General features: G+C 68.3%; 51 protein-coding genes and 1 tRNA gene. 18 read left to right on the forward strand and 34 right to left on the reverse strand.

Going from position 1 to position 56250, the window contains the following annotated elements:
• Positions 1–47 precede the first annotated feature (47 nt).
• From GOHSU_RS09220 to msrA, 3 genes are all read right to left on the reverse strand, one after another.
• A complete protein-coding gene (locus GOHSU_RS09220) occupies positions 48–383 on the reverse strand; it encodes a rhodanese-like domain-containing protein (protein ID WP_155821101.1) in 336 nt (111 codons plus the stop codon).
• Between the two features lie 474 nt (positions 384–857).
• On the reverse strand, positions 858–1934 hold the full coding sequence (locus tag GOHSU_RS09225) for a winged helix DNA-binding domain-containing protein (RefSeq protein ID WP_005940224.1): 1077 nt from the start codon (positions 1932–1934) through the stop codon (positions 858–860).
• Between the two features lie 8 nt (positions 1935–1942).
• Positions 1943–2662: a peptide-methionine (S)-S-oxide reductase MsrA gene (gene msrA / locus GOHSU_RS09230; RefSeq protein ID WP_024332532.1), complete on the reverse strand. Its 720-nt coding sequence runs from the start codon at positions 2660–2662 to the stop codon at positions 1943–1945.
• 115 nt (positions 2663–2777) lie between these two features.
• On the opposite strand from msrA, the gene GOHSU_RS16775 reads away from it, so the two are divergent.
• Both GOHSU_RS16775 and GOHSU_RS09235 read left to right on the forward strand, forming a co-directional pair.
• Positions 2778–2930 (forward strand): hypothetical protein, encoded by a 153-nt coding sequence (locus tag GOHSU_RS16775; protein WP_005940231.1) that lies wholly within the window; start codon positions 2778–2780, stop codon positions 2928–2930.
• A gap of 116 nt (positions 2931–3046) precedes the next feature.
• Positions 3047–3673, forward strand: a complete 627-nt coding sequence (locus tag GOHSU_RS09235; RefSeq protein WP_005940234.1) for a superoxide dismutase — start codon at positions 3047–3049, stop codon at positions 3671–3673.
• 63 nt (positions 3674–3736) lie between these two features.
• Here GOHSU_RS09235 and GOHSU_RS09240 read toward each other — a convergent pair whose 3' ends face one another.
• The 5 genes from GOHSU_RS09240 to GOHSU_RS09260 form a co-directional block, all read right to left on the reverse strand.
• A complete protein-coding gene (locus GOHSU_RS09240; protein ID WP_005940237.1) occupies positions 3737–4630 on the reverse strand; it encodes a metal ABC transporter permease in 894 nt (297 codons plus the stop codon).
• Between the two features lies 1 nt (position 4631).
• Entirely contained in the window at positions 4632–5381 is a 750-nt protein-coding gene (locus GOHSU_RS09245) for a metal ABC transporter ATP-binding protein (RefSeq protein WP_005940240.1), read from the reverse strand.
• The gene (locus GOHSU_RS09250; RefSeq protein ID WP_245551712.1) at positions 5378–6235 is read right to left on the reverse strand and encodes a metal ABC transporter substrate-binding protein; all 858 of its coding nucleotides are present in this window, start codon (positions 6233–6235) and stop codon (positions 5378–5380) included. The genes GOHSU_RS09245 and GOHSU_RS09250 overlap by 4 nt, the downstream gene beginning before the upstream one ends.
• Before the next feature lie 149 nt (positions 6236–6384).
• On the reverse strand, positions 6385–7137 hold the full coding sequence (locus GOHSU_RS09255) for an energy-coupling factor transporter transmembrane component T family protein (protein ID WP_005940245.1): 753 nt from the start codon (positions 7135–7137) through the stop codon (positions 6385–6387).
• Positions 7134–9197, reverse strand: coding sequence for an ABC transporter ATP-binding protein (locus GOHSU_RS09260; RefSeq protein ID WP_005940249.1), 2064 nt, complete (start codon positions 9195–9197; stop codon positions 7134–7136). Before GOHSU_RS09260 ends, GOHSU_RS09255 begins: the two co-directional genes overlap by 4 nt.
• Positions 9198–9359: 162 nt before the next feature.
• On the opposite strand from GOHSU_RS09260, the gene GOHSU_RS09265 reads away from it, so the two are divergent.
• Positions 9360–10079: a TMEM165/GDT1 family protein gene (locus tag GOHSU_RS09265; protein ID WP_024332533.1), complete on the forward strand. Its 720-nt coding sequence runs from the start codon at positions 9360–9362 to the stop codon at positions 10077–10079.
• A gap of 16 nt (positions 10080–10095) precedes the next feature.
• Here GOHSU_RS09265 and GOHSU_RS09270 read toward each other — a convergent pair whose 3' ends face one another.
• The gene (locus tag GOHSU_RS09270; protein WP_024332534.1) at positions 10096–11772 is read right to left on the reverse strand and encodes a TM0106 family RecB-like putative nuclease; all 1677 of its coding nucleotides are present in this window, start codon (positions 11770–11772) and stop codon (positions 10096–10098) included.
• A 112-nt stretch (positions 11773–11884) separates the two neighbouring features.
• Here GOHSU_RS09270 and GOHSU_RS09275 point away from each other — a divergent pair, with 112 nt between their 5' ends.
• Both GOHSU_RS09275 and GOHSU_RS09280 read left to right on the forward strand, forming a co-directional pair.
• A complete protein-coding gene (locus GOHSU_RS09275; RefSeq protein ID WP_005940257.1) occupies positions 11885–12610 on the forward strand; it encodes a DUF6474 family protein in 726 nt (241 codons plus the stop codon).
• Positions 12611–12625: 15 nt separating this feature from the next.
• Entirely contained in the window at positions 12626–13174 is a 549-nt protein-coding gene (locus tag GOHSU_RS09280; RefSeq protein ID WP_005940260.1) for a Rho termination factor N-terminal domain-containing protein, read from the forward strand.
• A gap of 448 nt (positions 13175–13622) precedes the next feature.
• Here GOHSU_RS09280 and GOHSU_RS09285 read toward each other — a convergent pair whose 3' ends face one another.
• Positions 13623–15176, reverse strand: a complete 1554-nt coding sequence (locus GOHSU_RS09285) for a succinic semialdehyde dehydrogenase (protein ID WP_005940263.1) — start codon at positions 15174–15176, stop codon at positions 13623–13625.
• A 38-nt stretch (positions 15177–15214) separates the two neighbouring features.
• Positions 15215–15700: a ribonuclease E activity regulator RraA gene (rraA, locus tag GOHSU_RS09290; protein WP_005940266.1), complete on the reverse strand. Its 486-nt coding sequence runs from the start codon at positions 15698–15700 to the stop codon at positions 15215–15217.
• A 126-nt stretch (positions 15701–15826) separates the two neighbouring features.
• Here rraA and GOHSU_RS09295 point away from each other — a divergent pair, with 126 nt between their 5' ends.
• The 4 genes from GOHSU_RS09295 to GOHSU_RS09310 all read left to right on the forward strand — a co-directional run bounded on the left by GOHSU_RS09295 (position 15827) and on the right by GOHSU_RS09310 (position 19529).
• Positions 15827–16087, forward strand: a complete 261-nt coding sequence (locus GOHSU_RS09295; RefSeq protein ID WP_024332535.1) for an RNA-binding S4 domain-containing protein — start codon at positions 15827–15829, stop codon at positions 16085–16087.
• 1 nt (position 16088) lies between these two features.
• Positions 16089–16391, forward strand: coding sequence for a YdeI/OmpD-associated family protein (locus tag GOHSU_RS09300; RefSeq protein ID WP_005940272.1), 303 nt, complete (start codon positions 16089–16091; stop codon positions 16389–16391).
• A gap of 397 nt (positions 16392–16788) precedes the next feature.
• Entirely contained in the window at positions 16789–18549 is a 1761-nt protein-coding gene (locus GOHSU_RS16280; RefSeq protein ID WP_005940275.1) for a protein kinase domain-containing protein, read from the forward strand.
• The gene (locus GOHSU_RS09310; protein WP_005940278.1) at positions 18549–19529 is read left to right on the forward strand and encodes an SGNH/GDSL hydrolase family protein; all 981 of its coding nucleotides are present in this window, start codon (positions 18549–18551) and stop codon (positions 19527–19529) included. Before GOHSU_RS16280 ends, GOHSU_RS09310 begins: the two co-directional genes overlap by 1 nt.
• A 96-nt stretch (positions 19530–19625) precedes the next feature.
• On the opposite strand, the gene GOHSU_RS09315 is transcribed toward GOHSU_RS09310, so the two are convergent.
• From GOHSU_RS09315 to gltB, 5 genes are all read right to left on the reverse strand, one after another.
• Positions 19626–20414 carry an SGNH/GDSL hydrolase family protein gene (locus tag GOHSU_RS09315; protein WP_005940282.1) on the reverse strand — a complete coding sequence of 263 codons (789 nt, stop codon included), beginning with the start codon at positions 20412–20414 and terminating at the stop codon, positions 19626–19628.
• A gap of 209 nt (positions 20415–20623) precedes the next feature.
• On the reverse strand, positions 20624–21910 hold the full coding sequence (locus tag GOHSU_RS09320) for an acyltransferase family protein (protein WP_005940286.1): 1287 nt from the start codon (positions 21908–21910) through the stop codon (positions 20624–20626).
• A 280-nt stretch (positions 21911–22190) separates the two neighbouring features.
• Positions 22191–22517 carry a hypothetical protein gene (locus GOHSU_RS09325; protein ID WP_005940289.1) on the reverse strand — a complete coding sequence of 109 codons (327 nt, stop codon included), beginning with the start codon at positions 22515–22517 and terminating at the stop codon, positions 22191–22193.
• Between the two features lie 102 nt (positions 22518–22619).
• The gene (locus GOHSU_RS09330; protein WP_005940291.1) at positions 22620–24107 is read right to left on the reverse strand and encodes a glutamate synthase subunit beta; all 1488 of its coding nucleotides are present in this window, start codon (positions 24105–24107) and stop codon (positions 22620–22622) included.
• Entirely contained in the window at positions 24100–28674 is a 4575-nt protein-coding gene (gene gltB / locus GOHSU_RS09335; protein WP_005940294.1) for a glutamate synthase large subunit, read from the reverse strand. The genes GOHSU_RS09330 and gltB overlap by 8 nt, the downstream gene beginning before the upstream one ends.
• Before the next feature lie 231 nt (positions 28675–28905).
• Between gltB and GOHSU_RS09340 the strand changes: the two genes are divergently transcribed.
• From GOHSU_RS09340 to GOHSU_RS09355, 4 genes are all read left to right on the forward strand, one after another.
• Complete coding sequence (locus tag GOHSU_RS09340) at positions 28906–29910, forward strand: alpha/beta hydrolase (protein WP_005940298.1); 1005 nt, start codon at positions 28906–28908, stop codon at positions 29908–29910.
• Positions 29911–30019: 109 nt separating this feature from the next.
• Positions 30020–30622, forward strand: a complete 603-nt coding sequence (locus GOHSU_RS09345; RefSeq protein ID WP_005940301.1) for a DUF937 domain-containing protein — start codon at positions 30020–30022, stop codon at positions 30620–30622.
• Positions 30623–30660: 38 nt separating this feature from the next.
• Positions 30661–32484, forward strand: a complete 1824-nt coding sequence (locus tag GOHSU_RS09350) for a DUF2207 domain-containing protein (protein WP_005940305.1) — start codon at positions 30661–30663, stop codon at positions 32482–32484.
• 66 nt (positions 32485–32550) lie between these two features.
• The gene (locus GOHSU_RS09355) at positions 32551–33126 is read left to right on the forward strand and encodes a LemA family protein (RefSeq protein ID WP_005940308.1); all 576 of its coding nucleotides are present in this window, start codon (positions 32551–32553) and stop codon (positions 33124–33126) included.
• A gap of 11 nt (positions 33127–33137) precedes the next feature.
• Here GOHSU_RS09355 and GOHSU_RS09360 read toward each other — a convergent pair whose 3' ends face one another.
• The 4 genes from GOHSU_RS09360 to nagA all read right to left on the reverse strand — a co-directional run bounded on the left by GOHSU_RS09360 (position 33138) and on the right by nagA (position 37092).
• Positions 33138–33386, reverse strand: coding sequence for a hypothetical protein (locus GOHSU_RS09360; protein ID WP_005940312.1), 249 nt, complete (start codon positions 33384–33386; stop codon positions 33138–33140).
• On the reverse strand, positions 33383–35230 hold the full coding sequence (locus GOHSU_RS09365) for a SulP family inorganic anion transporter (RefSeq protein WP_051139453.1): 1848 nt from the start codon (positions 35228–35230) through the stop codon (positions 33383–33385). Before GOHSU_RS09365 ends, GOHSU_RS09360 begins: the two co-directional genes overlap by 4 nt.
• Before the next feature lie 24 nt (positions 35231–35254).
• Positions 35255–35821 (reverse strand): Rho termination factor N-terminal domain-containing protein, encoded by a 567-nt coding sequence (locus tag GOHSU_RS09370; RefSeq protein ID WP_081597765.1) that lies wholly within the window; start codon positions 35819–35821, stop codon positions 35255–35257.
• A gap of 122 nt (positions 35822–35943) precedes the next feature.
• A complete protein-coding gene (gene nagA, locus GOHSU_RS09375; RefSeq protein WP_005940320.1) occupies positions 35944–37092 on the reverse strand; it encodes an N-acetylglucosamine-6-phosphate deacetylase in 1149 nt (382 codons plus the stop codon).
• A 175-nt stretch (positions 37093–37267) separates the two neighbouring features.
• Here nagA and GOHSU_RS09380 point away from each other — a divergent pair, with 175 nt between their 5' ends.
• Together GOHSU_RS09380 and gdhA are read left to right on the forward strand one after the other, a co-directional pair.
• A complete protein-coding gene (locus GOHSU_RS09380; protein ID WP_005940323.1) occupies positions 37268–37609 on the forward strand; it encodes a DUF2812 domain-containing protein in 342 nt (113 codons plus the stop codon).
• Between the two features lie 121 nt (positions 37610–37730).
• Positions 37731–39074: an NADP-specific glutamate dehydrogenase gene (gene gdhA, locus GOHSU_RS09385; RefSeq protein ID WP_005940327.1), complete on the forward strand. Its 1344-nt coding sequence runs from the start codon at positions 37731–37733 to the stop codon at positions 39072–39074.
• A gap of 55 nt (positions 39075–39129) precedes the next feature.
• Here the strand turns inward: gdhA and GOHSU_RS09390 are convergent, their stop codons facing one another.
• The 6 genes from GOHSU_RS09390 to GOHSU_RS09415 are packed head-to-tail and all read right to left on the reverse strand — an operon-like array spanning position 39130 to position 43851.
• On the reverse strand, positions 39130–40656 hold the full coding sequence (locus tag GOHSU_RS09390) for a flavin-containing monooxygenase (RefSeq protein WP_005940331.1): 1527 nt from the start codon (positions 40654–40656) through the stop codon (positions 39130–39132).
• 18 nt (positions 40657–40674) lie between these two features.
• A complete protein-coding gene (locus GOHSU_RS16285; protein ID WP_005940335.1) occupies positions 40675–41028 on the reverse strand; it encodes an NAD(P)/FAD-dependent oxidoreductase in 354 nt (117 codons plus the stop codon).
• Entirely contained in the window at positions 41025–41951 is a 927-nt protein-coding gene (locus tag GOHSU_RS09400; protein WP_005940339.1) for a hypothetical protein, read from the reverse strand. Before GOHSU_RS09400 ends, GOHSU_RS16285 begins: the two co-directional genes overlap by 4 nt.
• Positions 41948–42847, reverse strand: a complete 900-nt coding sequence (locus GOHSU_RS09405; protein WP_005940343.1) for an SDR family NAD(P)-dependent oxidoreductase — start codon at positions 42845–42847, stop codon at positions 41948–41950. The genes GOHSU_RS09400 and GOHSU_RS09405 overlap by 4 nt, the downstream gene beginning before the upstream one ends.
• The gene (locus tag GOHSU_RS09410) at positions 42844–43578 is read right to left on the reverse strand and encodes an alpha/beta hydrolase (protein WP_005940347.1); all 735 of its coding nucleotides are present in this window, start codon (positions 43576–43578) and stop codon (positions 42844–42846) included. The genes GOHSU_RS09405 and GOHSU_RS09410 overlap by 4 nt, the downstream gene beginning before the upstream one ends.
• Positions 43579–43614: 36 nt before the next feature.
• Entirely contained in the window at positions 43615–43851 is a 237-nt protein-coding gene (locus GOHSU_RS09415; protein ID WP_005940350.1) for a hypothetical protein, read from the reverse strand.
• 57 nt (positions 43852–43908) lie between these two features.
• Here GOHSU_RS09415 and GOHSU_RS09420 point away from each other — a divergent pair, with 57 nt between their 5' ends.
• Positions 43909–44583 (forward strand): TetR/AcrR family transcriptional regulator, encoded by a 675-nt coding sequence (locus GOHSU_RS09420; RefSeq protein WP_005940354.1) that lies wholly within the window; start codon positions 43909–43911, stop codon positions 44581–44583.
• On the opposite strand, the gene GOHSU_RS09425 is transcribed toward GOHSU_RS09420, so the two are convergent.
• The 6 genes from GOHSU_RS09425 to GOHSU_RS09450 all read right to left on the reverse strand — a co-directional run bounded on the left by GOHSU_RS09425 (position 44580) and on the right by GOHSU_RS09450 (position 52508).
• Positions 44580–45845 carry a PucR family transcriptional regulator gene (locus GOHSU_RS09425; RefSeq protein ID WP_005940357.1) on the reverse strand — a complete coding sequence of 422 codons (1266 nt, stop codon included), beginning with the start codon at positions 45843–45845 and terminating at the stop codon, positions 44580–44582. The genes GOHSU_RS09420 and GOHSU_RS09425 overlap by 4 nt on opposite strands.
• A gap of 5 nt (positions 45846–45850) precedes the next feature.
• Complete coding sequence (locus GOHSU_RS09430) at positions 45851–47272, reverse strand: phytoene desaturase family protein (protein ID WP_005940361.1); 1422 nt, start codon at positions 47270–47272, stop codon at positions 45851–45853.
• Positions 47269–49086, reverse strand: a complete 1818-nt coding sequence (locus tag GOHSU_RS09435) for a DUF3556 domain-containing protein (RefSeq protein WP_005940364.1) — start codon at positions 49084–49086, stop codon at positions 47269–47271. Before GOHSU_RS09435 ends, GOHSU_RS09430 begins: the two co-directional genes overlap by 4 nt.
• A 184-nt stretch (positions 49087–49270) precedes the next feature.
• Positions 49271–50725 (reverse strand): class I adenylate-forming enzyme family protein, encoded by a 1455-nt coding sequence (locus GOHSU_RS09440; RefSeq protein ID WP_005940367.1) that lies wholly within the window; start codon positions 50723–50725, stop codon positions 49271–49273.
• A gap of 132 nt (positions 50726–50857) precedes the next feature.
• A complete protein-coding gene (locus GOHSU_RS09445) occupies positions 50858–51655 on the reverse strand; it encodes a hypothetical protein (RefSeq protein WP_005940370.1) in 798 nt (265 codons plus the stop codon).
• Positions 51656–51683: 28 nt separating this feature from the next.
• The gene (locus tag GOHSU_RS09450) at positions 51684–52508 is read right to left on the reverse strand and encodes a thioesterase family protein (RefSeq protein ID WP_005940372.1); all 825 of its coding nucleotides are present in this window, start codon (positions 52506–52508) and stop codon (positions 51684–51686) included.
• Positions 52509–52532: 24 nt separating this feature from the next.
• Here GOHSU_RS09450 and GOHSU_RS09455 point away from each other — a divergent pair, with 24 nt between their 5' ends.
• Positions 52533–53321 (forward strand): hypothetical protein, encoded by a 789-nt coding sequence (locus tag GOHSU_RS09455; RefSeq protein ID WP_005940375.1) that lies wholly within the window; start codon positions 52533–52535, stop codon positions 53319–53321.
• Positions 53322–53723: 402 nt separating this feature from the next.
• Here the strand turns inward: GOHSU_RS09455 and GOHSU_RS09465 are convergent, their stop codons facing one another.
• Both GOHSU_RS09465 and GOHSU_RS09470 read right to left on the reverse strand, forming a co-directional pair.
• Entirely contained in the window at positions 53724–54248 is a 525-nt protein-coding gene (locus GOHSU_RS09465; protein WP_024332540.1) for a hypothetical protein, read from the reverse strand.
• 271 nt (positions 54249–54519) lie between these two features.
• Positions 54520–54602 (reverse strand) — tRNA-Leu (locus GOHSU_RS09470).
• A 252-nt stretch (positions 54603–54854) separates the two neighbouring features.
• On the opposite strand from GOHSU_RS09470, the gene GOHSU_RS09475 reads away from it, so the two are divergent.
• Positions 54855–56225 (forward strand): FhaA domain-containing protein, encoded by a 1371-nt coding sequence (locus tag GOHSU_RS09475; RefSeq protein ID WP_005940384.1) that lies wholly within the window; start codon positions 54855–54857, stop codon positions 56223–56225.
• Positions 56226–56250 lie beyond the last annotated feature (25 nt).

Below are 56250 nucleotides of genomic sequence, written 5' to 3' on the forward strand. Positions count from 1 at the left end.
CTGGATACGGCAGGGCAGGCAGACGTCGAGCAACTGCACCGGGACGGTCACCGCCCCGTCTCGATGGGCTTGCCCGCAGCCTCCCAGGCGACCATGCCACCGCTGACGCAGACACCGTCGATCCCGCGCTGCGCGAAGTACGAAAGCAGGCGGAACGAGCGCCCACTGGTCCGGCAGATCACCAACAGGTCGCAGTCCAGATCGATCTCGTCGACCCGGGCGGGCACATCGTCGAGAGGCATGTGCAGTGCACCGCGAACATGGCCCGACTCCCACTCGTCGTCTTCGCGGATGTCCAGAAGAATCTGATCGGTCACCGCGGTGAAGTCGTCGGGCAGCGCGGTGACGTCGATCTGCTCGATATCCATACTCACGATCTCCATATTCCCACAGACTGCGGTGCACGTGCCCGGCTTGGTCGCCCACCGCCGACTCCCCTGCCGATGGTGGCCGGCCGGCACGTACCACAGCCGACGCCGAGTCCCCACTGCAGCGGCCCGTCCGGGCCCCGGAGAGTTATCCACACCGCCGGTGCACAACAGTTGTCCACATAACCCCCATAGGGGCGGGTCCACTGTGGACAATCCTGTGGATTTGTGGACAAAAATCGAGGTCACTCGGCAAATAGTGACGGTATCCTCACGTTTTACGACGGAATTGTGCCGCCGTCCACCTGCGCGTCACCTTCTATTTTGCCGATGAACAAGCGCTCACTGCGCTATCCCCACTGTGGACAACGTGTGGACAACACGCCGCGCGACACTCTCAAGTTGACCTTTCGAGTTGCGCCGGCCGGTGTCATCCGAGCGGTGGACACCGCGGCGGTCCCGAGAACGACGGGCCGGCGGCGACGGGTGTCAGCGAGCGCAGAAATCAGCGAGTCGAGCGGCCTCGCGTTCCACCTCGGCACGCTCGCGCGGCTGCAGATCCACCGTCTCGGTCAGGTCGACCGCGCCGTCGCGCAGACGCCACGTCCCGGCCAGCCGCCCGTCGACGAGCACCCCGCCCGGGGCAGGTCCGGCGGCGCAGTCGGCACGACGGCCCTGCCGATCACGCACCCGGCCGCGATCGGCTCCGCTGAAGATCTCGTCGCCCGGCGCGAGGAACCGGACCGGCGCCGCCAGCTCCGCATCGGCGATCGGCAGACCGTCCAGGTCGTACAGTTCCTGGCCGTCGGGTCCGACGAGCCTAGCCAGCTCCCATTCGGCTTCCATCGCCTCCAGGAGGCGCGCCGTTCCGGCAAGACCGCACCATCGGGTCACCGCAGCGGCCGACGACGGTCCGAAGCCGCGCAGGTACATGCGGATCAGATCGCGGTGCGCCTCGGCCCCGGTGACCGCGGGCTCCCCGGCGCCGATCCATTCGTCGAGAAGTCCGTACCCCGGCTGCTGATCACCTGCCTGCCGGTCATCCGGCCGCTGCCCCGGCGGCCGGATCCGCACCAGCGGCGAACCGGTCTCGACCACCTCCAGCAGAGTGCGAACCGGTATCTGCGGCCACGTCCGGGACAGTTCGGCCCGCACCACCGCGCCGGGAACGCCGGCGCGGTGGCCGGTGAGCAGTCCGGTGGCCACCGCGAGGATCTGTGCACGGTCCACTCCCGGGGGCAGCGACGCAGCACGGCGGCTCGCCGTCACTGCCGGTTGCACCGCCTGCCGGATCCAGCGCGCATCCAGCCCGTCCATGACGAAGACCGCACCCCGGTGCAGCACCATCTCGACCACCTCCCGGGCGGTCAGCAGAGAGTCCAGCTCGTCCGGGTCGAAGCCATCGATCCGGGCGAAAAGTGCCTGCACCGGCGAACCGGAATCGCCGGCGGGCAGTCCGACGCAGCGGTCGATCACCTCGATGGCATCCTCATCGACGCGTTCGAGCAGATGCTGGCGCTGCAGCAGCGTCCGATTCCACTGGCCGGCGGTGAGCCTGGCGGACACGGGCGCAATCAGTCCCGGGCCGGGAAGGTCAACCCGGTCGCGGCATGGCAGCGGTAGCCGTTCGGATTCTTGTGCAGGTACTGCTGGTGCACCGGTTCGGCGTAGTAGAAGCGGCCCGCCCCGGCCGCCGACAGTTCACTGATCTCGGTGGTCACCGGCCCGTAACCCGCCTCGGCCAGCACCGGCGCGAATCGGGCGGCCGCCTGCGCGGCCTGCTCGGTGTCGGAGGCACTGAAGGTGTAGATCGCCGACCGGTACTGGGTGCCGATGTCGTTGCCCTGCCGCATCTCCTGCGTCGGGTCGTGGGAGGTGAAGAACACCGCGAGGATCTGCTCCAGGCTCACCTGCGCGGGATCGAACACCACCAGGACCGCCTCGGTGTGGCCGGTCCGGGCGGTGCACACCTCCTCGTAACTGGGGTTCGGGGTGTACCCGCCGGCGTAGCCCACCGCCGTGCTGACGACACCGGGCAGCTGCCAGAAGATCTCTTCGACGCCCCAGAAGCAGCCGCCGGCCAGCACGACCGCGTCCAGCGCATCGTCCCACCCGCCGATCCCGCCGGGTGTGTAGTCGCCCTCGGGCGAGACGACCCCCCGCAGCGGCCGGCCGAGCACCCCGTGCTCCGGCGGCAGCGGCATCTCCTCGTCGCGCCCCGGCAACGCCTCCGCGGGGTCGATCATCACGCGCTTGACGTCGGCGGCGGCCATGATTCGATCGAAGAGACTCATGCCTCCAGGGTACGGCGCCGGGGCGATTGGCTCGACCGTCGCCGACGCAGTAGGGTGACGCCCATACTGCAGGGTGTGATCTAGGGCACCCCGCACTGGCCCGGGGAGGGACGGGATGACCAGCGATCGCCAGTTCGTGACCAGTTCTCCGAACGTGACACGACACTCGGAGTCCTGGCCGATCTACAACGTGCGCACCCAGTGCGCGGCCATCGCCGTGACCATCCTGGTGATCGTCGCCGCGATCGTGCTGATCCTCGTTCTCTGACGCCGGCCTTCCATCAGCCCCCGCCCCGCCGCCGACGCACCCTTGCGCTCCGGGGTCCGGTGGCGCAGGGTAGAAATTGGATCGAGTACGAAGAATCACTGATGAGAGGATCGACCGTGGCTGTCTACACCCTGCCCGACCTGGATTATGACTACGGCGCTCTGGAGCCGCATATCTCCGGCAAGATCATGGAGCTGCACCATGACAAGCACCACGCCGCATACGTAGCCGGTGCCAACACCGCCCTGGAGAAGATGGAAGAGGCCCGCGATGCCGGCGATATCGCCGGGAAGGTCTTCGGCCTCAGCGCCAACCTGGGCTTCCACCTGGGTGGTCACACCAACCACTCCATCTTCTGGAAGAACCTGTCGCCCAACGGCGGCGGCGAGCCCGAAGGTGACCTGAAGGACGCGATCGACCGCGACTTCGGCGGCTTCGACAAGTTCAAGGCGCACTTCACCGCCGCAGCCACCACCCTGCAGGGCAGCGGCTGGGCCATCCTCGGCTACGACACCATCGGCAAGCGCCTGGTGATTGAGCAGCTGACCGACCAGAGCGGCAACACCTCGGCCGCGCTGATCCCGGTGGTCATGCTCGATATGTGGGAGCACGCCTTCTACCTGGACTACCAGAACGTCAAGCCCGACTACGTCAAGGCTTGGTGGAACGTCGTCAACTGGGAGGACGCCGCCGCTCGCTACGGCCGCGCCACCGCCGCCGACGGGCTGATCGTCCCGGCGTGATCGTCTCCACCGGATCGGACGGGTAGATCCTGATCCGCGTGAACCAGGTGTGAACGACGGCGCTCACTTCCCCGCGGAGTGGGCGCCGTCGCGCATCGGTGCGGCGGCGCCGCGGCCGCGCAACCCGGACACGACGATCCCGTGGCGCGGTGCGAACAGGTACACCAGCGCGAATCCGATCCCCTGGACCAGCACGATCATGCCGCCCGGCGAGGTGTCCCAGTAGTAGGAGATGTAGAGCCCCAGGACCGCACATGCCGCCGAGAACACCGGTGCGATCACCAGCATCCGGCCGAAGCGGTCGGTGAGCAGGTACGCGGTGGTGCCCGGGATGATCAGCATGGCCACCACCAGCACCACCCCGACCACCTGCAGGGCGGTCACCGCGGTGAAGGCCAGCAGTGTCAGCAGCAGCGCGCCCAGCCGGCGGGGGTTCAGCCCGATCGCGTACGCCTGGGTCGGATCGAAGGCGAACAGCGTCAGATCGCGGCGCTTGAGCACCACCACCACCGCCACCACCGCACCGAGCACCGCGATCTGCAGCAGATCGGTTCGCGAGACCCCGAGCAGATTGCCGAACACGATGTGGTTCAGATCGGTGTGGCTCGGCACCGTCGAGATAAGGACCAGACCCAGGGCGAACAACGTGGTGAACACGATCCCGATCGCCGCATCCTCTTTGACCCGGCCGCCGTCGCGGACCGCACCGATCAGCGCGACGGCCAGCAGACCGAAGGTCACCGCGCCCACCGCGAACGGCCAGCCCAGCAGGTAGGCCAGCACCACCCCCGGCAAAACCGCGTGGGAGACGGCGTCGCCCATCAACGACCAGCCGATGAGCACCAGCCAGCACGACAGCAGGGCGCACACGATCGAGGAGATCAGGGCTGCCCCCAGGGCGCGGACCATGAAGGCGTAGTCGAAGGGTTCGAGCAGCAGGTTCACGATCGCCGACATCTCAGTCCTCCCTGTCGTGGGCGAGCGGGTCGACACCGAAGGCACGGATCAGGTTCTCGGTGGTGATCACCGCCTCGGGTGGCCCCTGGGCGATCACCCGGCGCTGCAGCAGGACGGTCTCGTCGGCCAGGCGCGGCAGGGCCTGCAGGTCGTGGGTGGAGACCAGCACCGTGGCACCGGCCCGCGCGCGCTCGGTCAGCACCTCGGTGATGGTGGCCTCGGTGCGCTTGTCCACGCCCGCGAAGGGTTCGTCGAGCAGCAGGATCGAGGCGCCCTGGGCCAGGCCCCGGGCGACGAAGACCCGTTTGCGCTGTCCGCCGGACAGGTCCCCGATCTGGCGGCCGGCCAGGTCCGTCAACTCGACCCGGGCCAGCGCCTCCTCGACCGCCGCCTGATCGTTCCGGCCGGGACGCCGCAGAAAGCCCATCCGGCCGTAGCGGCCGGTCATCACCACCTCGCGCACAGAGATCGGGAATGCCCAGTCGATCGCTTCGGACTGCGGGACGTAGCTGATCTGCCCGGTCTTGCGGGCTCGTTCGGCGGGTTCGCCCAGCACCCGGATCCGGCCGCTGTCCGGCGTGACCAGACCCATGATCGATTTGAACAGGGTCGACTTACCCGAGCCGTTCATGCCGACCAGCCCACAGACCCGTCCCGGGTACAGCGCCAGCCGGGTGTTGGTCAGGGCCGGTACCCGCCCGTAGCGGACGGTGATGTCGTCGATGTCGACCGTGGGTGCGTCCCGGCTCATCGGCGGTCCCCGGTGAGGCCGTCGACGATGAGCTCGGTGTCGTGGCGAAGCAGGTCCAGATAGGTCGGCACCGGTCCCCCGGCGGCCGAGAGCGAGTCGACGTAGAGCGTCCCGCCGAATCTGGCGTCGGTGGCCGAGACGATCTGGCGCATCGGCGCATCGGAGACGGTCGATTCGCAGAAGACCGCGGGGACGTCGTTCTTCCGGACGAAGTCGATGGTGCCGGCCATCTGCGCCGGTGTGGCCTGCGCCTCGGCGTTGACCGGCCAGATGTAACTCTCGGTCAGTCCGGTATCGCGCGCCAGATACGAGAAGGCGCCCTCGCAGGTGACCAGGGCCCGCTGGTGCGCGGGCAGGTCCCCGAGCGCGTCGGTGAGTTCACCGCGGACCGCGCGCAGCTGCTCCTTGTACGCCTCGCCGTTGGCGGCGAACTCGGCGGCTCCGTCCGGATCCAGGTCGCTGAAGGCCCGCACCAGATTGTCGACGTAGATCTCGGCGCTGCGCGGACTCATCCACGCGTGCGGATTGGGTTTGCCCGCATAGGCCTCGGCGGCGATGTCGATCGGCTCGACCCCGTCGCTGGCGACCACATGCGGTACGTCCAGATCGGCGACGAACCGGCCGAACCAGGCCTCCAGATTCATCCCGTTCTCGATGATCAGATCGGCCTTCGCGGCCCGGCGCACATCCGCCGGGGTCGGCTCGTAGCCGTGGATCTCCGCCCCCGGTTTGGTCAGCGACTCCACGGTGAGGCGGTCGCCGGCCACATTCTGGCCGATATCGGCGAGCACGGTGAAGGTGGCGAGCACCCGCGGGCGCCCGTCGGCGGCGTCGCCGCGGTCGCAGCCGCTCAACGCCGGTACGACGAGGAGCAGCAGGACGGCCAGGAGGGCGGCAGGCGCAGTTTTCGGCACATCTACTTTTTAGTTCGGGTGACCGAATAAATGCAAGAGGGTTCTCCTAAACCCCTGGTCGGGCCCGCGACCGCAGCCTGCGGTCCCGGCTACAGCAGGATGGTCAGCGCGATGGCGCCGCCACAGGCCAGAACCGTCAGGCCCAGAGCGATCCAGTCGGCCCGCCCCGGTCGCGAGGGATAGGCGGTGAGCCGGCCGGTGCCGCCGCGCGCGGTGATCGCCTCACCCATCTCTGCGGCCCGCCGCATCGCCGAACTCATCGCGGCCACCACCATGTCGATCAGCGTCATCTCCGCCGACGGGTGTCCGGAACCGGCGCGCGAGGACGGCCGCAGCCGGTAGGAGGCCCGCAGCAGACGCATCTCCTCCATCAGCAGCGGCAGCCCGCGCAGCGACAGCGCGATGCACACCGCCCATTCCTCGACCGGCATCCGCAGCAGTTTCAGCGGTGCCAGCAGCCGGGCGATCGCCGGAGCGATCTCGGCCATCGGCGTGGTCCAGACCACCAGGATGCTCATCGCCAGCACGATCAGGCCCAGGGCCGTGCCGCGCATGAAGATCAGCACCCCATCGATGCCCGAGGACAAGGCGGTGATGCCGGCCCCCAGGGCGATCAGTCCCCAGAACCACCACGGCGGCCGCGGCAGGGCGCCGAGCGGGATTCCCGCGAGCAGCGCGAAGACCAGCACGAACACCGCCACGAAGGCGAGGCTCGGCCACGTAGGCAGCACCCAGGTCATCAGGCCCAGCACCAGGACGATGAGCAGTTTGGTGCCCGCCCAGAGCTGGTGGACCACCGAGTCGCCGGGCAGCTGGCGCAGGGGCGGGGTCCGCAGGGTCATCGTCGTGCCTCCAAGACTCCGCCGGTCAGTTCCACTCGCCGGTTGCAGACGCGGTCGAGCGCCTCCAGGTCGTGCGAGATGATGATGATCGTGATCCCGCCGCGCCGCAGCCCGGCCAGGACGTCGAGGACCTCTTCACGTGCCGCCGGGTCCAGCCCGGCCAGGGGTTCGTCGAGCACCAGGACCTCGGGTTTGGAGGCCACCAGCGAGGCCAGCACGACCCGCCGCATCTGACCACCGGACAGCGAGTCCACGCGCCGGGCGGCGATCTCGCGCGGCAGCGCCACCAGGTCCAGCACCCGCGCTACCTCGGCGGTGCCGACCGATTCGCCGCCGACGGCCATGATCTCATCGCTCACGGTGGTCTTCTGCAGCTGCAGCCGGGCGTGCTGAAAGCCCAGGCCGATCCGGCCGATCTGTCCGGTCATCGGCTCGCCGTTGAGCAGTACCTCGCCGCTGGTGGGTGCGATCAGACCGGCCACGATCCAGGCCAGGGTGGTCTTGCCCGAGCCGTTCCCACCGACGATCAGCATGCCGTCGCCGCGATTGACCTGCAGATCGACGTGGTGCAGCGCGGTCACCTCCCAGGGCGAGCCGGCCAGATAGGTGTGCGAGACGTCGCGGATGTCCAGTAGCGGTTCCGCGGCGATCGCGCTGTCGGGCAGCAACGGCAGATGCGCTTCTGGCGCCATCCACTCGGGGCGGTGCGCCACCACGCGGCCGGCCTCCAGGTGGATCACCCGGTCGGCGGCACGCGCCTCGGAGTCGCGGTGCGTGATGAGCACGACGGTGATGCCGCGGCGGGCCGGCAGCGAGGCCAGGATCTGCACCAGTTCGAGGCGTCCCTGCGGGTCCACCATCGAGGTCACCTCGTCGGCGATCAGCAGCTGCGGGTCGCGGGCCAGGGCGGCGGCCACGGCCAGTCGCTGCTGCTGGCCGCCGGACAGATCCGAGGTCTCCCGATCGCCCAGCCCGGCCAGGCCGACCTCGGCCAGCAGGGCCTCGACGTCGACGTCCTGCCCCGGGGGCAGTCCCCACACCAGATCGTCGGCCACGCGCGATCCGAGCATCTGCGATTCGGGTCGCTGCAGCACCAGGGCGGTGCCGCCCCGCTTACCCAGGCCCGAATCGCCGGGTCGGTCGACCACCCCGACGGTCGGCGGGGTGCCGGCCAGGATCTTCGACAGCGTCGACTTACCCGAGCCGTTGGCGCCGACCACCGCGACGAACTCCCCCCGGGTCAGCGTCAGATCGATTCCGGTGAGCACCTCCGCCGAGGTGCCCGGGTAGCGGTAACCGACGCCGACCATGCGCAACGGCAGCGGGGCGGCGATCTCCTCGACGGTCAGATCACGGCTGTTCTCCAGGGTGTCCTGCATCTTGATGTGCGCCAGCCGGCCGATGACGCCGCCGAGGATCCACCAGGCCACCACCAGCGAGATGAACGAGCCCAGAGCGCCCGAGCCCAGCAGCCAGATCCACCAGTAATCGACGATGTTGTCGGCGGCTCCGCCGAACCAGTCACCGATCCCGCTCAGATCGCGGCGCTCACCGGTGACCCGCGACAGGCTCTCGGCCGCAGTGACCACTGCTTTGCCGATGCCGTCGATCATGTTGTGCAGGATCTGCAGCACCAGGTTCCGCAGCGGCACCAGAATCCACAGCACCAGCACCGACACCGAAGCCAGGGCCGGTGCGACGAGCAGCGACACGAGCAGCAGGGTCACCAGACCGCCACCGCGCCGTTTCACCTCGCCGACCACCCCGCCGATCACCACCGAGGCCAGAACCGAGAGTGCCGAGCCCAGGCCGGCGACGGCGAAGGTCACCGCCGTCGTGGTGACCCCGGCGGCGACCACCGCGCGCGGGCGGGTGCGGGCGGCGATCATGGCGACGGGGACCGGGGCCAGCAGACCGGCGGCCTGCGCCATCGGAATCACCGAGGCCACCACGACGGCCACCACCGTCAGCCCGGACAGAATCGCGACGATCGCGATCTCCAGGGGACGCAGCGGCCCGCTGATCGGGCGCGCACGCGTATCGAGGGCTTGTTTCGTCACGGGCCCATTGTGCCTGGCTCCGGGTGCCGACCCACAAAACGCCGGTGGGCCGCAGACGCGGTGTCAGGGTTCCCGAACATCGAGTTGTGGCCCTCCTACCTGCATAAATGAGGCTCCACCTCGCTGTTGCGGCCCCCCGGCGGCCTGCCTAGGGTGATCGACATGATTGCGGCATTGCTTCTGGGCTTCGGCGTCATCTTTGTCGCCGAACTCGGCGATAAGTCGCAGCTGATGGCCTTGACCTATGCGCTGCGCTACCGGTGGTGGGTGGTGCTCAGCGCGATTCTCGCGGCGACGACCCTGGTGCACGCGGCCTCGGTCTTCTTCGGGCACTTCCTGGGACTGTCGATCCCGACTCACCTGATGTCCATCGCCGGCGGCCTGGCCATGCTGGCCTTCGCACTGTGGACCCTGCGCGGCGACGAGCTGTCACAGGACGAGGCCGCCCGGGTCACCAGAGTGAGCGGCTCGGTCTTTCTGGCGGTGATGAGTGCCTTCACCCTCGCCGAACTCGGCGACAAGACGATGTTCGCCACCATCACCCTGGCCGCCGACAACCAGTGGCTCGGTATCTGGATCGGGTCGACGCTGGGGATGGTCGCCGCCGACGCCCTGGCGATCGCGATCGGCCGCGCCTTCGGCAGACATCTGCCCGAACGCACCGTTGCGCTCTTCGCCGCCGCACTGTTCTTCGGCTTCGGTATCTGGCTCCTGACCCAGGGCCTGCTCGATGCCACCGTGCCCGTCCTGATCGGCACGCTGACCGCGGTGGCGGTCGTCATGGTCGCAGGTATCGGGGTGATCGTCTCGACGCATCGGCGCCGGCAGCTCGAGAAGGCGATCCGCACCCGCGCCTCCGAAGAGACGGTGCCCCTGCCCTGACCCGGCGCACCGCCGGTCAGCCGACCGGGCGTGCGGACGGCAGCGAGGTACCGGCACCGAGCAGGTCTTCCACCGTCGGCAGCCGCAGGATCCGCTCGGAGCTGAGCCATTCGCGCAGCACCTTGGTCGCCTGCACATCGTCTTCGTTGTAGCGCAGTAGCCGTTCGCGCTGAGTCGCATCCAGCGGCGCCCCGTCCAGTCCGACGGCGGCGGCGTACCACTCCATCGAGGCCACGCCACTGGCCTGTTCGTCCTGCCAGTCGAATCCGGCGATCGGTGCGATCCGCTTGAGCCCCTTACCGTCGGGGCAGATGAAGTTGGTGTTGACCGCTTGGTAGATGTCGACCCAGTCGTCCGAGGCGATGAACTCCTCCACCTCGTCGCGGTGCGGTACACCCGGTATGCCGCCGAACCGGTCGGCGCTGGCCCGCAGCCACCGGTTCTCGGCCTGTTCGGAGTAGCAGTAGGCCGCAAACGTGCGGCCCGCCTCGTGGGCGCGTCGACGACTGTCCATCAGCCACGTCCAGAATCGGCCGAAGGCTCGCCCCTCGTCGGACGACGGCAGCGGATCCCAGGTGACGAACGGCAGGTAGCGCGACGGCCGGTCGGGTGCGGCGTTGTCGGTGAGCAGGGTACCCCACAGGTAGGCGCCGCGCTCGCCGTAGCTCTCCATATCGACGTCCACCTCGACGTCGGCGCGCTGAACCGTCGGCCGGTCCAGTCGCCGCACCAACGGCACCTCGGCGCGGCGACAGCTGGCGGCGACCACCGCATCCGTGAAAGAGGGGTAACCGGGCCACTCCGGCGGCGGATCGCCGCGGTAGTCCGCCAGTTGCCTCACCGTCGTGATCCCCATCTGCGCCAGGGCCGCAGTCCCCGCGCCGCCGACCACCAGGCTGACGTCGTCGCCCGCCTCCAGCTCGGCCTTGCATCGCGGCCACCAGTCACAGCTGCGGCATTCGTTGATGCGCCGCGGGACGGTGGGGATCGTGCCGGCTGCGATCGCACGGCGGCGTTCCAGCGCCTCCTCGTATTCGGGCATCACCGCACCCAGCGGCACGGCCAGAATGCAGTCGGCGTCCACCCCGATCACCCCGCCGACCCAGTCGGCGCGATCGGGCGCCGCCGCGTATCCGAGCCCGTCGAGCATGGCGGCCAGTTGAGCCAGCCGCAGCGCATCCCGGCGGTTGGGCCGGTTGGTCCGGGCCGGATCCCGCTCCGGCGCCCAACGATCGAGGGGACTGGTCCGCAACGTCGCCGGTTCGGCCGGATCACGATCGGCTTTGGCCGGGTTGACCACCCGGTGATTGACGATGATCAGCGGCACATAGCCCTGCCCGTGACGGATCAGTGCCTCGGCGTGCCCGCGCCGGCCGTGTACCCGGTCGATCGGTAGTGCCGCCGACAGGATCCAGTCGGCACCGTCGGCGCAGGCCGTCAGCGTCAGTTCGGCACGACGCTCCATCGGCAGGCTCGGATCGATGTCGACCAGCGTCGTCGGCAGCCGGTCCTGGGCTTCGCGCAGCAGCTGCAGCACTTGGGCGCGGTGCGCCTGGGCCGCCTCGATGCGCCGCAGGGCGTCGGGCGATTCGGTCTCGGCCGGCCCGTCCCCGGCGGTCCGTGCCGCCGCGTCCAGCGCCAGCCGGTGTTCGCAGCCGGTCAGATCGCGTGCACCGAGGATCACCGCTGGCACCTCCGTCTGACTCTCTGGACCTGCGTCACCGTCTCATCCTCCACCGACACTATGCAAAACTGGTAGACATCACGGCCAAGCCGGTCTTACCGGTGGAGGTGGAAAGGACACCATGGGTTTCTTGTCGTCCAGTTCGGCTCGGCGCGCCGAGCGTAAAGCCGAAGCAAAGATCCGTAAGGCGGAGGAGAAGGCTCTCAAGACTCGGGTCCGGCTAGAAGCCAAGGTCAGTGCGCACGAGGAGAAGAAGCGCCACAAGAAGGCCCTCCGCGACGAGCACAAGTACCGCAAGAAGGCACACAAGGCCGAACGCAAGACCGCCAAGGCGAACGTCAAGGCGCAGGAGAAGATCGCCGCCGTCGAGGCGAAGACCCTTGCGGCCCAGGTCAAGGCGGACGAGAAGGCCGCCGAGAAGCAGGCGCTGCTGTCGCCGGCCAAGGTGCGGCGCTACCTGTCGGTCGCCAAGCTCGTGGCCCCGATCGCCGGACCGATCCTGTATCGCGGGGCGATCGCAGCACGTTCGGAGATCACCGCCCTGCAGGCCCGCCGCGCCGGTGTGCCCGCCGAGCTGCTGACCCAATACGGCGGACCCAGTGCTCCGCTGCGCGCCCGGATCGACGCGGCCCGCCAGTCCGCCGCCAAGGTCGCCGCCCAGGATCCCACCGGCGAAGGCCGAGCCTTCGTCGATGCGATGACCAAACGGCTGGACAACCTCGTGGTGGCCGCCGATGCCGCCGACACCATGCCGCCCTCGCAGCGCCGGGCGGCCCAGCGCGCAATCGGCAATGAGCTCAGCGCGATCGATAACGATCTGCTGGCCCGGCTGAACGTTCACCCCTGATCAGGAGCAGACTCCATGGCTGACCAGAACCAGAACAAAACCGTTGCGCAACTGCGGGCCGAAGCCAAAGCCAAAGGGCTGCACGGTTATTCGACGATGCGCAAGGCCGAGCTGATCGTCGCTCTCGCCCAGGACGACGGCACCCCGGCTCCGGCAACCGGCCCCGCGTCCCCGGCTGCGAAGACCCCGGCTGCGAAGACCCTGGATCCGGCGACCCCGACACCGGCGATCACCCCGCCGCCAGCACAGGCTGAACTGACCGCGCCGCCGGTACAGAGCGAACTGACCGCCGCGCCCACGCCGGCCGCGCTCACCCCGGCCCCGCAGAAGGCCGCCTCGTCCGGTTCCTCCACGCCGGTCCCGCGGGTGGATGCCGTCGCCGAGGCCGACGCTTCGCGCGCCGCCGCCTCTCGGACCGACGCTTCACGAGACCGATTCACCCAGCTGCTGCGCACCAGTCCCACCGATCTGCCCGGCGACCGCGTCACCCCCGGCATGATCGCGGCGATCGCCGCCGTTGTGGCGATCCTGGTGATCCTGCTGCGCCGGCGTCGGTGCCGCTGAGTCGCCCATGGACCCGCGCCGGCGAGTCGGCTCTCCGTCGCCGGATGAGCGGTATCGCGTGGCACGAATCGGCCAGCGGAATCACATTCAGGAATAGCTCTCGCGCGATCCCGTCCAGACTGATGAACCGCTGCTTAGCGATGGCCTGCGGTTCGGTGTAGCCGATCGGGCCTCCGGGGCCGGACCATAAGCATCAGGACGAGCGAAGTAGCCGATCAGGCCGTCTAATCGAATGTCCAGGAAACGGGGTCAACCCCAACCCTGGGTCCTGTGGTGTGGTCTCGGTTGTGTAAGAACTCCCATTCTCACACCCAGGGCCCGCATACATCTTGTGGTCGCCCCCGCTCGGGCCGAACGTCACCTACGCACTCTTAGATCCGGAGAGCCAGTTCGGGCCCCCGAGAAAATCTCCTCGAAGGCCCGATTCTGAGCAGATCCCGCCCTGCCGCTACCGGCCCGGCAAGTACTTCAGACCGCGGATCGCCAGCGGAGTCACCTTCAGGAACAGATCCCGGGGAACCCCGCGCATCCCGTCCAGTCCGATGAACCGCTGCGCAGCGATGGTCTGTGGCTCGGTGTACTTGATCAGGCCCTCGCGCCCGTGCCGGCGGCCCACACCCGACAGCCCGATCCCGCCCATCGGTGCGGCGGTCGACCCCCAGGCGGCAGCGTAGCCCTCGTTGATGTTGACGGTGCCGGCGCGCAACTGCTCGGCGATCTTCTGCGCCTGAGCGCTGCTGCTGGCGAAGACGCTGGCGTTGAGGCCGTATTCGGTGTCGTTGGCCAGTTCGATCGCTTCCTCCACCGAGGCGACCGGGTAGATCGATACCAGCGGACCGAAGGTCTCGTTGCGGCAGCACGCCATGTCTTCGGTGACCTTGGTCAGCACGGTGGGCGCATAGAACAGCGGTCCCAGATCGGCGCGCTTGCGACCACCGGCCAGGACCCTGGCGCCCTTGGCGACCGCGTCGTCAACGTGCTCCTCCATCGCCTTGATCTGGTCGGCCGAGGCCAGCGACCCCATATCGGCGGACATGTCGTAGCTGGCGGCCAGCGACATGTTCTCGACGTAATCGGCGAACTTTCGGCTGAACTCGTCGGCGATGGCTTCCTCGACGTAGATACGTTCGATCGAGATGCACAGCTGTCCGGAGTTGGAGAAGCAGGCGCGGGCGGCGCCCTCCACGGCCCGATCCAGATGGGTGCCCTCGGTGATGATCAGCGGGTTCTTGCCCCCGAGCTCGGCGGAGAAGCCGATCAGGCGCTTGCCGGCCTGCTGCGCCAGCGTGGCGCCGGTGGCCGAGGACCCGGTGAACATCAGGTAATCGCAGTGCTCGACGATCGCCTGACCGACCACCGAGCCCGGACCCGGGACGACGGCGAACAACTCGCGCGGCAGTCCGGCCTCGTAGAGCAGTTCGGCCAGCGCCAGCGCACAGTACGGGGTGTTGCTGTCCGGCTTGATCACCACTGCATTGCCCGCGATCAGCGCGGGCACGGCGTCGGAGACCGCCAGGGTGAGCGGGTAGTTCCACGGGCTGATCACGCCCACCACACCCTTGGGCAGGTACCGCACCCGCACCTCGGTGGCGCCGGGGATCATGCCCGGCTCCTTGTGCTCGGCCAGCATCCGGGGACCGTTGGTGGCGTAGTACCGCGCGGTCAGCGCGACGTCGAGGACCTCTTCCTGGGCGTAGATCCGGGCCTTACCGGTCTCGGCCTGGGCGATGTCCATCAGCGACTCGGCGTGGGAGTGCACCAGGTCGGAGAAGGTGTTGAAGACCTTCGCCCGCTCGGTCGGGGTCTTGGCGGCCCAGTCGGTCTGCGCCTGCCGGGCCCGCTCGACCGCGCGCACCACGTCCTCGGCGGTGCCGACCGGGATGGTGGCCATCTCGGTGGCGCTGAAGGCCTCGAGCACCGGCTTGGTCGGGCGGTCTGCGGGGTCGTCGATCGCGGCCAGCGCGGCGAGCCGGGTGAAGTAATCGGGGGTGGGCTTGGCCACGGTGTGCTCCAGTTCGGTTCGGCGGGTGGGCAGGGGGCTCAGGCGGGCGTCACGACGACGATGCCGTCGTCGTCGGAGAACAGATGGTCGCCGGGCTGGAAGACGATGCCCCCCAGTTCGACCGGCACATCGCGCTCGCCGGCCCCGGTCTTGGACGATTTGCGCGGGTTGGTGCCCAGCGCCTTGACTCCGATCGCCATCTGGCCGATCGGCTTGGCATCGCGGATCGCCCCGTTGGCGATGATCCCGACCCAGCCGTTGCTGCGGCCCAGTTCGGCGATGATGTCGCCGACCAGTGCGGTGTGCACCGAACCGTCGCCGTCGATCACCAGGACTCCGCCCGGGTTCGGCTCGGACAGGATCGACTTGAGCAGGGCGTTGTCCTGGAAGCAGCGCACGGTCGTGACCACACCGGCGAACTCGCGGTTGCCGCCGTACTGGATGAACTGCGTATCGCAGCTGCGGACATCGGGGCCGATCTCGTCGACCAGGTCAGCGGTGGGTGTGAATTCAGGCGCGCTCATAACCCCAGTCTAGGCGTGCACCGCGACGATCTGTACCCCACGGTAACCTGCTGGCCCGGCCGGGAATCGGCCCACGGCAGGCGCAGGGCACACTTCTATGCGACGGGCCGCCGCCGACGGGGCACAATGGATGGCGTGGACTTCGTGGAGATCCGGGACGAGAGCATCCGGCTGGGGCAGTTCCTGAAGCTGGCGAGCCTGATCGACACCGGCGCCGACGCGAAACTGGTGATCGCCGACGGTCTGGTGACGGTCAACGGCGAGGTGGAACTGCGCCGCGGGCGCCAGTTGCACGACGGCGATGTGGTGGCGCTGGGCGGCATCGGTGTCCGCGTGCAGAGCCCGGCGGGAACCGGGCTCCTGACAGCTCCCGGGAAGGATTCGTGAGATGACCGAGGTATCCGGCGGGGTGGTGCACCCCTTGCCCGACGACTTGCGCGCAGCCCTGTTGGGTGGTCAGCGCGGACCCGGCGACGACGGCAGCGCATCGGTCGGCCGCAGTGTGCTGGAACTGTGGGAGGCCTGTACACCGCTGGGCCGCAACGAGTTCATCTGCTGGGTCGATGAGGCCAAACAAGCCAAGACCCGCGCCCGGCGGATCCGGCGCACCTGCGAAGAACTGGAAGACGGGATGCGGCGGCCGTGCTGCTGGCCCGGCTGCAAGCACCGCGAGCGCACCGGGAAACCGTAGCGCCACACACTGCCGCTCCTAGAGCCCGCGTCGGGCTCCGGCGGGGCGGACTCGGGCCCCGGCGAGTCAGGCTGCCCGGCGCAGCCGGGCAAACTCTTCGGTGCTCACCAGTCGTTCCCGCTCGGCGGCCAGTGACCGGGGCGCACGCAGGCGCCCCCACATCGCGCGTACAAGGCCGTGCCCGGTCCGTCGACGTTCTCGCGCGGCGACTCCGGTTGCCATTCGAACCACTCCCGAAAAGTTCTCGTACCGATCTCTATCCTGTATCTCGTTCCGGCGGCCTCCGGCGTTACGGCCAACGGGAACGACGGCGTGTCACCTGTGGTGTGCCGCACTCGCTGTCCTGGGGGGTCGGTACACTCCGGGGGTTACGTGCACGGTCAGGAGGGCAGGTCCGATGTCGGACGAGATCGAGTCCATCGCGGGCTACCGCATCCTGCGCAGAGTCGGCGCCGGCGGTATGGGCAAGGTCTACGCCGCCCAGCATCCCCGGTTGCCGCGCCAGGACGCGATCAAGGTCCTCTCCCCCGGCTACTCCAACGATTCGGTGTTCCGCGCCCGATTCGAACGGGAGGGCCAGCTCGCAGCCAGCCTGGAGCACCCGCACATCGTGCCGGTGTATGACTGCGGCGTCGACGACGGCCGGCTGTGGCTGTCGATGCGGCTGATCAACGGCCCGACCGCCGCCGAGGAACTCAAAGCGGCGGCGCCCGGCGGACTGCCGCCGGCTCAGGTGATCGGGATCTGCACGGCGGTGGCCCGTGCGCTGGACTTCGCGCACTCACGGAATCTTCAGCACCGTGACGTCAAGCCCGAGAACATTCTCATCGATCTGAGCAGCGGCGCCCCGCATCCGGTGCTGTCGGATTTCGGGATCGCCCGGATCGTCGGGGACACCTCCCTGTCGAGCACCGGCATGGTGATCGGCACCGTCGACTACAGCGCACCCGAGCACCTGAGCGGGGAGGCCACCGACGGCCGCGCCGACCAGTACAGTCTGGCCTGCACCGCCGCCTACCTGCTCACCGGCATCAAACCGTTCGGCGCCACGAATCCGACCGCGGTGATGATGCGTCACATCCGCGACGAGCGTCCGTCGATCTCGGCACTGCGCCCGGATCTGCCGCAGGCGATCGACGACGTCTTCCGCAAGGCACTGGCGATCGCGCCGGACGAACGGTACGGCTCGTGCCAGGAGTTCGTCACCGCCCTGGACCGGGCGCTGCGGACCGAGAACCCGACCACGGCCACACCGACCACGGCCATCGGTTCACCGCGCGGTGCGACGGCGGCCACCACCCCGGTGCCGCCGCAGTACCCGGTCACCGAGATCGCCAACATCTCCCATCCGCACCCGCCGGCGCCCCCGGTCCCCGCGCCGCCGCCCGCCCAAGCGCAGGCTCAGGCCCACCCGACGATCGCGGCGATCTCGCAGCCGCAGCGGACCGCTCCCCCGCCACCGCCCGGCCGGTATCCGCCCGCACACTCCCAACCGGTGCCGCCGGTGCCCCCCAAGGGCCGCAAGGCCGGGCTGATCGCCGGTGCGGTGGCTCTGGCCGTGCTGTTGGTCGGCGGAGGCATCGCCTGGGCGATGCTCGGCGGTTCGGACGACGACCCCGCCTCGCCCCCGGCCACCGCTGCAGCCGCCGACGGCTCAGCCGAACAGGCCAGCGCCGCGGTGTCCTCGGCACCGCCGCGTCAGCAGTACGACATCCTCAACACCACGCGCAACGCGCTCGATCCGTGCCGACTGCCGGCGAATCTGCTGACCGAAGGCGGAATGAACCCGAACCTGAGTCCGGCACGCGCACCCAACGGTGACATGCTGCTGTGCAACGGCACTCTGACCGGCAACGCTCCGCCGATCCTGCTCGGCGGGTACGTCCCGGAATCCTCGACGTGGCGGTGGATGGTCGAGCAGTACGACCGCGGAGCCCCGGCGTTCCCTGATCTGCCCGGCTGGCGCAGGTACGAAGCCTACGACGGGGTGACCCGATGCAAGTACGGGTTCGTCGCCGAGAACGCCCCCCGCTACGCCTTCGAACTGGCGGTGCAGGTCCGGCCGGCCAGCGGCGGTTTCGATGTGCGGGCACGTGAAGATGCGTGCAATCGTCTCGCCCAGGCGGCACGGGCGATCGACCCGGCGATGCCGCACTGATGGCGCCGGTCTCCCGCCGGAACATCCTTCCGGTGCTGCTGCTGGTGACCGCACTGATCGCCATCATCGCGGTCGCGACGGTCCTGGTGCTCGATCGCCGCGGTGAGATGACGGTGGCCGGTACCCCGTCGTCGGCCGGCGGCACGCCCTCGGCGGCCGCACCGAGCCAGGCACCGCTGCCCAAGAAGCTCGGACCCGGCGCCCGCCATGTGCACATGGGTGACTCGTACGCGGCCGGCACCGGGGAGAGCGATCTGGCCCCCGACGCCCCGGTACGCTGCCAGCGCACCTCCTCCAATCCCGGCATCCAGGTGGCTGAACGCATGAAGTGGGCGGTCCGCGACGTCAGTTGCACCAGCGCCAAGACCGAGCACATGACCCAGTCCCAGCATCGCGGCCTGGCACCACAGACCGAGGCGCTCGACGACAGCATCGACGTGGTGACCGTGGTCCTCGGCGCCAATGACGAAGACTTCTTCGGCTTCCTGGTCAGCCGCTGTGCCGGCGCAGGCGCGGAGGATCCGACCGGGTCGCCCTGTCGCGACCAGTACGGCCAGGAGCTGATCGAGAAGCTGACGTCGGGCACCGGCCCGAACCTGAAGGCCGCCTACGCCGAGATCGCCGCCAAGGCACCCAACGCCGAGATCTACGCGATCGGCTATCCGTGGCTGGTCCCCGCCTCCGGTGCCTGCCGGCCCGAGCTCGGCTTCGCCGACGGCGACATCGCCTTCGCCCGGGAACTGCAGGCCGAGCTCAACTCACGCGCCAAGAGCGCGGTGGAAAGCGTCGGCGGCACCTTTGTGGACATGGCCGAGCTCTCCGACGGGCACGATGCCTGCACCACCGAGAAAGTGCGCTGGATCGAACCCGCCTTCGATGCGGACGGCCGCACGATGGGGATCCCGGGCAATCATCCGAACGCCCGCGGCCAGCGGGCCATGGCCGACGCTCTGGAGAAGGCGATCCGCGCAGGGCGCTGAGCGGTCCGGATCCTGGACCTCGCGGCGGCCGTTGCCTCCCGGTGCAGTCGCCGTTCCTACTACCGCTGCGGCGACCTACCGCTGCTGCGGCGGCCGCTAGCGGATCGCCCGCGCCACCGTCCGGGCGGCGACCGCGTCACCGTGCGGAGTCGGGTGCGCGAACAGGAAGGTCTCGCCCAGCGCCGGGAACGGGTGCCGGTTGACCCACGGGTCCAGGCTGCACACGCCGTGCCCGTTGGTGGCGGCGTTGAGGTTCACAAAACGCACTCCCAGCCGACGCGCCGCCTCCTTCTGGGCGACCTGCATCTTGGCCAGGAAGGTCGGTGCGGCCGTCCGACCGGGCTCGGGCACCGGGATCAGGCCCAGCGCCTTGCTGCACATCTCCCGCTGTCCCGGGGCGAACACCTGCGGGTACCCGACGATCGCGATACGCGCGTTCGGTGCGGCGCTGCGGACATAGGTCACCAGCGCACGCAGCTGCTGGGCGTAGTTGGCACCGGTCAGGGTCGGGAAGCTCTGCTGGCCGCGGTCCCACAGGCCCGGTCCGCCGCCGAAGGAGTTGAAGCCCAGCTGGACCAGCACGGCCCGCGTGTTGGCGTTGAATCCCCCGCGCCGGCGGACCTCCTGGGCCTCGTCGTACACGTTGTAGCCGCCGTTGCCGAGCTTGGCACCGCTGCAGGCGACGTTCATGATCGGGTGGCTGGTGTGCCGTGCGAGCTGCGCCGGCCAGGCGGTGGCGCTGCGGCGGCATTGGCCGGACTGCGACTTCTTGTAGGCATAGTTCGTGGTGTACGAATCGCCCATCACCACGATGTAGGACCCCGGTCGCGCCTCCGCCGGAGCGACCGCCAACGGCGCCAGCAGGGCGACCACGGCGGCGAGCATCGCGACGATCGTCCCGGACCGTCGCCGACCGCGAACAGAACGACGCAGACCGTTTCGCATGGTGACACGCACGATGAATCCCCATTCCTGGAAGTCGGAGTGTGCGAAAAGCCTAACAGTGCGCGTTCGGCTAGGGCCGGGTTCCCCTGAGCAGATGACACCGGCCGGCGGGAAGCAAGCGGCCGCTGGTCCGACCGAACAGCGGCAGGTCAGGGGATCGCGCGGGTGTCGCGCTGCACGATGTCGACCACCGTGAGCCCACCGTTCGCGTGTCGGCCGACCTTCTTGTTTCGGCCTGTCTTCTTCCTCCCGGTGATCGGTTTGTCGACGTACTGATAGATCAGCGCCGCCGCGATCGTCGACAGGATCAGTGCCACCGCGGCATATCCGAGCCAGGCCCAGAATCCGCCGGCCCGGCCCGAGGCCAGATAGCGCACGACGATCACCATCACCGGATACTGAATCAGGTAGAAGGCATAGGAGATGTCGCCGAACCAGACCATCCGCCGGGTCGAGTTCAGCCCGCGCCGGCCCGCCACGTCCCGGTTGGCCGCCGTGGCGATCACCGCGGCCGTCGGCAGCAGGATCAGCACCGACATCTTGAAGTTGATCGGCACGAACCAGGTCGCCGCGAACGTCCCCGCCAAGGCCAGCAGCGGCCAGAGCATGCGCTGATTGCGGAATCGCCCCATCAACACCAGCCGGCAGACCAGCACACCGATGAAGAATTCCGGCAGCCGCACCAGCGGGAAGTAGTAGCTGAACCAGTACGCCACATCGCCGTAGCCGACGTACTCGCGGGCGAAGAACTCCGGTGAGGCGTTATACCCCCAGTCCTGCGTCGTGGCCGGCACCGGCCACGCGACCCTGGCACCGAACAGGTTCTCGGTGCTCTTGTCCCCGGGCGCCCACAGATACAGCGCGGTGTGCATGGCCACGATCAGCGCGAACAGAATCCCCAGCGCCCGTCCGACCAGCCGGTCCGGGATGCGCGCGATCAGCGGCGCCAGGAACGGGAACGTCAGATAGAACAGCATCTCCGAGGCCAACGACCAGGCAGGCACGTTCAGCCCGCCCAAAGACGTCCAGTTCGGCCACCACGTCTGGATCAGCGCCAGCGCCGGCAGCCAGGTGTCCAGGCGGCCGATCGGAATCGGGATCACCAGCATCAGCACGACCGTCGCCACGATGTGCGTGGGATAGATCTTCTTGATGCGCCGCCACATGAACGAGACCTCGGTGTCGTTGCGGCGCCGGGTCCACCACATGACGAAGCCGGAGAGCACGAAGAAGAACGTCACACCCGCGGCACCGACCTGCATCGGCACGGCTTTGGCCAGGTCCCAGTAGCCATCGCTCCCGTAGAACGGGTAGATCGGCAGAAAAACGACGACGTGCAGGACGAAGACGGCCAGCGCGGCCCACCAGCGCATCCCCGTCAGCGACGGAAGGCGGGCACCGCGCACATCGGCGGCGGTGTCGACCGGAGCGCTCATCCGCGGAACCGGCCCGCAGCGTCGCACCGTGTCGCGACCCGAGCGGCGAGGCCGGGCGCGCCTCGGAGGCACAAGTGGCCCACACCCGGGGGTTCGGGGTGTCGCGCAGGTGAGGAGGCCGAGGTCATCGTTGGGAGTATACGAGTCGGCCGATTCGTCGCACCGGGCCCTGGCGGCAGGACGAACGCTCGGCGTGGGTTACCGCTCGTCCCGGTCTGTCCGTCCGGTTCCGCCCGGCGGTGCTTCCGGCAACCGGCTACTGACCCGGGTCATCGCCGGGTCAGTAGCCGGGGCGACCGCCGCCACCCTGCGGCAGTTCGGGGACCTCCGCCGGTGGCTGCTCCTGCTGCTGCGGCTGCTCCTGCGGTGCCTCCGGCACCACCGGCTCGGGCTCGACCGGCTGCACCGGCTGTTCCGCCGACGACTTCGGTGCGGCCTTCGACGAGCTCACCGCCGACGAGGAGGCCGGCGTCGACGATTCGACGCTGCTGGCCGGCACCGACACGCTCGACGGCGTGGTCTTCTCCTCGTCGCCCGAACTGCATGCGGTCAGCAGTCCCAGTGCGGCGAAGGCGCCGATGACAGCGGTCGCGGACTTCTTGTTCATCTCACTCCTCGATCTCCGGTCCAGATGGATCTCCAGTCCAGATGGCTTCATTAGAGCACGACGTCCGGGCCGTGGGACGTTCCGAGCCCCCAGGTCCGGGCACTATCGCTGCGCCACCTGGGTCGGGACGATCGGGGCCGGCAGCTCGGTGCTCTCGGTCAGGTAGACGTCGACGGCGGCGGCAACGGACCGTCCCTCGGCGATCGCCCAGACGATCAACGACTGCCCGCGACCCGCATCCCCGGCGACGAAGACCCCGGGCAGACCGTCGGCGGCGAAGTGCTCGTCGCGGGCGATCGTCCCGCGCGCGTCGTAGGCGACGCCGAGCTCGTCGAGCAGACCGGCACGTTCGGGACCCAGAAAGCCCATCGCCAGCAACACCAGGTCGCATTCCAGTTCGAAGTCGGACCCCTCGACCTTCTCGAAGCGGCCCGCGGTCATCGTGACCTCGTGCGCCTTGAGGCCGGTGACGGCCCCGTTGCGGCCGACGAACTGCTCGGTGTTGACACTGAAGACGCGTTCGCCGCCTTCTTCGTGCGCCGAGGACACCCGATACATCAGGGGATACAGCGGCCACGGCGTCGATGCGGCGCGTTCGGCCGGCGGGCGCGGCATGATCTCGAACTGGTGCACCTGCTGCGCGCCCTGGCGCAGTGCGGTCCCCAGACAGTCCGCACCGGTGTCACCCCCACCGATGATGACCACCTTCTTACCGCGCGCGGTGATCTGCGGTCGGCCGCACCGACCCGGCGATGAGACATCGGCGCGATCGTCGTCGCCTACCGCGGCCCGGTTGGCCTGCGGCAGATACTCCATCGCCTGGTGGATGCCGTCGAGGTCACGCCCCGGGATCGGCAGATCCCGCCCGATCGTCGAACCGGTGGCCAGCACCACCGCGTCGAACCGGCTCCGCAGCTGCTCGGCGGTCACATCCACCCCGACGTTCACACCGGTGCGCAAGACGGTGCCCTCTGCCTCCATCTGGGCCAGCCGCCGGTCGATGATGTGCTTTTCGATCTTGAATTCGGGGATCCCGTAGCGCAGCAGACCACCGATGCGGTCGGCACGCTCGAAGACGGTCACCGCATGTCCGGCCCGGGTCAGCTGCTGCGCGGCGGCCAGGCCCGCCGGCCCCGAACCGACCACGGCGACGCTGCGCCCGGTTCTTCTCGAGGGCATCACCGGGACGACGGTGTCGTCGGCGAAGGCCTTCTCCACCAACTCCAGCTCCACCTGCTTGATGGTCACCGGCGGCTGGTTGATGCCCAGCACGCAGGAGGCCTCACACGGCGCCGGGCACAGCCGGCCGGTGAATTCGGGGAAGTTGTTCGTCGCGTGCAACCGCTCGATGCCGGCGGCCCAGTCGTTCCGGTACACCAGGTCGTTCCACTCGGGAATCAGATTCCCCAGTGGACACCCGTTGTGGCAGAAGGGGATTCCGCAGTCCATGCAGCGGCTGGCCTGCGTGCGCAGCCGCTGCCCGTCGAACTCGTTGTAGACCTCGTTGTAGTCGAGCAGCCGGAGCTCGACGGGTCGCCGGGTCGGCAGGTCCCGCTCGGTGTGCTTGAGAAAACCTCTCGGATCAGCCATGAGCCGCCTCCATGATCGCGTCGTTCACATCTCGTCCGGTGCGCTCGGCGACGGCGATGGCGTCAAGCACCCGTTGGTAATCGCGAGGCATCACCTTCGCGAAGCGGGTCCGGGCCGTCGCCCAGTCGTCCAGGATCCCGGCCGCCACCGGCGACCGCGTCTGGTCCCGGTGTTCGGTGAGCATCTCCTGCAGATAGTCCAGGTCGTCGATGTCCGGGACCTCCAGGCCCACCAGTTCGTCGTTGAGATGGGCCGGGAGCCGGCCGTCGGGGTCGTAGACATAGGCGATGCCGCCGGACATGCCGGCGGCGAAGTTCCGTCCGGTCGGTCCCAGCACGATCACCCGGCCGCCGGTCATGTACTCGCAGCCGTGGTCACCGACCCCCTCGACGACGGCCTCCACGCCGGAGTTCCGGACGCAGAAGCGCTCACCGACCATGCCGCGCAGGAAGATCTTGCCCGCGGTGCCGCCGAAACCGATGACGTTGCCGGCGATGATGTTCTCCTGCGCACAGAAACCGGGCGGGGCCTCCTCCGGTGGTGCCACCACGATCGTGCCGCCCGACAGCCCCTTCCCGACGAAGTCGTTGGCATCCCCGGCCAGGCGCATCGTGATCCCGCGCGGCAAGAACGCCCCGAAGCTGTTGCCCGCCGAACCGGTGAACGCGATCGTGATGGTGCCCTCGGGCAGTCCCGCGGCGCCGTAGGCCTTGGTCACCTCATGCCCGAGCATGGTGCCCACCGTCCGGTTGACGTTGGTGATCGTGCTCTGCAGGACCACCGGGACACCGGACTCCAGGGCCGGCCGGGCCTGGGCGATCAGCGCATTGTCGAGCGCTGCGTCCAGCCCGTGATCCTGGCTGCCGGTGCAGTAGCGGTCCTGGTTCATGAACGGGGAGTCGGGCACGGTCAGGATCGGCGACAGGTCCAGGCGGCCGGCCTTGGCCTCGCGCCAGTGCGTCAGGGCCTTGCTGGTGTCGAGCACCTCGACGTGGCCGACGGCCTCGGCCAGCGTCCGGAATCCGAGGCGGGCGAGCAGCTCACGCACCTCCTCGGCGATGTAGCGCATGAAGTTCTCGACGAATTCCGGTTTGCCGGTGAACCGCTCGCGCAGCAACGGGTTCTGGGTGGCCACCCCGACCGGACAGGTGTCCAGGTGGCACACCCGCATCATGATGCAGCCGGAGACCACCAGCGGTGCGGTGGCGAACCCGAACTCCTCGGCGCCCAGCAGCGCCGCGATCATCACATCGCGGCCGGTCTTGAGCTGACCGTCGACCTGCACGACGATCCGGTCGCGCAACCCGTTGAGCAGCAGGGTCTGCTGCGTCTCGGCCAGGCCGAGCTCCCACGGGGCACCGGCGTGTTTGAGCGAGGTCAGCGGACTGGCGCCGGTCCCGCCGTCGTGCCCGGAGATCAGCACCACATCGGCGTGCGCCTTGCTGACCCCGGCCGCGACGGTGCCCACACCCAGCTCCGAGACAAGTTTCACGTGAATCCGAGCCTGCGGATTGGCGTTCTTCAGGTCGTGGATCAGCTGGGCCAGATCCTCGATCGAGTAGATGTCGTGGTGCGGCGGCGGGGAGATGAGCCCGACGCCGGGCGTGCTGCCGCGCACCTCGGCGATCCACGGATAGACCTTGTGCGGCGGCAGTTGGCCGCCCTCCCCCGGCTTGGCGCCCTGGGCCATCTTGATCTGGATGTCGGTGCAGTTGCTCAGGTAGTGGCTGGTGACACCGAAGCGGCCCGAGGCCACCTGTTTGATGGCGCTGCGCCGCCAGTCGCCGTTCTCGGCGCGGGCGTACCGGCGCGGATCCTCGCCGCCCTCCCCCGAATTCGACCGTGCCCCAAGACGATTCATCGCCACGGCCAGGGTCTCGTGGGCTTCGGCGGAGATCGAGCCGTAACTCATCGCACCGGTGGAGAAGCGTTTGACGATCTCGCTGGCCGGTTCCACCTTGTCCAGCGGGATCGGATCCCGATCGCCGAAGTGGAAGTCGAGCAGACCGCGCAGCGTACCCAGCCGGGCCGACTGGTCGTCGACCAGCCGCGTGTACTCCTTGAACACCGTGTACTGCCCGGTGCGGGTGGCGTGCTGGAGTTTGAAGACGGTCTCCGGGTTGAACAGGTGGTACTCGCCCTCGCGCCGCCACTGGTATTCGCCGCCCACCTCGAGGTCGCGGTGGGCGCGTTCGGACGGCCGCTCGCTGAAGGCCCGTGCGTGCCGGGCGGCGACCTCGTCGGCCAGCTCGTTCAGACCGATGCCGTCGAGCCGGCTGCGCAGGCCGGTGAAGTACTCGTCGACCAGGCTCTGACTCAGGCCGATCACCTGGAACAGCTGGGCGCCGCTGTACGAGGGCACCGTGGAGATGCCCATCTTGCTCATCACCTTCAAGATGCCTTTGCCGGCCGCCTGGAGGTAGTTGGCGCGTGCGGCGGCGGCAGGACCGGCGAGCTCGCCGCGAACCGCCAGCTGATCGATCGAGGCGAGGGCCAGATACGGATTGACCGCCCCGGCGCCGAAGGCGAGCAGCAGCGCCAAGTGATGGACCTCGCGGGCGTCGCCGGCTTCGACGACGATGCCCACCCGGGTCCGGGTCCGCTCCCGCACCAGATGGTGGTGCACCGCCGCGGTCAGCAGCAGCGACGGGATCGGTGCCCGGGTCTGGTCCGAGCCGCGGTCGGAGAGCACCAGGATGCGCGCCCCGCCGGCGATGGCCGCTGAGGCCTGCGTCCGGACCTGATCGAGCGCCCGGGCCAGCCCGGCGCCGCCGTCGGCCACCGGGTAGAGCCCGTGCAGGCGCACGCTGGGAAGTCCGGTAGCCTCCCCGTCGATCCCGGCCAGCCGGGCCAGCGCGTTGTTGTCGATGACCGGCCGGCTCACCACGAGCTGCTGGGCCGAGTCGGGACCCGGATGCAGCAGATCGCGTTCACCGCCCAGGCGCTGGGCCAGCGAGGTGACGATCTCTTCGCGGATCGCATCCAGCGGCGGGTTGGTCACCTGAGCGAACAGCTGCTGGAAGTAGTCGAACAGCAGCCGCGGCCGCGCCGAGAGCACCGCGATCGGGGTGTCGGTGCCCATCGATCCGAGCGCTTCGGCGCCGGTCACGGCCATCGGGGTCAGCAGCAGACGCAGGTCCTCGGTCGTATAGCCGAAGAGCTGCTGCCGGTGCACCGTCTCGTCGTGGTCCATCGACTCCACCGGCCGGGCCGGCAGATCCTCGAGCGCCAGCTGGTTCTCGGCCAGCCACTGCGCATACGGGTGTTCGGCGGCCAGGCCGTCCTTGATCTCCTCGTCGTCGACGATGCGACCCTGCGCGGTATCGACCAGGAACATCTTGCCCGGCTGCAGCCGCCGCCGGGAGACGACCTCGGCCGGATCGATGTCGAGGACGCCGACCTCGCTGCCGAGGACCACCAGCCCGTCCCTGGTGACCCAGATGCGCGAGGGCCGCAGCCCGTTGCGGTCCAGGACCGCGCCGACGACGGTGCCGTCGGTGAAGCACACCGAGGCCGGTCCGTCCCAGGGCTCCATCAGCGCCGAGTGGTACTCGTAGAACGCCCGGTGCGCCGGCTTCATGTGCGCGTGCCGTTCCCAGGCCTCCGGCACCATCATCAGCACCGCGTGCGGCAGGCTGCGCCCGCCCAGGTGCAGCAGCTCGAGCACCTCGTCGAACCGCGCGGTGTCCGAGGCGCCGGGTGTGCACACCGGGAAGATCTTCTCGGCGGCGTTGTCGCCGAAGATCGCCGCATCGATCAGCGCCTCCCGGGCCCGCATCCAGTTCTCGTTGCCGGTGACGGTGTTGATCTCGCCGTTGTGGGCGACGCGACGGAACGGATGCGCCAGCGGCCAGGAAGGAAAGGTGTTGGTGGAGAAGCGCGAATGCACCAGCGCCAGGGCGCTGACCACGCGCTGGTCCTGCAGGTCCAGATAGAACGCGGGTAGTTGCGGGGTGGTCAGCATGCCCTTGTAGACGATGGTCTGCCCCGACAGGCTCGGGAAGTACACGGTCTCGCGGCCGGGTCCGTCCGCTCCGGCTCCGTGCTGACCGAGTTCGTTCTGCACCCGCTTGCGCACCACATAGGCCCGCCGTTCCAGATCCATGCCCTCGGCCCCGGAGAAGAACACCTGCCGCATGGTCGGCATGGCATCGCGCGCCAGCGCCCCCAGGGAGGCATCCTCGACCGGCACCGTGCGCCAGCCCAGCAGGATCAGCCCTTCGGCGTCGACGATCTTCTCCACACCGGCCATGGCCTCGGCCGCCTCGTCGGCGCTCTGCGGCAGAAAGGCGATGCCGGTGGCGTACCGGCCGGCCGGCGGCAGTGAGAAATCGACCACCTCGCGCAGAAAACGGTCCGGGATCTGCAACAGGATGCCGGCTCCGTCGCCGGTATTCGGCTCGGCGCCGGCGGCACCGCGGTGCTCCAGGTTCGCCAGCGCGGTGATCGCCTTCTCGACGATGTCGCGGCTGCGCCGTCCGTACATGTCGACGACGAAGGCCACACCGCAGGCGTCGTGTTCGTTGATCGGGTCGTAGAGGCCGACGGGCCCCGGCGAATGCATCATGGATCTGCCTACTCCGTACGCCACGCTGCGCACTGTTACGTACTGGAGAAGTCCCGGAGATCGCGATGCGAGGGCACCGCCCGGGGAGATCAGCTTCGTTGCTGGCCCGCTCGGATCAACCGAGCGCAGTACCGGTAATTCTGCCACGGGATGCGCGGCGGCAGCAAAGTGCGCGGCGGGCCCCGGTGAAACCCGCCCGTAATGAGGCAATCCCGCCGTAATGTCTCAACCGTGAACAACACAACGGTTTCTGCAGGTCCCTCCGCCCCGGGGTCGCCGCAGGCCCGCGCGCTGAGCGCCTTCGTCTGGCGCAGTGTGCGCCCGGCGATCGGAGTGGTCGGCCGCCTGCCCAGCGGAGTCCTCACGACGCTGCCGGTGATGAAACCGGCCCTCAACTCCTCGCTGGCCGCGGTCAGCCCGGTGCCGCGCGGGACCCGGACCACAGTGGTCAAGACCCGCTTCGGCGACGGCCAGGTGCGCGGGGAATGGGTGCACGAGTCCCGGCGCAACGGCGGCGCGATCCCCGATCCGGCCAGCGGCCGCAGCATTCTGTACTACTTGCACGGCAGCGGCTATCTGATCTGCTCGCCGCGCACCCACCGCGGTCTGGTCTCCCGGCTGGTCCGGCGCCGCGGTATCGGGGCCTTCAGCCTCGACTACCGGCTGGGCCCGGTGCATCGTTTCCCGGCCGGCGGCGACGACACCGTGCGCGGCTACCGCTGGCTGCTCGACCAGGGCTTCGCGCCCGAACAGATCATCGTCGCCGGCGATTCGGCCGGTGGCCATCTGGCCCAGGACCTGATCGCCGCCAATCACCGCGACGGGGTCGGTCAGCCGCGGGCCATGCTGCTGATCTCTCCACTGTACGATCCGTCGTTCGATACCGCCTGCGCCCTGGAACGCTCCGGGGTGCGCGACCCGTACATCGATGCCGCTGCGGCCCGGCGCCTGCTGCGCCTGTACACCGGCGGCGCGGCCGCCGACCACCCGCGGATGCGGATCCAGCTGAGCCCCGAGATGGCGGTGCCCGACACCCTGATCCAGTACGGCGCCCGCGAGGTGATGGCCGACGATGCCCGCGCCATTCACGCCGGGATCCTGGCTGCCGGCGGCCGCTCGACCCTGCAGTCGTGGGCGAACCAGGGCCACGTGTTCCAGATGTTCCCCTACTTCACCCCCGACTCCCGGATCGCTCTGCGGGAGGCGAAGGACTTCCTCGATGCCTACGTGACCTAGAGGTACCTCCCCGTGCGGCCGCGGAGGAGAAGCGGCTGCGGCGACGAGCGGCGTGGCAGAATCGAGCTCACCGTGGCACCGGCCACCCGGAGAAGGAGCAGTATCGACCATGACCGATCTCAACGACCTCCTCAACCGGCTTCCGGTCGATCAGCTCGCCGCCCAGCTCGGTGTCAGCCCGGACGAGGTCCGGGCCGCCTCGGCACAGGCACTGCCGACCCTGGTCGCCGGCCTGGCCGCGCAGACCGGCGACGACGCCTCCACCGCCCGGCTCGTCGGTGCGCTGGAGCAGCACGACAACGATCTGAGCTCCGGGGACATCGCTCTGGACCAGGTCGATGTGGCCGACGGCGAGAAGATCGTCGGCAAGCTCTTCGGCGACAAGACCGACGACGTGGCTCTGGGTGTGTCGGGGGCGGTCCCGGCCGCCGGCGTCGATCAGGGTCTGGTCAAAAAGCTCCTTCCCATGCTCGCGCCGATCGTGCTCAGCTACGTCATGTCCCAGTTGGGCGGCAAGAAGGGCGCCCCGCAGAGTCAGTCCGGTGGACTGGGTGATCTGCTCGGCGGAATGCTCGGCGGCGGGGGCGGCGCCGACAACGCCCTGGGCAGCATCCTGGGCAGTGTGCTCGGCGGCGGGAAAGGCGGCGGCGGGAAGGGCGGCGGCAACAATCCGCTCGGCTCGATCCTCGGCGGGCTTCTCGGCGGGAAGTAGCCGCCCCACCGGCGCGTCGAAGTCTAGGATCGGAGTCCATGAAGCGCCTGCTCCTGTCGCTGGCCGTGCTGATCCTGACGTTGTTCGGCATCTTTTTGCCGCTGATGTCGTTCTCCTCGCCCAGCGGTTCGGTCGGCGCCGATCCGGTGACGATCACCGACTACCGGGCCGATGTCACCGTCGCGCGGGACGGCTCGCTGGATGCGACCGAGACGGTCACCGCCGAATTCCCCTACGGACGGCACGGCATCTTCCGGTTCTGGGATCTCAACGACACCAGCAACCGCGGTGTGCGTTTTTCTCCCGAGGACATCAGCATCACGATGGACGGCTCGGCGGTGCCGTTCGAGCTGAGTTGGGAACAGGGCCGCCGGTTCCGGGTGGCCCGGATCGGTGACGCCGAGCGCTACGTGACACCGGGCGAGCACACCTATGTGCTGCGCTACCGCGTCGGCGGCGTGCTGGCTGCCGGATCGAGTCCGGTCCACCGCGGCGACACCTCCAGTTGGGGCGCAGACGCCAGCTCGCGGCTGCTGTGGCGTGTGGTCGCCGACGGCTGGCAGATGACGATCAAGAAGACGCAGAGCACCATCCGGTTGCCCGACGAGCCGATCTCGTTCACCTGCGCCACCAACCGCGGGATCGACTGCCAGATCACGGCCCCGGACAAGACCACCCGCGTGGTGACCACCGGGGAACTGCCGCCGATGACTGGAGTGGCCGTGCGCGCCGATCTGCCGTTCCCGGCGCCGGCGCGGTCGGTGCTGCCCTGGTCGATCCGTTTCGATCCGGTGCTGGGCCGTTCCCTGGCCGGTCTGGTGGCCGCCCTGGTGATCTCGGTGCTGACCTTCGGCGCCGGTCTATGGCTGGCCCTGCGCAGCCGGGAGGCGCCACCGCTGCGTCCGGTGATGTACTCGCCGCCGGAGGACCCGGTGAACCCCGGCAAGGTGCTCGGGCCGGCTCAGACCTTCTACGTCGCCAACGAGGCGATGCCGCGCCGCGCCCTGATCGCGACCCTGTTCCACCTGGCCGACGTCGGCGCGGTCCGGCTCGAACGCAACGGCGGGGATTGGACAGTGCATTCGCAGGTGACCCCGGAGATCACCGCCACCCTCGATGCCGCCGACAACTCGCTGCTGAACTCGCTGGGACTGGGCCGCAGCGGTGCCACCTTCCGCGCCGACGGTTCGGTGGCCGCCGGCCAGAAACTGCACGGCGCGCAGGCCGCCCTGGACGGCTCGGTCCGCGGCTGGGGTGCGGCCAGCGGCACGGTGGTCCACAGCGCCTCGGAGATGATGGGCCGGACGCTGGTGGCAGTGGCGGTCATCGCCGCCGCCGCACTGCTGGTCTTCCATCTGGTACCCGCCTCGATCTGGGTGCTGCCGCTGGCGGCGTTCGCCATCGGCGGGGCGGGCCTGTGGTCCTCGGGTGTGGGTACCCGGCGCACCCGCCTGGGCCGGGAGGTCTGGTCCCGGGCCGCCGGCTTCGAGCGGCTGCTGTCGACCCGGTCCAATACCGAGCGGCTCGACTTCAGTGCCCGCAAAGAGATCTTCACCGACTACATCCCGTACGCCATCGCCTTCGACTGCGCCGATGCCTGGGCGGACAAGTACCGGTACGCCACCGGCCAGGAACCGCCCGAGCCACTCTGGTTCGGTGGCGGCTTCTACGCCCACAGCGGCATCGGCGGAGCCGGCGGCTTCGGCGGATCGGCGTTCGACAGCTTCGAGTCGAGTCTGTCGTCGTCGCTATCGGCCTACACCGCTTCGCAGAGCGCATCCAGCGGGAGCAGCGGAGGCGGCGGTTTCGGCGGCGGCTTCAGCGGCGGCGGTGGCGGAGGCGGCGGAGGCGGCTCCTGGTGATCAGTACGCCCCGCGACGGCGACCGCGCATAATGACTGTCAACATCCCCACCGGAAGAGGATTCTCATGGGTACTGCCATTCTCGTCATCGTCATCATCATCCTGGTGGTCATCGCCGGGCTGGTGGTGTTCGGTATCACCGGCTTCAACAAGCTCCGCAAAGCCGATATCACCGCCGAAGAAGCGATGGGCGGCATCGATGTGCAGCTGACGCGCCGCGCCGACCTGATCCCGAACCTGGTCAACACCGTGAAGGGCTACGCGGCGCACGAGGCCGGCGTTCTGGAGGCGGTCACATCGGCCCGGGCCAACCTGCAGCAGGCCGCCCAGGGATCCGATGTCGCGGCCAAGGCAGCGGCCGAGGCGCAGATGAGCGGAGCACTGGGACGACTGTTCGCCGTCGCCGAGAACTACCCGCAACTGCAGGCGGCGCCGAACTTCATGGCCCTGCAGACCGAACTGGCCGAGACCGAGAACAAGCTCTCGTTCGCCCGCCAGTACTACAACGACGCGGTCTCGCGCCTGAACCAGGCCTGCAAGACCCTGCCGTGGATGTTCTTCGCACCGATGGCCGGGGTCAAGCCGCGCGAGTTCTACCAGGCTCCGGCCGGGCAGACGCAGGCCCCGAACGTCCAGTTCTGAGGCCGCGGGGGTTATTCCTCCCAGCGCTGCGATCGTGAGGGGTAGCGCACTCGCAGAACGCTGTACAGATAGGTGCTCACCACGAGCATCAGGACCGAGCCCAGCGCCCACCACAGCCAGAGATTGACCAGGCTGTCGCGCACTGCCGCCACCAGCCACATCAGCGTGAAGATCACGGCGCCGATCGTCGCGAGCAGCCGAGCGGCCAACACCACGGTAGCCAGCACCGACCAGAGCGTCTCGCGGACGGGTTTCGTCATATTTTCACAATAGCGCCCGGCGGATCGCTGCCATCGGCGTCCTTATCGGGGTCCCCGTCGACTGAGACCGGACCGGTGGCCTCGACCTCCGGTCCGGTCTCAATGGGTTCCGTACCGGTGTGGCCGGCGATGCTGCGGTACGCGCTGATCGCGTCGGTGACGCTGGGATACACCTCGTCCGGGCCGAAGTAACCCATCAGCCGGGCGGTACGCAACGATGTCTCCAGTTCCGGGGTGACCCCGGCGAGCGCGAAACGGGCGTCGATCGCCCGCAGGTAGTCGATCAGGTGCCGAAGCTGGTGTGCGGCCGAGTAATCGATTCCCGACGTCGCCGAGGTGTCCAGCACCAGCCAGCGCACCGGTACCGGAGCCCCCTTGACCAGCCGCATCACGTCGTCGGCGAACCGTCCGACGTTGGCGTAGAACAGGTCCGCGTCGTACCGGAACACGATCAGCCCCGGCAAGGTCTGGTGACCTGGACCGGCACTTTCGTAGACGCGGCGCCCGTCGCGGCCGACCCCCACGACGAACCGTTCGGGCCGGTATTGGCGATGGATGATCTGCAGCAGCGAGATCACCATCGCGGTGATGATCCCGGTCAGGACTCCGAACCACACGACGGCGAAGGTGGTCGCCACCGCGATCACGAACTCACTGCGGCGGACCCACCAGATCCGGCCGAAGGCACGCAGGTCGATCAGATGCAGACCGACGACGAAGACGATCGCCGCGATCACCGCCTCGGGCAGATGCGCGAGCGGTCCGGCCAGCGCGACCGTGGCGACCAGGACCACCAGCGCCATCACGATGTTGGCCAGCTGCGAGCGGCCGCGCTCGTCCTGGACGATGGCGGTTCTGGTGGGGCTGCTGTTCACCACGAAGCTGCCGGTGAAGCCGGCCGCGAGATTGGCGGCGCTCAGCCCCAGGATGTCCCGGTCGACGTCGATGGCGTCGTCGTTCTTCTGGGCGAAACTGCGGGCGGTGGCCGCACTCTGCGCCAGAATCACCAGCAGGGCGCCGAAAGAGATGGTCAGCACCAGCGGCATCTTGTGCCAGATGTCATCGATGGGCAGAGAGATCTTCGGCATGCCACCGGTGAACTCGCCCACCGTCGCCACACGGACGTCGAGGTCGGCGACCATCACCAGGATGATCGACCCGACGACCATCACGATCGGCACCGGCAGCGGCAGCCGGCGCGGCAGCCGACTGGCGGCGAAGATCAGCGTCAAGGTCACCGCCGCGAATCCGACCGACCACCAATGGATCTGGGCCGGCGAGGTGATGATGTGGATCCATTTGCTCACCACATTCGGATCGGTCCGGTCCCCGTGCCCGATTCCCAGCATTCCCGGCACCTGTTCGGTGATCACCAGGACTCCGACGCCGGCCAAGAAGCCGACCAGCACCGGCGGGGACAGGAAGTCGCCCAGAAAGCCCAGCCGCAACAGCCGAGCCAGCAGCAGCATCGCTGCGGTGACGATCGCGATCAACCCGGCCCAGCCGAGCCATTCGTCACTGAACGGCGCCAGCCCGGCGATCGACAATCCCGCTATCCCCGAAGCGAGCAGCGCCGCGGTCCCCGAATCGGCGCCGACCACCATGATCCGGGAGGCGCCGATGAGGCCGAAGACGATGACCGGAACAATCATCGAGTACAGGCCGGCACTGATCGGAACCTGCGCGATGGTGCTGTAACCCATCGCCTCCGGAATCGCGACGGCGGCCAGCGCCAGCCCCGCCATGATGTCCGCGCGCAACCAGGCACGCTGGTATCCGCGGAAGGCGGGCGGCACCAGCTGCCGTCTGATAGTGGCGAAACGGCCCGACGATGTACCCCTCATGCCGACCCGGTGTTTCGTCTCGGCTCAGGCCAGGGCGGCCAGCAGCTCGGCCTTCTTCATGGTCGAGTAGCCCGTGATGCCCTTGGCCTTGGCCTCGGCACGCAGCTCGGCGACCGTCTTGCTGCTCTTGGCGGCAGGACCGGCCTTCTTCGCGGCCGGAGCCGGCTTGTCCGCGGCAGGCTTAGCAGCAGCAGGCTTCGCAGCGGCAGACTTGGCAGCAGCGGGCTTGGCCGCAGCAGCTGCGGGCTTAGCTGCGGTAGCAGGCTTGGGCGCCGCAGCAACCGGCTTCTGTGCCGCAGGCTTGGCGGCCGGCTTCTCCGCAGCGGGCTTGGCGGCGGCAGGCTTGGCGGCGGGCTTGGCGGCAGCAGGCTTGGTGGCGGCTTTCTTCGCCGGCGCCGCCTGCTTGGCAGCGGCCGGAGCGGCAGGAGATGCCGGGGCTGCCTTCTTTACCGGGGCCGGTTTCGGCGCCGGTGTGGGCTCCTTATCGGCCTGTCCGGTCAGCGTCTTGCGCAGCACGGTGATCTCATCGGAGAGTCGGCTGACCTCGTTCCTCAGCCGCTTGATCATCTTCTTCATATTGCTGCTAGCCATGTTCGCCCCTCTCCGGCGGATTCCGGTCACATCAGTTGGTCGTTCGACCAGCTCTATTGTGACCTTATTTAGGTGGAATATGCAGTACCACCCTCGGCTCGGCGCCGCCCCGAGCGGCGGCCTCAGCACACGCGGTGCACCCGGGTGACCTGAAAGTCGTCGTCGAGCACCACGAAGTCCGCTCGGCGTCCCGGCTCCAGAACGCCGATATCGGTACGCCGCAACACACGGGCCTGGTTCCCCGCGGTCATCTCGGTCAGGCCGATCAGCACCGGATCGAGCAGTGTCGCGTCCGCGGTGCGCAGGCTGTGTGCGGCAGAACGGAACAGTTGCCCCATGGTCGCCGTGCTGCCGGCGATCGCCCCGCCGTCGCGGAGCCGGGCCACCCCGTCGCGCACCTGGACGTCGAGACCGCCCAGACGAAAGTCGCCGTCGCCCATTCCCGCCGCCGCCATGGCATCGGTGACCAGCGCGATCCGCCGGAATCCGACGCTGGCCTGAATCTGCCGGACCAATGCCGGATGCAGATGCACACCGTCGCCGACCACTTCGATCAGCACCTGCGGATCCTCCAGGAGCGCCGCGACCGGCCCGGGTTCACGGTGATGCAGGGGCGCCATCGCATTGAACAGATGGGTGGCCACCCGCGCGCCGAGCCCGACCGCCTCCACCGTCTGGGTGTAGCTCGCCGCGGTGTGGCCCACCGCCACCAGCACACCCGCCGAAGTCAGGCGGCGCACCGCCTCCAGCGCACCGGGCAGTTCCGGTGCCAGGGTCACCATCGCGATGGTGCCGCGGCCGGCGGCCAGCACCCGGTCGATCTCCGCACGATCGGGATCCCGCAGCACACGCGGATCGTGGGCGCCGCAGTACTGCGGGCTGATCCAGGGCCCCTCCAGGTGGATTCCAGCACTGATCCCGGCCTCGGCCATGTCGGCCAGCCGGCCGACGGTCTGCACCAGTGCGTCCGGGGCGGTGCTCACGGTGCTGGTCAGTGTGGTGGTGGTGCCGTGAGCGAGGTGAAACCGGGCCGCCTGCGCCACCTTGTCGGCGCGGCCGTCGGTGTACGAGGCACCGCCACCACCGTGGACGTGCAGATCGACGAAGCCCGGCACCACCGTGCCGGCCAGATCACTGCGTGCGGCGTCGCGGCCGGACGGCGCCCCCTGCCCCACCTGCAGAATCCATCCGTCGCGCAGCCGCATCCAGCCCGGGCGCAGCACCCGGTCACCGGCGACGATCACCGGCGCGGTCACCACCCGTTCGGTCATGACGGCAGCGTATGACGATCCCGGACATCGGGGTCTGCATTCCCGGTCGTGGCCGAAGCCACAGCTCCTTTGAGACGTTGATTACGTTTTGTCTCAGAATTCTTGCATCGGCCGGCGGCAACCTCGCATGGTGGAAGGCGTCCAACCGATATTCATCGACGAGCAGGAGGTTTCCATGACGTCGACTGCCTGGCTGGTGCCTCTGCGCCGCCCTTCCCACGAATCCCTCGAGCACTACCTCGAGCAGCAGGCCGCTGACGGCCGCCACCTGGCCGGTGTGGATCTGCTGAGCCCGCTGCGGCTGCGCTTCATCGACGCTCCGCCGGCTCAGGTCCGCTACGTCGTCGAGCGGCGCGCTCAGCCCGCGCCGGTGGACTATTTCAGCTTCCGCGAAGACCTCGGCTGGGAGCACGTCGGCCGTGTCGGCGACCGCCATTTCTGGCGGCGCGAATACGACGGGGAGCGCCCGGAGGGCTTCATCGCCAACCGTCGCGGCGCGTTGGACTGGGTCTCCTGACACCCCCTCCCCCGATGTCCGATTGTCACCGGCAGCGGTAACGCCGATACAGTCCTAGGCGGAATACCCGGCCGGTGCCGGGCGGCAGAAGGCTGCGTAGCCGCAGCGGAGGAGTACAACCGTGAGTGAATTCAGCGGGCCCCTTGGGGACGTGTATGACGTGGTGATCCGACGGAACCCGGGAGAGCCCGAGTTCCATCAGGCCGTGCAGGAAGTCTTCGAATCCCTGATCCCGGTGATCGACCGCAACCCGCAGTACCTCGATGTACTCACCCGCATGTGCGAGCCCGAACGCCAGATCATCTTCCGGGTGCCGTGGATCGACGATTCCGGGCGCGTGCAGATCAACCGCGGTTTCCGTGTCGAGTTCAACTCGGCCCTGGGCCCGTACAAGGGCGGTCTGCGGTTCCACCCGTCGGTGAACCTGTCGATCGTCAAGTTCCTGGGCTTCGAGCAGATCTTCAAGAACTCGCTGACCGGTCTGCCCATCGGCGGCGGCAAGGGCGGCTCGGACTTCGACCCCAAGGGCCGGTCCGATCTGGAGATCATGCGTTTCTGCCAGAGCTTCATGACCGAGCTCTACCGGCACATCGGCGAGTACACCGACGTGCCGGCCGGTGACATCGGTGTCGGCGGCCGCGAGATCGGTTACCTGTTCGGCCAGTACAAGCGCATCACCAACCGCTACGAGTCCGGTGTCCTGACCGGCAAGGGCCTGACCTGGGGCGGATCCCAGGTGCGCCCGGAGGCCACCGGCTACGGCACGGTGTTCTTCGCCTCCGACATGCTCAAGGCCAAGGGCGAGAAGTTCGAGGGCAAGAAGGTCCTGGTCTCCGGCTCGGGCAATGTCGCCACCTACGCGATCGAGAAGATCAACCAGCTCGGCGGTACGGTGATCGCCTGCTCGGACTCCTCCGGGTACGTGGTCGACGAGAAGGGCATCGATCTGGAGATCCTCAAGGAGGTCAAGCAGGTCCGGCGTGGGCGGCTCAGTGAGTACGTCGAGCTGCGCGGCAACGGCGCGGTGATGGGCACCGGCAGCAGCCTCTGGCACGTGCCGGCCGATATCGCCCTGCCGTGTGCGACCCAGAACGAGCTCGACGCCAACGACGCCGCCGCTCTGGTCCGCAACGGCTGCCTGGTGGTGGCCGAGGGCGCGAACATGCCCACCACACCCGAGGCGATCAAGATCCTGCAGGGGGCCGGTGTGGGCTTCGCCCCCGGTAAGGCCGCCAACGCCGGCGGTGTGGCCACCAGCGCCCTGGAGATGCAGCAGAACGCCTCCCGCGACTCGTGGAGCTTCGAGCACACTGAGGAGCGCCTGCGCGGCATCATGAGCTCGCTGCACGACAACTGCCTGGCCACGGCCGACGAATACAACGCCCCGGGCAACTACATCGTGGGCGCCAACGTGGCCGGCTTCGTTCAGGTCGCCGACGCCATGCTGGCTCTGGGCGCCATCTGACCCGACCGGCAACGACGACGATCACCCCGCGAAGCCGCGCTTCGCGGGGTGATTCTCATTGCACCGGATTGGGTTCGGTCCGGTGCGCGACCGACTCGAAGCGGTAGTCCGTGAGCGGGAAGCGCCGCGCATCCCACATGGTCTCCAGCGTCGGCGACGGCCGCAGCGGCACATCGCCGTTGTCGTCGAAGTAGTAACTGTTGGCCCCGCCGCAGTCGCCCTGGAAGAACACCTGGTTGCCGCGCCGCCCCAAGACCTTCTCGAAGTAGTCGGCGTTCGCCTCCGCGGTGACCTCCACCCGCGTCGATCCGCGGGTGCGGGCCTCGGTGAGCAGCCGGATCACATGATTGGTCTGCGTCTCGATCAGGTTGAAATACGACGACCCGTTGTACCCGTAGGGTCCCAGGATCATGAAATAGTTCGGGAACGACGGCACGCTGACACCGTGGTAGGCCTGGAACCGGTTCTGCGTCCAGAACTCTTCGAGGCCGCGACCGGCCGTACCGGTGACCGGGTACGGGGGCATGTTCCCCTTGTCGAACACCTTAAATCCGGTGGCCAGGATCAGCACATCGACGGGGCGCTCGACGCCGTCGACGGTGCGTACCCCGTCGGCGGTGATCGCCTCGATCGACCGGGTCTCCAGATGCACGTTGTCCCGATTGAAGGTGCGCAGATAGGTGTTGGAGAAGCTGGGGCGTTTGCAGCCCAGCGAGTATTGCGGCGTCAGTTGCTGCCGGACCTGCGGGTCCCGGACCGAGCGCTTCAGGTGCAGGTACCCGAGCTGTTCGCCGGCCTTCGCCGCCGGCAGCAGCCCGTGGAAGTGGGCGGCGAGCGGGAAGGTGACCTCGACGTACAGCTGGCTGGCCAGCCTCGCGACGGCCTTCGACCCGGGGACCATCCGCAATCCGGTGCGCAGCGCCCCGGGCAGCGGCGCATCGGGTTTGGGCAGACACCAGATGGGCGTGCGCTGGAACACCGTGAGCGAGTCGACGCGCGGAGCGATCGACGGGATGATCTGCACCGCCGAAGCACCGGTGCCGATGATCGCCACCTGTTTGCCGGTCAGGTCGACCTCGTCGTCCCAGCGCGCGGTGTGCATCGTGGTGCCGGCGAAGTCGTCGACGCCGTCGATCTCGGGTTTCTTCGGTTTGGTCAGCACCCCGGTCGCGGAGATGACGTAGCGGCCGGTCACCGTCGTCCCGTCGTCGAGGCGGATCTCCCACAGATCAGCGGAGTCCAGGTAGTCGGCGGCCACGACCGCCGCACACAACCGGCTGCGGCGGCGGACATCGTATTTGTCGACGCAGTGTTCGGCGTAGGCCTTGAGTTCGGCGCCGGGGGCGTAGATGCGGGACCAGCCGGCCACCTGCTCGAAGGAGAACTGGTAGGCGAAGGACGGGATGTCGACGCCGACACCGGGATAGGTGTTCCAGTGCCAGGCGCCGCCGAAGCCGTCCCCCTCCTCGATCAGCAGGTAGTCGCTGAAGCCCGCGCGGTCCAGCATGATCGCGGCGCCGATGCCGGACAGGCCGCCGCCGATGATGAGCACCTCGTGATCGGGGACTGCGGTGTGGGCCATCAGGGATTCCTCCTGGGTTCACGCGCCAGGGGACCGGCGAATTTCGACGTCGCACCGATGATGAGGGTGTCGACGCGGTACTCCATGCCGTCGGCCGCCCGCACACCCCGGCGGTACCCCGACCGGCGCGACCCAGGTGGGACGTTCCTCGAAGACCGTCACCGCCGCGGCGCTGGTCAGCACCTCCGGCAGGATCTCGGCGGCCTCGGCGCCGGTGGCCAGCAGAGCCACCCGCTCGCCGGCGTAGGAGTGCTCGAACCAGTCCGTCCCGGTCAGCAGGCGGCCGCGGAAGTCCGGGCGGAGCCCGGCGTCGTCCCGCAGGGCATCGGGCCCTCGGCGGGGCGGGGCCGTCCGGCTGTCGGCGGCGGTCACGAGGCGATCGCCTCGGGCGAGAGGCCCTCGACCCACGACTGCGGCCGGCCCAGGACCCGGGCAGGGAGACGGCTGGTGAGCCGCACCATCGGGTCGGCGAGCAGCCGGTGGTAGGGGTGATCGCGGTCGACGATCATGCGGCCGATGACCTTGAGTGCCTGATACGAGACCAGCCGGCGCGTGTACCGGCCACGGCCGCCGATCTTGGCGAAGCGGCGCACCGCGACCATCAACTTCTCCTCGTCGAGCCCCATCGCGACCACGTTGTCACGCATATTGTTGATCAGCGGGACGAAGACCACGATCAGGCCGACCACGACGCGCGGGTCCACCAGTTCGGCGGCCCCGATCACCTGGGTGATCGGTCCTTTGGCACCGATGTACTCCAGGACCTCGAAATCCACCGCGATGTGCCGGGCCTCGTCGAAGTTGATGTGCCGGAAGACCTGATTGCACAGCGGATCGGCGACCTGATCGGTCAGGAACTTGACCAGCGCGCCGTCGAGCGCGCATTCCAGCAGCGGGATCAGGGCCGCCAGCGCATGCAGCGGCAGATCGTCCCCGTAGCTGTCAAGGACCTTGATCGCCAGTTTCACCTGGATGTTCGGCTCGGGGATGCGGCCCTCCTCGAGCATGCCCCAGCGGCGCATCAGGGCCAGTTCGGCGTTGGCGTGTTTCTGCTCCTCGGCGTGGAAGTGCTGGTAGATCTCCCGGATCGTCGGGGTCGGCGCCTTCTTGGCCAGCGCGGCGAATCCGCGGGCGCCGATGTGCTCGATCCAGACCAGATCAGCCATGAACGGGGCCAGCCGGGCCGTGAGTTCGGGCGTCATCGTCTCGGCGCCGGGCGCGTCCCAATCGATATCGGCCATCGACCACTGCTTGTCTTTGATCTTCTGCAGCGCGGCGTCGAAGTTGTAACTCATGATGTCGTGCCTTTCGGATACTCGCCGGCGGCGGGCTGCTGCGCGTCGTCGACGGTCTGGTGCTCGGGGGTGAAGGGTCTGAGCCGGGACAACAGACCGCTGACCCGCGCATGCGTCGCAGGAACGAACCGCTTGCTCAGCCAGATGGCCCGCGCATCGAGTTGGGGCACCACGTACAGGTGGCCCCGGTCGTGACTGTTGAGGGTCATGGTGGCGACCTTGTCCGGGGACATGCCGACGGTCTTGGCGAGTCTGGCCGCCGCGGCGGCCGCCCCGGTTTCGATGTCCTCACCGGTGAAGATGTTCGTCTTGACGAAGGTGGGGCACAGCACCGAAACCCGCACCCCGGTGCCGGCCAGTTCGGCGGCCAGGGTCTCCGACAGACTCATGACACCGGCCTTGCTGACGTTGTACGCGGCCATGCGCGGACCGGCGGCGAATCCGGCCGCCGAGGCGACGTTGATGATCCCTGCTCGTTCTTCGGTCCGCATCACCGGAAGAAAGTGGTGGCAGCCGTAGATGACGCCCCACAGGTTGATCTGCAGAGTCCGCTCCCACTCGTCGAGACTGGACGTGCCCACCGTATGACCGCCGGCGCCGACGCCGGCATTGTTGATCAGCAGGGTCGGGGCGGCCCCGAACCACTCAACGGCGTGCTCGCGCAGGGCCAGGACCTCCTCGGCGGCCCGCATGTCCCCGACGAAGGCGCTCGCCCGTCCGCCGGCGCGCTCGATCTGTGCGACGGTCTCGGCGGCTCCCTCCCGGTCGATGTCGGCGCAGACGACGCTGCCGCCGCGGGTGGCCAGCTCCAGGGCGAAGGACCGGCCGATGCCGCTGCCCGCGCCGGTGACGACCGCACGCGCCCGGCGGCTGACGGGTCTGCTGAAACCGATCATGCGCTCTGCACCTCACCGCTCGGCAGGTCCATCGGCCGCCTGCACTCCGACAGCCCCCGGCCGATGAAATCGGCTACCTCGTCCAGGGCCCGGTGGCTCTCGGGCACCACGGCGGTCAGTGCCTGAAAGACGTGCATCTGCCCCGGCCAGACCCGGTGCTGCACCTCGAGGCCGGCCCGCCGCATTCGCCGGGCCAGTTCGGTGCAGTCGGCCGAGAGCATTTCGGCCGAACCGTTGTGGATCAGGGTCGGCGGGAAGCCCGCGACATCGTCGAAGAACAACCGCCGGTTCAGGTCTGCGCGTTGCGAGTCGTCGGCATACAGCTTCAGGACGCGGCGGGCCAGCCGCGGGTGGGTAAACGGATCACGCGACATCTGGTCCCGCACCCTGGCCCCGGCCAGATCCATGTCGATCAGCGGGGACAGCGTCACCAGCGAGGCCGGGAGCGGCTGGCCGGTGCGTGCCAGATCCAGGGCCAGCAGCAGGCTCAGGTGCCCGCCGGCCGAATCGCCGGCGACGACGATCTGCTCGGCGGAGTACCCCTGGGCGCGCAGCCAGTCCCAGGCGGCCCGGGCATCCTCGAGGGCGGCAGGGTGCCGGTGCTCGGGCGCGAGCCGGTAGTCCAGGGAGAACACCGGTATCCCGGTCCGGCTGGACAGCTGTGAGGTCAGCCCGCGATGGGTGCGCGACGAGCAGATCGCATATCCGCTGCCGTGCAGGTACAGGATCACGCCACGGTCCGGACGGGACCAGCGGGCACGGACCCACTAACCCCGGACCACCCGCCCGGCCGCGTCACGGTCCTCGACCGGCACATACACGTTCTGCGGCAGCGGCGGCGAGGCGTGCGCCAGGACCCGTTCGAAGAGCAAGCGGGCCGCCTCGACTCCGGCCGGACCGACCGGGACCTGGGCGCTGAGCGGTCGCCAGGTGGAGGCGAGCAAGCCGACGAGCACGCGGCTGCGGACCGAGAGACCCGGTGCCGACCAATTCTGAGGGCGCATGCCCTCAGATAATCCAGAGTGACCTGCGTCATGTCAACCCCCGCGGTAGGTGCGACAATGAACCTCGTGTCTGACTCCGGCTCACCACAACGCTCCTACCGGGGGCTTTCCGCCGAGGAACGCCGCGCGTCCCGGCGGCGCGCGCTGCTGGAGGCGGGTCGGGAACTGTGGTGTGAATACGGCTGGGCGTCGGTGACGATGCGCGCGGTGTGTGCCCGCGCCGGCCTGACCGATCGCTACTTCTACGAGAACTTCGCCGATCGGGATGCCCTGCTGGTAGCGGTGGGCGAGTCGGTCCGCGACGAGACCCTCGGGCTGATCCTGTCCGCTGTCGCCGCCCACGCGGACGCCTCCTCACGCCGGCAGCTGCAGGCCGCCCTGGAGGCGGTCACCGAGTTCATCGCCAACGACCCGGGGAGCGCGCAGATCTTCTTCGGCGACCACGGCGGCAGCGACACCCTCGAGGCGCTGCGCCGTCAGGTGATCGACTCGGTGGTCGATCTGTTCGTCGAATTGAGCCGGCCGCACCTGTTGCCGGGTGTCGCCGAGGTCCAGTACCGCCTGACCCTGCTGGTGGGCATCGGCGGTTTCGTCGAGGCCGCCGTCGGCTGGCGCTCGGGCTCCCTGAACTTCACCGCCGCCGAGTTCGTGGAGGCGCTGATGGCGGTGGCCGACCGCTTGGCCGAAGGGTCGGTGGTGTTGGCTCCGGACGCCGATCAGCCGGACAGCTAAGCCGCCGCCAGGACATCGGAGCCCAGATACTCACAGACGGTCAGGGCCAGCGCCAGATCCATCCGGTCACCGTTGGCCGGTACCGTCTCCATTGCCTTCCCGATCCGGTACTTCACGGTGTTGCGGTGCAGCAGCATCCGCTCGGCGGTTCGCACATGACTCTCCCTGCAGGCCAGAAACACCGACAGCGTCTCCCGCAGGACCTGAGCGGCTGGGCTGTCGACCGCCAGCGGCCCGAGCACCTCCCGGACCCATGCCCGGGTGGACGGCAGATCACGTGCCATCACCGACACCACCGCGATGCCCCGGTCCCCGAATCCGACCACCGCCGCCGGACCGGGCCCGCCAGCCAGGGTCGCGACCTGATAGGCCGCCTGCGCCTGCTGGTGGGAGCGCCGAAAGCCCGCGATTCCCGTGCCCGGCAACCCGTAGGCCATTCGCAGCGACGGCGCGACCGCCACGCGCTCGCTGATCGATTCGGCCCCGGCCGGCGCAGCCGAGGTGCCCAGCGGTACCCACAGCCACACCGTGCTGCGGTCGGCGGCGGTCACCACGGGCCGGCCCACCGCACCGAGCCGCACGGCGACGTCGCGGGCCGCGCGGTCGATCCGGTCGACACCGACGGTCCGGTCCGCCGCCCACAGGATCACCGCGAGATGGCGCTGGTCCAACCGGTACCCGGTCTCCGCCTCGAAGGACTCGGCCTCGTGCGGCAGCGGTTCGCCGTCGGCGGCCAGGAACTGGTTCACCGTCGAGGACAGCACATTGCCTTCCACCCCGATCCAGCGTCGTCGTTCCTGTTCGTAGACGTTGAAGACGAGCCGGCTGATCCAGTCGATGTACTCGAAGGTCACCGACATCAGGTGGCGAGTGACGTGGACCGTCAGTTCCGGTGTCAGCGCAAGCTGTTCGACGATGCCCATGACGCGGCGGTTGTAGTCGAATTCGCCGAGACGGTATGCGCGCATCAGCGAGTTCGCCGGGACCTCTCGCTGCGCCAGCCGCAGCGCATACTCCACCGCCGCGGTCGTCGGCTGCAGATTGGCCAGCGGGATGTCGTCGGCGAGCATTGCGTTCATCGTGGTGATGTTGCCCTGAACGCTCGACAGCAACAGACCCTCCAACACCGGATCGCCCGAGAGCCCCTCGATCTCGAGCATCTCCTCGGTCATGTCGATGACAGCCTGCTGTTCGACCTCCCGCATCTGCTGGGCCACCGCCGAGACGGCGGCCCGGAACTGGTCCTCGTCGGCCGCCGTCATCGGCGTCACCGGGCCAGACCGGCGCGTGCGAGCGCTGCGGACGCCGCATGCGCACCGCAGAGCCCGTGGATTCCCGCGCCCGGTGGCGCGGACTGGGAGCACAAGTAGACCCCGTCGACGCCGGTGGCGTACGGGTCGATCGCCAGCCGCGGCCGCACGACGGTCTGCAGCTTGTTGTTGGCACCGCCGATGATGTCGCCGGCGGCGTAGTTGGCGTTGTACTGCTCCAGTCCCACCGTGCCGGTGGCCGTGGTGGCCACGATCTGATCCCGGAAACCCGGGGCGAAGCGTTCGATCTGCCGGATCACCGCCTCGGTGGCATCGCCTTCGAACCCCTTGGGGACATGAGCGTACGACCAGATCGGATTCAGCTCGCCGGCACTGCGACCGGGATCTGCCAGATACTGCTGGCCGACCAGCACGAACGGGTTCTCCACCATCGTTCCGGCAGCACGCCGGCGTTCGGTGTAGGCCACCTCCGCGGCACTGCCGCCCAGGTGCACGGTGCCGGCCCGCGCCGATTCCGGGTTGCGCCACGGAATGTGCCCGCGGATGGCGAAGTCGACCTTGAACGCCGACGAACCCACCCGGTACCTCCGGTACGCCCGCGCGATGCGGGCGGGCATGCGATCGCCGTACAGGGCCAGGACCTGTGCCGGAGACAGATCGAGCATGACGATGTCGGCGTCGGGAATCTGCGCCCGATCGGTGATCGGCACTCCCGTCTCGATCACTCCGCCGAGCTCCCGCAGGGCCGCCGCCGCCGCCGCGGTGATCGCCCCGGAGCCGCCGACCGCCACCGGCCATCCGAAACGGTGCCCGCTGGCGGTGATCATCAGGCCCAGCGCCGCGGTCAGCGGCACGTCCAGGCGGGTGAACGCGTGCGCCGCGACACCGCTGAACAAGGCGCGTGCCGGTTCGGTGGCGAACATCCGGGTCAGCCAGGTGGCCGGCAGTACCGCTCGCGGGCCGAACGCGGCCAACTGCAGCGGATGCCGGGGCACGTTGACGATCGGCCGCATCAGGTCCGGCGCGAAGGAGTCGAAGTTGCGGACCAGATCCCCGAAGATCAGCTCCCAGCGTCGCCCGTCGACGCCGAGCCAGGCAGCCGTCTCGGCGATCGACTGATACAGCACACCCACGGTGCCGTCGTCGAGCGGATGGGTGCAATCGATCTCCGGCCACGCCCACTGCAGGCCGTACCGCTCCAGGCCGATCTCCTGCCAGAACGGGGAACCCACACCTAGCGGATGGAACGCCGAGCAATAGTCGTGGATCAGGCCGGGAACCTCGAGCTCCCCCGACCGCGCACCACCACCGACCTGGTCTTTGGCTTCCAGGACGGTCACCTCGACCCCGTTCCGGGCCAGTTGCAGACCGGCGGCGAGCCCGTTGGGCCCGCCGCCGACCACCACAGCAGTGGTCATGCCCGCACGCCCGTTTGCCGCGACCGATCCGGGGTGTACGCGGCGCGCCAGGACACCTGTGTCGGGATCGGTCCGTTAGGAAGCCACGGCTGCTCGGCCACCGCTTCGGCCACATTCCACGTGCCGCGTTCGATCACGCCTAGAGCTCCATCGATGATCATGTATTCCTGCGTCTTCTTGTGGATCGGCTGCGACTCGACCCACACCACGGTGAACTCGCCGGGGGCGAAGTCGCAGCGGTTCTGCAGTGCCTGAATCATACGGTAATCGTGCAGGTGACCATCGCCGAAGTTGAAGCCGATCAGCGAGTTGCAGGCGAACTCGGCCTCCCGGACGTCATAGGCGTCGATCTGGTCCTCGCCGAGTTCCCGGTACAGCACCGAGAACAGTCCGCGACCCTGACTGTGCAGGGACCGCCAGGCGATGGTCTGCTCCATCGTGATCTCGGCGGCCTCGGGCCCGTAGTCGGGAGTCAGCTGGTCGATCTGGTTCTTGGCCGGTCGCACCACATGCTCGTTCAGCTTGGCCTCGGCACCCGGGGTGAACGCCCACAGCGCCGCCGCCCAGTTGCCGGCGTACTGGCGCATCGACGGCAGGAACGAGACCAGGTCCGGGCGGAGGTTGCCCAGGATCGGGAAGAACAGCAGCGCGATCACGACGCCGGCGGTCAGCCATCCCGAACTCATCGCCCCGATACCGAACCCGTCCCAGGTCGGGAAGCCCCAGAACAGGAAGACCGTCGCGAAGGCGAACAGCACATTCCATTCCAGCGGCACCGCCAGCGGGAAGGTGGAGAAGATGAACGCGTGGAAGCAGACCATCAGAATCACCGCGGCCAGGGTCAGCCATTTATTGGTCGACAGCAGCAGGACCAGCGGTGCGGCGACCTCGACGACGGTGCCCAGCACATGCGCCTGGAAGCTGGCGAACCGTGAGGGCCGCAGATCATTCGGGAAGTTCCGGTAGTTCGATCGCTTGAGGCTCTTGAACGGGATCCACGGGGTGTTGGAGATCATCGGCGGGATCACATTGGTGAAGTGGTAGCCGATCTTGGAGATCCCGGCGCAGACCCAGACCACCACGATCAGCAACTTCAGCGCCACGATCATGTCGACGAAGGGCAGGAAGGCGAAGAAGATCACCGCCGGCAGGTACTGCTCGCTGCGTGCGGCCAGGAAGATCGTCTTATCACGCAGACCCATCACGATCATCAGCACGATCAGCGAGTACAGCGCCGCTGGATCCACCAGGCCGTGCGAGGTGTCGATGAAGCGGTGCGAATCGGCGATCGCCTCGTCGAACGACGTCGATGCGATGCCCTTCATCAGCAGGGCGGCCAGCAGATTCAGCAGGATCGCCGCGTACAGCAGCACATCGAAGACGGTGCGCGAATCACCCTTGGTGCCCGGCACGGTGTCCGGCCACGGTGGCAGCCGGATGGTCTGCGGCCGGAGCCAGAACAGGATGCCGCCGGTCATCGGCGTGAACTTGCCGGCCAGCGGACCCCACGAGCCGGCCAGTCCGATCGCCTCCAGCAGCATCGTCCACAGCACGAGCTTCTGGTAGACGATCGGCTGGTTCCACCAGACGCTGACCTCGAGTGGATTGAGACCGGAGGTCAGCGTCGCGATGGTGACGCCGCCGATGATGTAGAGCACGGCGATCTTCACCAGGTAGATCACGTGCACCATCTTGGGAGTGCCGAAACCGTACTGGACCCAGTGTTCGGCGAGGCTGCGCACTCGCGTGCGTAGCGGCTGATCTCGGAACGTCGCCGGGTCTACCGGCGGGAAGTCCCCTTCTGTGAATCCCATGTCATCTCCTTCAGGTGTTTCCACGGTTTTTGGGTGTCGGGTAGCGGCGGCATCACTCGATGCCGCTGCGGGGTGCCTCGGTTAGACGATGTGTCTCGGGTAGACGATGTCTCTCGGGTAGACGGGTGTATCTGGTCGGGGCCGCCGGACGCTGCCGGCCCGCCGGGTTCGCTGACCGGCCGGTTCAGCCGACCCGGCTGCGCAGGCCTGGTTTGTCGATCTTTCCGACAGGGTTGCGCGGGAGTGCCTCGACGATGGTGATCTCGGTGGGTCGTTTGACGCGGGTGAGCAGGGGTTCGACGAATGCGGCGAGCCCGTCCTCGGTCACCTCGGCTTCGGGATAGGTGACGACGAAGGCGACCGGAACCTCCCCGAGCACCGGATCGGGGGCACCGACCACGGCGCACTCGAGCACGGACTCGTGCCCGGCGAGGGCGTTCTCGATCTCCTTGGGATAGATGTTCTCGCCGCCGCGGATGATCATGTCTTTGATGCGGTCGACCAGGCGCAGGTAGCCGTCGTCGTCGAGGATGCCGACGTCACCGGTGTGCAGCCACCCGTCGATCAGCGTCTCGGCAGTGGCGTCGGGACGGTTGAGATAGCCGCGCATCACCGCCGGCCCGCCGATCAGCACCTCGCCGCGTTCTCCGGTGGGGACATCCCGGCCCTCGGGATCGACGATGCGGATCTGCTGGCCGGGCATCGCCGGTCCGACGGTGCCGAGTTTGCGCGGCCCGTCCACCGGGTTGCAGGCCGAGGCACAGGTGGCCTCGGTGAGGCCGTAGCCCTCCACGATCGGAATGCCGAAGATCTCTTCGGTCTTGGCCAGCAGCTCCCGCGAGATCGGCGCGGCACCACACACCGCGAACCGCAGCGAGTCCAGTGCACCGTCGGGGATACGGCCCTGGGAGACCAGCAGCGCGTAGATGGTGGGCACCGCCGAGAAGTACGTCGGTCGCAGACGCACGACGTCGTCGAAGAAACGGCCGGCCGAGAAGTGGCCGGTGATGCTGATCTGCCCGCCGGCCACCATCGGCGTCAGGCAGCTGACACAGATCGCGTTGACGTGGAACAGCGGCAGGATCAGCAGGGCGTGCGCGTCGGGTCCGTGGCCGAAGAAGTCGACGGCGCTGCGGGTGAAGAATTGCAGGTTGTCGTGCCCGAGGAGCACGCCTTTGGGACGTCCGGTAGAGCCGGAAGTGTAGATCAACAGTGCGTCGTCGTCGGCCGTCGGCGGCTGCGGCGCCATCCACTCGGCCGAGGCCGTCGTGGCCAGCTCATCGACCGGCAGAAACGTCCGGGCCTGCCGATCCCCGACCGGTGCGCTGGAGACCACGACCGCAGCACCCGAGTCGCTGAGCTGGTATTCGGCTTCGGTATCGGTGAAGCCCGGGTTGACCGGCATGCCGATCGCCCGCAGACGCCAGGCCGCCATCAGTACCACGAGTAGTTCGGCACGATTGGGCAGGAAAGTGGCGACCACATCGCCGGGGCCTACTCCCAGTCCGGCCAGCTGTTCGGCGACTGCCTCGGTGCGGGCGGCGAACGCGGCATAGCTCAGTTCCAGGTTGTCGTCGCGAACGCACGGCGTCTCACCCCGGTCTGCGTTGTCCCAAGCGAAGTACGTACCGTGTGCCACTTCGATCACCTTTCATCGATCTCGTGACTTAGGACACTATCGGCGGTCGGGCGCGGCTGGTACGGGCCGCAACCACGAATCTTTTCGGTTCCTTTGTGCTGCGGGCACAAAATGTGTCGGCTCGCAGGGGCGTCAGCGCGTCTGTGCGGCGACCCGATTGACCGCCTTGACGAAGAGGTCGTTGAACACCTTCTGATCCACGGGAGCACCGGGACTCATCGACCGGTACTGCACGCTCACCGTGTACCCGTTGACCTGCGCCAGGCCCAGCCGCGTCAGACTGTCCACCTGCTGCCCGCCCACGTCGGCCACGATGTTCTGGTCGATCACCAGCGCCTGGTCGGCCTTCGTCTTCGGCGCGGTGACCACCTTCTGTTTCAGCTCGACCGTGGCGCCCTTCATCTCGCCCTGGGTGAAGCTGATCGTCATGTTCTTGCATTTCCCGGCGATCGACGCCCGCTGAGCCTTCAGGTCGACGGTATCGGCGGCGGGGGCCACGCTGGTGGTGAGGAGTTCCATGCCTCGGCTGGCCATCATCATGCCGACGTTGCTGAGGTCGATCTTGTCCGGCAGCGCATTCAGCTGCACACACGAGCTCGGCGACACCTTGGCCCCCTTGGTCGCATCCAGCAGCGAGTCGGCCGTGTCATCTGCCTGACCGGCAGGCACCTCCTGCGCCGTGAAGCCACTGGGGAACTGATCGGCCGGCAACAGCAGCCTGGTCACCTCGATGTTCTTGGCCGGCGACGAGCTCGCCGACGACACTGCTGACGACGCCGGCGACGCTGCTGCTGACGACGCGGCCGCGTCGGCGGAGGTAGCGGTCGTACCGCCGTCGTCGCTGCCGCAGCCACCGAGCGCTGCGACCGTTCCGGCCGCGATCACCACGGTTCCGAGCCGCCGGATCGTTGTCGCCCATAGAGACTTCATGGGCGTAACTTACCGTCCGGTTGGCTGGTCAGCTGGGGTCTTTGAAGTACATGACCTGGTGAGTGGTGGCCAGCAGGACCGCATCCTCGCCGTCGCCGGACCAGATCTGGCCGTCGGCATCGAAGTGGCCGTTGCCGAAGCGGGCCCCACGTGCTGTCGCCAGCACCGGGTCGGTGCCCTGTGCGGCCAGTTCTTCGGGCGTGGCGTGGATGTACGTGGACAGGGTGATGGTGCCGGCCGGCATGTAGGTGCCGTGCCGCAGGAAGATCCGCGGGAAGAAAGAGTCGGTCATCGAGGCCAGTGCCGGATAGTCCAGCGGCCGCTCGGGCACATCGCGGATCCACATGGTCGACGTCGAATCGTCGTTCTTACCGTCGGCCAGACCACCGGTCACAAAGCGCATGTCGTAGTTGCCGGCCCAGGCGATGAAATCGGGAAAATCCACCGAGGCGACCTCATCGGCGGGCGGCACCACCGGCGGCCGTGCCTCGATGCTCTCCCAGGTCTGCCGGTGCAGCGCGAACACCGCCGTCCCGGTCGAGACGGTCTGGTCGTTCTGCACGATCCGGAAGACCCAGTGCTGGTTGGTCCGGTTGGTCCGGACGATTTCGGCGTGCAGCGCCCAGTCGCCGTCGGCGATGGGGGCCAGGTAGTTGATGGTGACTGCAAGCGGATCCCCGAGGGCATCGGGGTGGGACATCAGCGCATTGACGACGGTCGCCACGGTGATCCCACCGAACGGCCCGACCATATTGGCGTAGGCCGGATGGGTCGTCGCCTGGAAAACGGTCACATCATCGGCGTCGTCGTCGCCGCGCACCACGGCAATCGCTTGATCGAGTACATGGCTCATGAGGCCAGACCATACGCTTTGAGCATGAGCCGTCGTCGCGCCGCACCCGCCCTGCTGATCCTGGCCGGGGTCACCAGCCTGGCACTGGTCGGCTGTACGGCGAACGACCAGGCTTCGTCGTGGTCGCCTGTATCGTCGGGCGACGGGCCGTCGACGGTCACCACCAGCCGTTCTGTCACCACCACCTCCCTATCGTTGGCGCCGTCGACCACCGGGTTCACCGCTGAATCCACCGACCGGGCCGGCCGGGCACCCAATGGCTCGCAGTGGGATTTCGAAGTTCCGCAGATCTCCGGCGGCGACAGCGCCGTGCGGACGGCCTTCAACGCCGCGATCGACGCACGCGCCGACGGCTTGATCGAGGAGGCCCGCAACGGCGATTCGAGCACCGTGACCGACGGTGAACTGACCCCGGACGAATCCTCCCGCGCCGTCGTCGCCCGCACGACGCTCTCCGGCGCACTGATCACGTCCGGTATGACCGAAGGCGCCGCGCATCCGAGTACCCGGGTCGACACCGTGGTGGTCGAAGCCGGCGCAGGCCGGCAGCTGGACTTGGACGATCTGTTCACCGATCCGGCCGCCGCCCGCGAAACCCTGGTCGCCCTGGCCCGGGCTGCCGATCCGACCGGCCGCCTGGCCGAGGCATCGATCGCTCCCGACGAGTTGGCGCCGTGGATCGCCCTGGACGACGGCCTGCACCTGTACGTTCCGGTGATCCACGCGATGGGCGACTACGTGCCGGTGACTCTGGCGTGGGAGGACCTGGCAACGCTGCTCAACTCCACCGCCAAGATCTTGTTCGTCCCCTGACCTCCAGCGAGTGAAGCCGGCCCATCCGTTCGTCAACCTGTAGCCAGAACGTGCTGAATGCGGCCCCGATGGCTCGTAATCGTCGGTGCCGCCGAGGCAACTCGACTGCCTTCCACCATGCTATTCAATCGGCGTGTCTGCCCAGCGAGGCAACGACAGTTTGAATCGGCCCGGGTTTGATGCCGCTGCTGTTTGAGTCCGAGAGGACGGACAGCATGCCGAAGAAGATCGATCCCCAGCTGCGCGCGAGGTGTGTGCGGCTCGTGCGCAAGCACCAGCAGGAGTACCCCACCTTGCCCACCGACGCTGAGGACGTGACGGGAGCCGGCTTTGGACTACGGGGGCAAAGAAGTGTCTGGTTCGCACCGGGACCCTCGCGTCCCTGAATCGCCAAGTTGGTGGTCAGTACCGGAGCGAGTCCGCGTTGAACGATCCGCCAAGGAGGCGCAGGTATTCGGCCCTGACAAGCGGGTGCAGGTCTTGCACGACATCTAGAAGCTGGATCGCGTCGTAGGTCGCGGTGCCGTGTGAGAGTCCGTTCCGTACCTTGGTCAGAGCTTCGGTCACGTTGGTCGCCTCGCTTGTCGCGATGACCTCCTTGATGAGCGTGGTCTTGTCCAGCTTTGCGGATACATCGAGGTCATTGTGGAGCTTCAAATAGTGGCTCAATGCCTCCCCAAGGCTCGGCTGAGCGAAGCGCGGAATCCGCTTTGCCAGCTTCCACTCCTGGCGCGTCAGTTCGCCGTTGTCTTTCATGGTCTTGAGTTTGGCGAGCAGAGAGGTTCGCTCCACCGTGTGCTTCTCCTGCTGCGCGTCGAACTTGGCGCGCTGATCGAATCCGTAGCTCGCTTCAAGCCACTGCAACAGCAGGAGCAGCCGGGCCTGGGGGTGCTGGTCGTCCCCGAGGGCGATGATGTTGTATCCCACGATCAGCGGGTGCCCAGCACTGCCCAGTCCGTTCAAGGACGTCAGTGCTTGAACCAGAGAGAAGTCCTCATCCGGCGCGGTGAATGCAAGGAAGCCGCGACTACGTGGGTGCGGACGGCGTCGCGGCACCGAGCGTGGCCCATCTACGCGCCCCAGGCGACTTGTTGGCCATTAACCCGACAACACCTCAATGAATACTGGAAAACAAAGAGGTCAGGCTGCATCTCTGCAACCTGACCTCTTGGTGCGATTCATCCTGAACCGCTCGTTGTGGGCGAAGGGGGACTTGAACCCCCACGTCCCGAAGGACACTGGCACCTGAAGCCAGCGCGTCTGCCATTCCGCCACTCGCCCGTGGCTGCCGATCTCTCGGCGGTCGTCCATGTGGACTTGACTGAGATTACACGTCTTCGTGCCGCAGGGAAAATCGGTTCCCCGATCGACCGCTGACCAGGGATGACGGCACCTCCAGCGAATCCCGGTGTTGTCTGCGCAAGTGACTGCTGGGACGGTTGATCAGATGTGCGAGGTGCGTCTGCGGCCACTCCCGGTAGCATTGAACCTCAACGTACGCACGCCGACACGCCATCGATGAAGGGAGTACCCGTGGGTCTGCTGGATCGCTTCGAGCGCAAGCTCGAATCCGCCGTCGATGGCGGGTTCGCTCGCGTCTTCGGCGGCAAGGTGGCTCCGCAGGAGATCGAGTACAGCCTGCAGCGAGCCGCCGAAGGCTCCGCCGAAGACCTCGGTGACGGCAGTTCGCTGGTGGCCAACAGCTACGCGATCGTCCTCAGCGACTCCGACCTGGAACACGTGTCCGAGGAGTACGAGCTCAATCGGAAGATCTTTTCGCGCCACCTGGAAGACTTCATCCGTGACAATGGGTGGCAGACCTATGGCCCGGTCGTCGTAGAGTTCGACGTGGTGCCCACACTGCACACCGGCCAGTTCCGCACCACCTGCGTCGTCGACCCCGACGTCAAACCGCGACCCCGACCGACCCGACCATCCGATAGCCCGAACCGAGGAGCTTCCGACATGACCAATCCCCCCGGAAACGACGGCCAGTACCCGGGCTACGGCCAGCAGGGCGGCTACGACCAGCAGGCCCAGCCCGGATACGACCAGGGCTACGGGCAGCAGCCCGGCTACGACCAGGGCGGCTACGGTCAGCCCGGCGAGCAGGCCTACGGGCAGGGTGGCTACGGCGACCAGGGCTACGCACAGCAACCCCAGGCTTACGACCAGAGCGGCTACGGTCAGCAGCCCCAGGGACACGACCAGGGTTACGGCCAGCAACCCCAGGCGTACGACCAGGGTGGTTACGCGCAGCAGTCCGGCTATGACCAGGGCGGCTACGGCCAGCAGCCTCAGGGATACGACCAGGGCTACGCACAGCCGGCCGATCAGGGCTACGGCCAGCAGGGGTACGACCAAGGCGGCTACGGCCAGCAGCCTCAGGGATACGACCAGGGCTACGGCCAGCAGCAGGGATACGACCAGGGCTACGCACAACCTGGTTACGACCAGCAGCCCGGCTACGACCAGGGCGGTTACGGCCAACAGGGCTACGATCAGGGCTACGCACAGCCGGCCGATCAGGGTTACGGCCAGCAGCCCGGCTACGACCAGGGCTACCCGCAGGCCGGCGATCAGACGGCGTACGCCCAGCCCGGCGGTATGCAGGCACCGGCCACGATCACCCTGATCCTGGAGGACGGCAGCAACCGCACCTATGCGCTGCGCCCGGGCTCCAACGTGATCGGCCGCGGTCAGGACGCCCAGTTCCGCCTCCCCGACACCGGCGTCTCCCGCCGGCACATCGAGATCACCTGGGACGGTCAGAGCGCGATGCTGCGTGATCTGTCGTCCACCAACGGCACCACTGTCAACGGGATGCCGGTCAGCAGCTGGAACCTGGCCGACAAAGACCGGATCCGTCTGGGGCATTCCGACATCAGCGTCCGCTTCCAGTAAGCCCGACACCCTAGAATGCGGTCGG

This window comes from Gordonia hirsuta DSM 44140 = NBRC 16056, from assembly GCF_000333015.1.
GTDB lineage: Bacteria > Actinomycetota > Actinomycetes > Mycobacteriales > Mycobacteriaceae > Gordonia > Gordonia hirsuta.

What these genes read in the sequence shown, in the direction of transcription:
- GOHSU_RS09435 (WP_005940364.1), bottom strand. Translation starts at nt 49,086, where the DNA reads ATGGGATTCACAGAAGGGGACTTCCCGCCGGTAGACCCGGCGACGTTC.
- GOHSU_RS09220 (WP_155821101.1), bottom strand. Translation starts at nt 383, where the DNA reads ATGGAGATCGTGAGTATGGATATCGAGCAGATCGACGTCACCGCGCTG.
- GOHSU_RS09380 (WP_005940323.1), top strand. Translation starts at nt 37,268, where the DNA reads ATGACGTCGACTGCCTGGCTGGTGCCTCTGCGCCGCCCTTCCCACGAA.
- GOHSU_RS09445 (WP_005940370.1), bottom strand. Translation starts at nt 51,655, where the DNA reads ATGAAGTCTCTATGGGCGACAACGATCCGGCGGCTCGGAACCGTGGTG.
- GOHSU_RS09255 (WP_005940245.1), bottom strand. Translation starts at nt 7,137, where the DNA reads ATGACCCTGCGGACCCCGCCCCTGCGCCAGCTGCCCGGCGACTCGGTG.
- rraA (WP_005940266.1), bottom strand. Translation starts at nt 15,700, where the DNA reads ATGAGCGCGCCTGAATTCACACCCACCGCTGACCTGGTCGACGAGATC.
- GOHSU_RS16280 (WP_005940275.1), top strand. Translation starts at nt 16,789, where the DNA reads ATGTCGGACGAGATCGAGTCCATCGCGGGCTACCGCATCCTGCGCAGA.
- GOHSU_RS09310 (WP_005940278.1), top strand. Translation starts at nt 18,549, where the DNA reads ATGGCGCCGGTCTCCCGCCGGAACATCCTTCCGGTGCTGCTGCTGGTG.
- GOHSU_RS09275 (WP_005940257.1), top strand. Translation starts at nt 11,885, where the DNA reads ATGGGTTTCTTGTCGTCCAGTTCGGCTCGGCGCGCCGAGCGTAAAGCC.
- GOHSU_RS09265 (WP_024332533.1), top strand. Translation starts at nt 9,360, where the DNA reads ATGATTGCGGCATTGCTTCTGGGCTTCGGCGTCATCTTTGTCGCCGAA.
- msrA (WP_024332532.1), bottom strand. Translation starts at nt 2,662, where the DNA reads ATGAGTCTCTTCGATCGAATCATGGCCGCCGCCGACGTCAAGCGCGTG.
- GOHSU_RS09425 (WP_005940357.1), bottom strand. Translation starts at nt 45,845, where the DNA reads ATGACGGCGGCCGACGAGGACCAGTTCCGGGCCGCCGTCTCGGCGGTG.
- GOHSU_RS09240 (WP_005940237.1), bottom strand. Translation starts at nt 4,630, where the DNA reads ATGTCGGCGATCGTGAACCTGCTGCTCGAACCCTTCGACTACGCCTTC.
- GOHSU_RS09295 (WP_024332535.1), top strand. Translation starts at nt 15,827, where the DNA reads ATGGATGGCGTGGACTTCGTGGAGATCCGGGACGAGAGCATCCGGCTG.
- GOHSU_RS09415 (WP_005940350.1), bottom strand. Translation starts at nt 43,851, where the DNA reads ATGCGCCCTCAGAATTGGTCGGCACCGGGTCTCTCGGTCCGCAGCCGC.
- GOHSU_RS16775 (WP_005940231.1), top strand. Translation starts at nt 2,778, where the DNA reads ATGACCAGCGATCGCCAGTTCGTGACCAGTTCTCCGAACGTGACACGA.
- GOHSU_RS09430 (WP_005940361.1), bottom strand. Translation starts at nt 47,272, where the DNA reads ATGACCACTGCTGTGGTGGTCGGCGGCGGGCCCAACGGGCTCGCCGCC.
- GOHSU_RS09455 (WP_005940375.1), top strand. Translation starts at nt 52,533, where the DNA reads ATGAGCCGTCGTCGCGCCGCACCCGCCCTGCTGATCCTGGCCGGGGTC.
- nagA (WP_005940320.1), bottom strand. Translation starts at nt 37,092, where the DNA reads ATGACCGAACGGGTGGTGACCGCGCCGGTGATCGTCGCCGGTGACCGG.
- GOHSU_RS09245 (WP_005940240.1), bottom strand. Translation starts at nt 5,381, where the DNA reads ATGAGCCGGGACGCACCCACGGTCGACATCGACGACATCACCGTCCGC.
- GOHSU_RS09370 (WP_081597765.1), bottom strand. Translation starts at nt 35,821, where the DNA reads ATGGCTAGCAGCAATATGAAGAAGATGATCAAGCGGCTGAGGAACGAG.
- GOHSU_RS09315 (WP_005940282.1), bottom strand. Translation starts at nt 20,414, where the DNA reads ATGCTCGCCGCCGTGGTCGCCCTGCTGGCGCCGTTGGCGGTCGCTCCG.
- GOHSU_RS09450 (WP_005940372.1), bottom strand. Translation starts at nt 52,508, where the DNA reads ATGAGCCATGTACTCGATCAAGCGATTGCCGTGGTGCGCGGCGACGAC.
- GOHSU_RS09405 (WP_005940343.1), bottom strand. Translation starts at nt 42,847, where the DNA reads ATGATCGGTTTCAGCAGACCCGTCAGCCGCCGGGCGCGTGCGGTCGTC.
- GOHSU_RS09365 (WP_051139453.1), bottom strand. Translation starts at nt 35,230, where the DNA reads ATGAGGGGTACATCGTCGGGCCGTTTCGCCACTATCAGACGGCAGCTG.
- GOHSU_RS09300 (WP_005940272.1), top strand. Translation starts at nt 16,089, where the DNA reads ATGACCGAGGTATCCGGCGGGGTGGTGCACCCCTTGCCCGACGACTTG.
- GOHSU_RS09325 (WP_005940289.1), bottom strand. Translation starts at nt 22,517, where the DNA reads ATGAACAAGAAGTCCGCGACCGCTGTCATCGGCGCCTTCGCCGCACTG.
- GOHSU_RS09355 (WP_005940308.1), top strand. Translation starts at nt 32,551, where the DNA reads ATGGGTACTGCCATTCTCGTCATCGTCATCATCATCCTGGTGGTCATC.
- GOHSU_RS09390 (WP_005940331.1), bottom strand. Translation starts at nt 40,656, where the DNA reads ATGGCCCACACCGCAGTCCCCGATCACGAGGTGCTCATCATCGGCGGC.
- GOHSU_RS09330 (WP_005940291.1), bottom strand. Translation starts at nt 24,107, where the DNA reads ATGGCTGATCCGAGAGGTTTTCTCAAGCACACCGAGCGGGACCTGCCG.
- GOHSU_RS09360 (WP_005940312.1), bottom strand. Translation starts at nt 33,386, where the DNA reads ATGACGAAACCCGTCCGCGAGACGCTCTGGTCGGTGCTGGCTACCGTG.
- GOHSU_RS09350 (WP_005940305.1), top strand. Translation starts at nt 30,661, where the DNA reads ATGAAGCGCCTGCTCCTGTCGCTGGCCGTGCTGATCCTGACGTTGTTC.
- GOHSU_RS09320 (WP_005940286.1), bottom strand. Translation starts at nt 21,910, where the DNA reads ATGAGCGCTCCGGTCGACACCGCCGCCGATGTGCGCGGTGCCCGCCTT.
- GOHSU_RS09280 (WP_005940260.1), top strand. Translation starts at nt 12,626, where the DNA reads ATGGCTGACCAGAACCAGAACAAAACCGTTGCGCAACTGCGGGCCGAA.
- GOHSU_RS09400 (WP_005940339.1), bottom strand. Translation starts at nt 41,951, where the DNA reads ATGAGTTACAACTTCGACGCCGCGCTGCAGAAGATCAAAGACAAGCAG.
- GOHSU_RS09345 (WP_005940301.1), top strand. Translation starts at nt 30,020, where the DNA reads ATGACCGATCTCAACGACCTCCTCAACCGGCTTCCGGTCGATCAGCTC.
- gltB (WP_005940294.1), bottom strand. Translation starts at nt 28,674, where the DNA reads ATGATGCATTCGCCGGGGCCCGTCGGCCTCTACGACCCGATCAACGAA.
- GOHSU_RS09420 (WP_005940354.1), top strand. Translation starts at nt 43,909, where the DNA reads ATGAACCTCGTGTCTGACTCCGGCTCACCACAACGCTCCTACCGGGGG.